Annotated in this window: 40 protein-coding genes; 18 read left to right on the top strand and 22 right to left on the bottom strand. The window is 57.2% G+C overall.

Annotated elements, in window-relative coordinates:
* Positions 1 to 47: 47 nt before the first annotated feature.
* The gene (gene hrpB / locus PFH44_RS07320) at positions 48 to 2,492 is read right to left on the bottom strand and encodes an ATP-dependent helicase HrpB (RefSeq protein ID WP_283824673.1); all 2,445 of its coding nucleotides are present in this window, start codon (positions 2,490 to 2,492) and stop codon (positions 48 to 50) included.
* A gap of 127 nt (positions 2,493 to 2,619) precedes the next feature.
* Here hrpB and thpR point away from each other — a divergent pair, with 127 nt between their 5' ends.
* From thpR to panD, 9 genes are all read left to right on the top strand, one after another.
* Entirely contained in the window at positions 2,620 to 3,156 is a 537-nt protein-coding gene (gene thpR / locus PFH44_RS07315) for an RNA 2',3'-cyclic phosphodiesterase (protein WP_045859802.1), read from the top strand.
* Entirely contained in the window at positions 3,156 to 3,884 is a 729-nt protein-coding gene (sfsA, locus tag PFH44_RS07310; RefSeq protein WP_045859804.1) for a DNA/RNA nuclease SfsA, read from the top strand. The genes thpR and sfsA overlap by 1 nt, the downstream gene beginning before the upstream one ends.
* 152 nt (positions 3,885 to 4,036) lie before the next feature.
* A complete protein-coding gene (gene dksA, locus PFH44_RS07305; RefSeq protein ID WP_007373199.1) occupies positions 4,037 to 4,492 on the top strand; it encodes an RNA polymerase-binding protein DksA in 456 nt (151 codons plus the stop codon).
* A 58-nt stretch (positions 4,493 to 4,550) separates the two neighbouring features.
* Positions 4,551 to 5,432: a tRNA glutamyl-Q(34) synthetase GluQRS gene (gluQRS, locus tag PFH44_RS07300; RefSeq protein ID WP_283824672.1), complete on the top strand. Its 882-nt coding sequence runs from the start codon at positions 4,551 to 4,553 to the stop codon at positions 5,430 to 5,432.
* Positions 5,433 to 5,611: 179 nt separating this feature from the next.
* Positions 5,612 to 7,006, top strand: a complete 1,395-nt coding sequence (pcnB, locus tag PFH44_RS07295; RefSeq protein WP_072051891.1) for a polynucleotide adenylyltransferase PcnB — start codon at positions 5,612 to 5,614, stop codon at positions 7,004 to 7,006.
* Positions 7,003 to 7,482 carry a 2-amino-4-hydroxy-6-hydroxymethyldihydropteridine diphosphokinase gene (folK, locus tag PFH44_RS07290; RefSeq protein WP_132513294.1) on the top strand — a complete coding sequence of 160 codons (480 nt, stop codon included), beginning with the start codon at positions 7,003 to 7,005 and terminating at the stop codon, positions 7,480 to 7,482. Before pcnB ends, folK begins: the two co-directional genes overlap by 4 nt.
* A 117-nt stretch (positions 7,483 to 7,599) precedes the next feature.
* Entirely contained in the window at positions 7,600 to 8,391 is a 792-nt protein-coding gene (panB, locus tag PFH44_RS07285; RefSeq protein ID WP_283824671.1) for a 3-methyl-2-oxobutanoate hydroxymethyltransferase, read from the top strand.
* An 11-nt stretch (positions 8,392 to 8,402) separates the two neighbouring features.
* Positions 8,403 to 9,257 (top strand): pantoate--beta-alanine ligase, encoded by an 855-nt coding sequence (panC, locus tag PFH44_RS07280; protein WP_283824670.1) that lies wholly within the window; start codon positions 8,403 to 8,405, stop codon positions 9,255 to 9,257.
* A 149-nt stretch (positions 9,258 to 9,406) separates the two neighbouring features.
* Positions 9,407 to 9,787, top strand: coding sequence for an aspartate 1-decarboxylase (gene panD / locus PFH44_RS07275; protein ID WP_041144088.1), 381 nt, complete (start codon positions 9,407 to 9,409; stop codon positions 9,785 to 9,787).
* 597 nt (positions 9,788 to 10,384) lie between these two features.
* Here the strand turns inward: panD and PFH44_RS07270 are convergent.
* The 6 genes from PFH44_RS07270 to PFH44_RS07245 all read right to left on the bottom strand — a co-directional run bounded on the left by PFH44_RS07270 (position 10,385) and on the right by PFH44_RS07245 (position 15,192).
* The gene (locus tag PFH44_RS07270; RefSeq protein WP_072051892.1) at positions 10,385 to 10,861 is read right to left on the bottom strand and encodes a DUF2778 domain-containing protein; all 477 of its coding nucleotides are present in this window, start codon (positions 10,859 to 10,861) and stop codon (positions 10,385 to 10,387) included.
* On the bottom strand, positions 10,858 to 11,340 hold the full coding sequence (locus tag PFH44_RS07265) for an Hcp family type VI secretion system effector (protein ID WP_045859820.1): 483 nt from the start codon (positions 11,338 to 11,340) through the stop codon (positions 10,858 to 10,860). Before PFH44_RS07265 ends, PFH44_RS07270 begins: the two co-directional genes overlap by 4 nt.
* 287 nt (positions 11,341 to 11,627) lie before the next feature.
* A complete protein-coding gene (locus PFH44_RS07260; protein ID WP_283824669.1) occupies positions 11,628 to 12,875 on the bottom strand; it encodes a polysaccharide deacetylase family protein in 1,248 nt (415 codons plus the stop codon).
* A gap of 62 nt (positions 12,876 to 12,937) precedes the next feature.
* Complete coding sequence (locus PFH44_RS07255) at positions 12,938 to 13,378, bottom strand: PTS sugar transporter subunit IIA (RefSeq protein ID WP_283824668.1); 441 nt, start codon at positions 13,376 to 13,378, stop codon at positions 12,938 to 12,940.
* Between the two features lie 120 nt (positions 13,379 to 13,498).
* Entirely contained in the window at positions 13,499 to 14,269 is a 771-nt protein-coding gene (locus PFH44_RS07250; protein ID WP_045859825.1) for an ABC transporter permease, read from the bottom strand.
* Positions 14,266 to 15,192, bottom strand: coding sequence for an ABC transporter ATP-binding protein (locus tag PFH44_RS07245; protein WP_041144085.1), 927 nt, complete (start codon positions 15,190 to 15,192; stop codon positions 14,266 to 14,268). The genes PFH44_RS07250 and PFH44_RS07245 overlap by 4 nt, the downstream gene beginning before the upstream one ends.
* Positions 15,193 to 15,298: 106 nt before the next feature.
* Between PFH44_RS07245 and can the strand changes: the two genes are divergently transcribed.
* Positions 15,299 to 15,961 carry a carbonate dehydratase gene (gene can, locus PFH44_RS07240; protein WP_045859826.1) on the top strand — a complete coding sequence of 221 codons (663 nt, stop codon included), beginning with the start codon at positions 15,299 to 15,301 and terminating at the stop codon, positions 15,959 to 15,961.
* Between the two features lie 72 nt (positions 15,962 to 16,033).
* Here the strand turns inward: can and hpt are convergent, their stop codons facing one another.
* Complete coding sequence (gene hpt, locus PFH44_RS07235; protein WP_041147520.1) at positions 16,034 to 16,570, bottom strand: hypoxanthine phosphoribosyltransferase; 537 nt, start codon at positions 16,568 to 16,570, stop codon at positions 16,034 to 16,036.
* Between the two features lie 204 nt (positions 16,571 to 16,774).
* Between hpt and PFH44_RS07225 the strand changes: the two genes are divergently transcribed.
* A complete protein-coding gene (locus tag PFH44_RS07225) occupies positions 16,775 to 19,168 on the top strand; it encodes a glucose/quinate/shikimate family membrane-bound PQQ-dependent dehydrogenase (RefSeq protein ID WP_283824667.1) in 2,394 nt (797 codons plus the stop codon).
* A 74-nt stretch (positions 19,169 to 19,242) separates the two neighbouring features.
* Here the strand turns inward: PFH44_RS07225 and cueO are convergent, their stop codons facing one another.
* Positions 19,243 to 20,835 carry a multicopper oxidase CueO gene (gene cueO / locus PFH44_RS07220; RefSeq protein ID WP_283824666.1) on the bottom strand — a complete coding sequence of 531 codons (1,593 nt, stop codon included), beginning with the start codon at positions 20,833 to 20,835 and terminating at the stop codon, positions 19,243 to 19,245.
* A 144-nt stretch (positions 20,836 to 20,979) separates the two neighbouring features.
* Here cueO and PFH44_RS07215 point away from each other — a divergent pair, with 144 nt between their 5' ends.
* From PFH44_RS07215 to speD, 3 genes are all read left to right on the top strand, one after another.
* A complete protein-coding gene (locus PFH44_RS07215; RefSeq protein WP_072051901.1) occupies positions 20,980 to 21,327 on the top strand; it encodes a YacC family pilotin-like protein in 348 nt (115 codons plus the stop codon).
* 165 nt (positions 21,328 to 21,492) lie between these two features.
* The gene (gene speE / locus PFH44_RS07210) at positions 21,493 to 22,362 is read left to right on the top strand and encodes a polyamine aminopropyltransferase (RefSeq protein WP_133600635.1); all 870 of its coding nucleotides are present in this window, start codon (positions 21,493 to 21,495) and stop codon (positions 22,360 to 22,362) included.
* A 14-nt stretch (positions 22,363 to 22,376) separates the two neighbouring features.
* Entirely contained in the window at positions 22,377 to 23,171 is a 795-nt protein-coding gene (speD, locus tag PFH44_RS07205; RefSeq protein WP_045859836.1) for an adenosylmethionine decarboxylase, read from the top strand.
* 31 nt (positions 23,172 to 23,202) lie between these two features.
* On the opposite strand, the gene PFH44_RS07200 is transcribed toward speD, so the two are convergent.
* The 11 genes from PFH44_RS07200 to pdhR form a co-directional block, all read right to left on the bottom strand.
* Positions 23,203 to 23,961, bottom strand: coding sequence for a DeoR/GlpR family DNA-binding transcription regulator (locus PFH44_RS07200; RefSeq protein WP_283824665.1), 759 nt, complete (start codon positions 23,959 to 23,961; stop codon positions 23,203 to 23,205).
* 127 nt (positions 23,962 to 24,088) lie between these two features.
* A complete protein-coding gene (locus PFH44_RS07195) occupies positions 24,089 to 25,102 on the bottom strand; it encodes a D-threonate 4-phosphate dehydrogenase (protein ID WP_045859840.1) in 1,014 nt (337 codons plus the stop codon).
* The gene (gene dtnK, locus PFH44_RS07190; RefSeq protein WP_283824664.1) at positions 25,062 to 26,336 is read right to left on the bottom strand and encodes a D-threonate kinase; all 1,275 of its coding nucleotides are present in this window, start codon (positions 26,334 to 26,336) and stop codon (positions 25,062 to 25,064) included. The genes PFH44_RS07195 and dtnK overlap by 41 nt, the downstream gene beginning before the upstream one ends.
* Positions 26,336 to 27,295 carry a 2-keto-3-deoxygluconate permease gene (locus PFH44_RS07185; protein WP_045859844.1) on the bottom strand — a complete coding sequence of 320 codons (960 nt, stop codon included), beginning with the start codon at positions 27,293 to 27,295 and terminating at the stop codon, positions 26,336 to 26,338. Before PFH44_RS07185 ends, dtnK begins: the two co-directional genes overlap by 1 nt.
* Positions 27,296 to 27,470: 175 nt before the next feature.
* On the bottom strand, positions 27,471 to 27,833 hold the full coding sequence (gene yacL, locus PFH44_RS07180) for a protein YacL (RefSeq protein WP_095103735.1): 363 nt from the start codon (positions 27,831 to 27,833) through the stop codon (positions 27,471 to 27,473).
* Between the two features lie 184 nt (positions 27,834 to 28,017).
* The gene (acnB, locus tag PFH44_RS07175) at positions 28,018 to 30,615 is read right to left on the bottom strand and encodes a bifunctional aconitate hydratase 2/2-methylisocitrate dehydratase (protein ID WP_152644040.1); all 2,598 of its coding nucleotides are present in this window, start codon (positions 30,613 to 30,615) and stop codon (positions 28,018 to 28,020) included.
* Between the two features lie 364 nt (positions 30,616 to 30,979).
* Positions 30,980 to 31,264 (bottom strand): hypothetical protein, encoded by a 285-nt coding sequence (locus tag PFH44_RS07170; RefSeq protein WP_045859851.1) that lies wholly within the window; start codon positions 31,262 to 31,264, stop codon positions 30,980 to 30,982.
* Positions 31,265 to 31,426: 162 nt separating this feature from the next.
* Complete coding sequence (gene lpdA, locus PFH44_RS07165) at positions 31,427 to 32,851, bottom strand: dihydrolipoyl dehydrogenase (RefSeq protein ID WP_045859854.1); 1,425 nt, start codon at positions 32,849 to 32,851, stop codon at positions 31,427 to 31,429.
* Positions 32,852 to 33,176: 325 nt separating this feature from the next.
* Positions 33,177 to 35,069: a pyruvate dehydrogenase complex dihydrolipoyllysine-residue acetyltransferase gene (aceF, locus tag PFH44_RS07160; protein ID WP_283824663.1), complete on the bottom strand. Its 1,893-nt coding sequence runs from the start codon at positions 35,067 to 35,069 to the stop codon at positions 33,177 to 33,179.
* Between the two features lie 14 nt (positions 35,070 to 35,083).
* On the bottom strand, positions 35,084 to 37,747 hold the full coding sequence (aceE, locus tag PFH44_RS07155; protein ID WP_045859858.1) for a pyruvate dehydrogenase (acetyl-transferring), homodimeric type: 2,664 nt from the start codon (positions 37,745 to 37,747) through the stop codon (positions 35,084 to 35,086).
* Positions 37,748 to 37,988: 241 nt separating this feature from the next.
* Positions 37,989 to 38,768 carry a pyruvate dehydrogenase complex transcriptional repressor PdhR gene (gene pdhR, locus PFH44_RS07150; RefSeq protein ID WP_004857919.1) on the bottom strand — a complete coding sequence of 260 codons (780 nt, stop codon included), beginning with the start codon at positions 38,766 to 38,768 and terminating at the stop codon, positions 37,989 to 37,991.
* A gap of 643 nt (positions 38,769 to 39,411) precedes the next feature.
* On the opposite strand from pdhR, the gene aroP reads away from it, so the two are divergent.
* From aroP to PFH44_RS07135, 3 genes are all read left to right on the top strand, one after another.
* On the top strand, positions 39,412 to 40,785 hold the full coding sequence (aroP, locus tag PFH44_RS07145; RefSeq protein ID WP_161795724.1) for an aromatic amino acid transporter AroP: 1,374 nt from the start codon (positions 39,412 to 39,414) through the stop codon (positions 40,783 to 40,785).
* A gap of 172 nt (positions 40,786 to 40,957) precedes the next feature.
* Complete coding sequence (locus PFH44_RS07140) at positions 40,958 to 42,364, top strand: glycoside-pentoside-hexuronide (GPH):cation symporter (RefSeq protein WP_045859862.1); 1,407 nt, start codon at positions 40,958 to 40,960, stop codon at positions 42,362 to 42,364.
* The gene (locus PFH44_RS07135; protein ID WP_283824662.1) at positions 42,364 to 43,314 is read left to right on the top strand and encodes a glycoside hydrolase family 43 protein; all 951 of its coding nucleotides are present in this window, start codon (positions 42,364 to 42,366) and stop codon (positions 43,312 to 43,314) included. Before PFH44_RS07140 ends, PFH44_RS07135 begins: the two co-directional genes overlap by 1 nt.
* A gap of 27 nt (positions 43,315 to 43,341) precedes the next feature.
* Here the strand turns inward: PFH44_RS07135 and ampE are convergent, their stop codons facing one another.
* Together ampE and ampD are read right to left on the bottom strand one after the other, a co-directional pair.
* A complete protein-coding gene (ampE, locus tag PFH44_RS07130; protein WP_045859866.1) occupies positions 43,342 to 44,196 on the bottom strand; it encodes a beta-lactamase regulator AmpE in 855 nt (284 codons plus the stop codon).
* Complete coding sequence (gene ampD / locus PFH44_RS07125) at positions 44,193 to 44,756, bottom strand: 1,6-anhydro-N-acetylmuramyl-L-alanine amidase AmpD (protein ID WP_045859869.1); 564 nt, start codon at positions 44,754 to 44,756, stop codon at positions 44,193 to 44,195. Before ampD ends, ampE begins: the two co-directional genes overlap by 4 nt.
* Positions 44,757 to 45,050: 294 nt before the next feature.
* Here ampD and PFH44_RS07120 point away from each other — a divergent pair.
* A partial coding sequence (locus PFH44_RS07120; RefSeq protein WP_367575699.1) for a nicotinate-nucleotide diphosphorylase occupies positions 45,051 to 45,487 on the top strand: 437 nt, incomplete at its 3' end.

Genomic DNA, 45,487 nt, shown 5'->3' with positions numbered 1-45,487 from the left:
GGCCGGCGGCGGCCTGTTCCTGTGGGCCCAGGCGGCATAGACCGGGCTCAGTTCGACCCCGGCGGCGCATACTTTTTGGTGCGCCGGGTCGCCGCGGCGTTGGCCGGATCGTCCGGCCAGACGTGTTTGGGGTAGCGTCCCTTCATCTCTTTTTGCACTTCCCGATAGGCCCCCTGCCAGAAGGCGCTGAGATCGCGGGTGATCTGCAGCGGGCGCTGGGCGGGCGACAGCAGCTCCAGCACCAGCGCCATCCGGCCCCGGGCAATGGTCGGGGTCGTCGCTTCGCCAAACATCTCCTGCATACGCACCGCCAGCGCCGGCGGGTTTTCCTCGTGGTAGCGAATGGCGATCCGGCTGCCGGTCGGCACGACGTAGTGGGTTGGCAGCTCGCTATCGAGCTTCTGACGCAGCGGCCACGGCAGCCAGTTCTGCAGCGCCTGGCGAATATCCAGCGCCCGGAGCGCGCGCAGCGAGTGCACCCCGTTCATTTGCGGCAGCAGCCACGCCTCCATCGTTGCCAGCAGCGAGGCCTCATCCACCGCCGGCCACGCCTCCTCCGGCAGCCACTGCGCCGCGCAGTGCAGGCGCAGACGGAGCTGCTCCGCCTCCGCCGTCCAGTTCAGCACGCTTAGGCCCTTATCGCGAATGCCGTTGAGCATCGCCCGGTGCAGCTCCTCTTCCGACGGCTTTGCCAGCGGCTGAGTTTTGATCACCAGCTGGCCGATACAGGTGCGGCGCCAGGCCTTCAGCGTTCCCTGGGCCTCATCCCACTCCACGGTATCGGAGCGCTGGGCCAGATCCGGCAGCTGCTCCAGCAGCGCGGTAACGTCCAGCGGCTGCGCAAGTAAGATGCGCGCATCCGGCGACGAGCTCCCCTGCAGCAGCAGAGGCGCAATCAGCCACTCATGGCGTCCAAGCGCGTCATCGGCGTTAAGCATCGCCCCCATGCCGTTGGCCAGCTGGTAGCGCCCCTCCTGGCCGCGTCGGCGGGCGATGCGGTCGGCAAAGGCCGGTGCCAGCAAAGCCGACACGCGCTGGGCGTCGGGATGACCCGCCCGGCCGCCGAGGCGCTTCAGCAGCTGCTGCGCCCGCTGCTGCCAGCCGGGCTGCTGGCGGGCAAACGCCGAGCCAAGATCGCTATTCGCGCCGCGCGGCGGCTCTTCGAGGATCGCCGCCAGCTTAGCCGCCGTTGCCGCCGCATCGGGAGAGTCCGCCGCAATCAGCATCGCCGCAAGGCGCGGATCGTTACCCAGCGCGGCCATCTTCCGCCCGCGCGCCGACAGCCTGCTGCCCTCCAGCGCGGAGAGCGCCGTCAGCAGACGCCGGGCCGCTGCCAGGTTGATCTCCGGCGGCAGATCCAGCCAGCGGAGTTCGGCGGGATCCTGACATCCCCACTGCAGCAGCTCCAGCAGCAGCGACGACAGATCGCTTTGCAGGATCTCGGGGTCGCTCTGCGCCGCCGCGCGCTCCGCCTGCTCTTTCGCGATCAGGTGCAGGCAAATTCCGGGCTCCAGACGCCCGGCGCGGCCGGCGCGCTGGGTCATGGAGGCCTGGCTGATGCGCTGGGTTATCAGGCGGGTTAAGCCGGTGCGGGCGTCAAAGCGGGCAACCCGCTCCTGGGCGCTATCCACCACCAGCCTAATTCCCTCAATGGTCAGGCTGGTTTCGGCAATATTGGTCGCCAGCACCACCTTACGCGTCCCCTTCGCCGCCGGCAGAATCGCCTTACGCTGCTCGCTCAGCGGCAGCGCCCCGTACAGAGGGCAGATAGCCACATCGTCGGCCACCCGCCCGGCCAGCTGCTCCTGCACCCGCTGAATTTCGCCGACGCCGGGGAGAAACAGCAGCATCGACCCGCTCTCCTGGCGCAGCAGCTCGGCGGCGGCTATCGCCACCGCCTCATCAAAGCGCTGGTGCGCGGCGAGCGCCTGATAGCGCTTCTCCACCGGGAAGGCCCGGCCGGCGGAGGTAATCACCGGCGCCTGTGGCAGCATCCGCTGCAGGCGATCGTTATCCAGCGTCGCCGACATAATCAGCAGCCTGAGATCGTCGCGCAGGCCCTGCTGCACGTCGAGGAGCAGGGCGAGGGCCAGATCCGCCTGCAGGCTGCGCTCGTGGAACTCATCGAGGATCACCAGGCCCACGCCCGTCAGCTCGGGATCGTGCTGGAGCGTGCGCGTCAGGATCCCCTCGGTGACCACTTCGATGCGGGTATTTGGTCCGACGCAGGTGTCCGCGCGCATCCGGTAGCCCACGGTTTCGCCCAGCTTCTCGCCCAGCAGTTCGGCCAGCCGCTGCGCCACGTTGCGCGCCGCCAGCCGGCGAGGTTCCAGCAGAATAATGCGCCCGTCGATCTGGCCCGCCGCGAGGATTTGCAGCGGCAGCCAGGTCGATTTACCGGCACCGGTTGGCGCATTGAGCAGCACCTGCGGCGCCTGCTGCAGAGCGGAGAGAAGTTCGGGGAGGACGGCGGCAACCGGCAATGAGGACACGAAAGGCTCCAGGGCTTAACATTCAGGGGCAGGCATTGTAGCATCACGCCAGACTTGTCGTCTTTCGCGTTGCAGATACGCTGCAGGCTGAAATTCATCGCACTGAAATGATTACCGGGTATTTATCATGTCCGAGCCGAAAAGGCTGTTTTTCGCCCTTGAACTGCCTGAAGAGGTGCAGCAGCGGATCGTCGACTGGCGCGCCCTGAGCTTCCCGGATGACGCCGGCAGGCCGGTAGCAAAAGCCAATCTGCACCTGACGCTGGCGTTTCTTGGCGAGGTCAGCGCGGATAAGCAGCGCGCGCTGGCGGCACAGGCGGGACGCATTCGCCAGCCCGGCTTTACGCTGACCCTCGACGATGCCGGACAGTGGCTGCGTTCGCGGGTGGTGTGGCTCGGTACGCGCCAGCCGCCGCGCGGCGTGCTGCAGCTGGCCGGTATGCTGCGCGCCCAGGCGGCCCGCAGCGGCTGCTATCAAAGCCCGCAGCCGTTCCATCCGCATATCACCCTGCTGCGCGACGCCCGCAGCGCGGTACCCATCCCGCCGCCCGGCTTCAGCTGGACGTTTGCGGTGCGCGAATTTGTACTTTATGAATCCAGCTTTGCCCGCGGACGTACCCGCTATACCGCGCTGGAACGTTACCCCTTCAACGAGGAGAGCTGATGCTGTTCACCCCACCGCTACGGTCCGCCGTTCTGATTAAACGTTACAAACGATTTCTGGCCGACGTGGTGACCCCCGACGGGCGCGAGCTGACCCTGCACTGCCCGAACACCGGAGCGATGACCGGCTGCGCGACGCCCGGCGATACCGTCTGGTATTCCACCTCCGATAACGTGAAGCGCAAGTATGCACATACCTGGGAATTAACCGAAACCCAGCAGGGCGCAACGATTTGCGTGAATACTTTACGCGCCAATACGCTGGCAAAAGAGGCGATACTGGCGGGTAATATTAGCGAGCTTTCTGGCTATAACACGCTGAAAAGTGAAGTGAAATATGGCGGAGAGAACAGCCGCATCGATATTATGTTACAGGCAGAAGAACGACAAAACTGCTATATTGAAGTGAAATCGGTTACGTTAGCGGAGAAAGAGAGCGGTTATTTCCCCGATGCGGTCACCGAGCGCGGCCAGAAGCACCTGCGGGAGCTGATGGGCGTGGCGGCAGCCGGCGATCGGGCCGTGATTTTGTTCGCCGTGCTGCATTCGGCGATCGACCGTTTCTCTCCCGCTCACCACATTGATGCCAGATACGCACGGCTATTGATTGAAGCACAAACCAAGGGGGTTGAAATTCTCGCATATAAAGCGGAACTTTCTACCGAGATGATGACTCTGAATAAGCCGATTACCGTGGTGTTAACTCCCGGTAAACAAACGGCTAAATAGTGTCCGGGTCGCGAGCGCAAATACGCTTTTCTTCACAGGGTTGTCAAGTGTAACGTTTAGATAATTGCTATCCGGAAAAGCATCTGCTATTTATAGCGGCCTGATTTTTCCCCCACCATGGGGATCGATAGTGCGTGTTAAGGAGAAGCAACATGCAAGAAGGGCAAAACCGTAAAACATCGTCCCTGAGTATTCTCGCCATCGCTGGGGTGGAGCCGTACCAAGAGAAGCCGGGCGAAGAGTATATGAACGAAGCCCAGCTAGCGCACTTCAAGCGTATTCTTGAAGCATGGCGTAATCAACTCAGGGATGAAGTGGATCGCACCGTAACACACATGCAGGATGAAGCTGCTAACTTCCCGGACCCGGTAGACCGTGCCGCTCAGGAAGAGGAGTTCAGCCTGGAGCTGCGTAACCGCGATCGCGAACGTAAACTCATCAAAAAGATCGAGAAAACACTGAAGAAAGTCGAAGACGAAGATTTCGGCTTTTGTGAATCCTGTGGCGTTGAGATCGGCATTCGCCGTCTGGAAGCGCGTCCGACCGCAGATCTGTGCATCGATTGCAAAACTCTGGCGGAAATTCGCGAAAAACAGATGGCTGGCTAATCCACTTCGCTATCGTATCTCCGGCGGGAGTTTCTCCCGCCTACATGCTCTATAGACCATGAATGACTCACGCTATACAGGCCGCTTTGCCCCCTCACCCTCCGGCGAACTCCATTTCGGCTCCCTGATTGCCGCACTCGGCAGCCATCTCCAGGCGCGGGCAAAAAACGGCATCTGGCACGTACGCATTGAGGATATCGACCCGCCGCGGGAGGTTCCCGGCGCCGCCGATACCATTCTGCGCCAGCTCGAGCGTTACGGGCTGCACTGGGATGGCGAAGTGCTGTGGCAGTCGCAGCGCCACGAAGCCTACCGGGAGCATCTTGCATGGCTGCATGAGCAGGGGCTGTGCTATTACTGCACCTGCACCCGCGCGCGTATTCACGCCGTCGGCGGCATCTATGATGGCCACTGCCGCGACCTGCGGCTGCCGGCACAGGACGCCGCGCTGCGCATACGCCAGACGCGACCGGTGCTTGAGTTTTATGACCAGCTGCGCGGAACCCTGGTTGCCGACGAGCCTGTGGCGCGCGAAGATTTTATTATCCACCGCCGCGACGGCCTGTTCGCCTATAATCTTGCGGTGGTGGTGGACGATCGTTTCCAGGGCGTGAGTGAGATAGTCCGCGGCGCCGATCTTATTGAGCCCACGGTGCGGCAGATTTCGCTCTATCAGCACTTCGGCTGGCAGGCGCCGGATTACCTGCATCTGCCGCTGGCGCTGAACGCCGAGGGGAATAAACTCTCCAAACAAAATCACGCCCCGGCGCTGCCGGAAGGCGATCCGCGCCCGGAAATTATACGGGCGCTAATGTTTCTTAATCAGGACGTTGAGCAGGAATGGCGAGCCTTGAGTATCGATGATTTACTCAGGCAGGCGGTAGCGAACTGGAAACCCGAAAAAATCCAGCATTCTCAAATGGCTCCCGCTGAGCTATGATTAGCCGCAATTTTTACTCGTCGCCTTACGCATTGCCGCTGCGATAGCCGCATTTGTCCGCCCAGGTTACATAGCTTTCTATGCCACCGGGAGCCCACAAGCCTGTCGCCGTGCTGCAATCTGAAGTCCATAGAGTAGCTTTTTGGTCCTGAAGTCAGTCTGACACTACGAGGTGCAACATTTTTACCCGAGTCGCTAATTTTTGCCGTAAGGTGCTAAGCCGTGAGGAGCGCGAGGCAGAAGCCGCCGTCGAACAAACGCATATGACGGTTATCCCGCGCGAACAGCATGCAATTTCCCGCAAAGATATCAGTGATAATGCCCTCAAGGTGCTCTATCGACTGAACAAGGCGGGCTACGAAGCCTATCTCGTCGGCGGTGGCGTACGCGACCTCCTGCTTGGCAAGAAGCCGAAAGATTTCGACGTCACCACCAGCGCGACCCCGGATCAGGTACGTAAACTGTTCCGCAACTGCCGCCTGGTCGGCCGCCGTTTCCGCCTGGCTCACGTCATGTTCGGGCCGGAGATTATCGAAGTCGCCACCTTCCGTGGTCACCACGAAGGGCATACCACCGATCGCGTCACCTCGCAGCTCGGCCAGAACGGCATGCTGCTGCGCGACAACATCTTCGGCTCCATCGAAGAAGATGCCCAGCGCCGCGACTTCACCATTAACAGCCTTTACTACAGCGTTGCCGACTTTACCGTCCGCGATTACGTTGGCGGCATGAAGGACATGCAGGATGGCGTTATCCGCCTGATTGGCGATCCGGAAACCCGCTACCGCGAAGATCCGGTACGCATGCTGCGCGCGGTGCGCTTTGCCGCCAAGCTCAATATGAGCATCAGCGCGGAAAGCGCCGAGCCGATCCCACGCCTGGCGGCGCTGCTGCACGACGTGCCTCCGGCGCGTCTGTTTGAAGAAGTGCTCAAGCTGCTGCAGGCGGGCTACGGTTTTGATACCTATATGCTGCTGCGCGAATACAATCTGTTCCAGCCGCTGTTCCCGACCATCACCCGCTACTTTACCGAGCGCGGCGATAGCCCGATGGAGCACATCATCACCCAGGTACTGAAGAACACCGATAACCGCATTCATAACGATATGCGCGTTAACCCGGCGTTCCTGTTTGCGGTGATGTTCTGGTATCCGCTGCTGGAAATGGCGCAGAAAATTACCCAGGAGAGCGGTCTGGCGTACAACGACGCCTTCCTGCTGGCGATGAACGACGTGCTGGACGAAGCCTGCCGTACGCTGGCGATTCCAAAGCGCATCACTACGCTGGTTCGCGATATCTGGCAGCTGCAGCTGCGGATGTCCCGCCGCCAGGGCAAACGCGCGTGGAAGCTGATGGAGCATCCGAAATTCCGCGCCGCGTACGATCTGCTTGAGCTGCGCGCCGGTGCTGAAAAAAACGGCGAGCTGCTGCGCCTGACCAAATGGTGGGGTGAGTTCCAGGTTGCGCCGCCGCCGGATCAAAAAGATATGCTTAACGAGCTCGATGAAGAGCCGGCGCCGCGCCGCCGTCATCGTCGTCCGCGTAAACGCGCCCCGCGCCAGGGCGGCGCATGACGCTCGCCTTTATCGCCCTCGGCAGCAATCTGGCCGCTCCTCTGGAGCAGGTTAATGCTGCCGTTGCCGCGCTGGCGGAGATCCCCAACAGCCGGATCGTCGCCGTCTCCTCTTTCTACCGCACGCCGCCGCTGGGACCGCAGGATCAGCCTGACTACCTTAACGCCGCCGTCGCGCTGGAGACCGGGCTTACCGCAGAAGCGCTGCTGGATAATACCCAGCGCATCGAGCTGCAGCAGGGCCGCGAACGCAAGGCCGAACGCTGGGGTCCGCGCACGCTCGATCTCGATATCATGCTGTTTGGCGAGCAGGTTATCGACAGCGAGCGCCTGACGGTGCCGCATTACGATATGAAAAACCGCGGCTTTATGCTGTGGCCGCTGTTTGAGATTGCCCCCGAGCTCCATTTTCCTGACGGCGTCGCGTTACGCAGCGTACTGACCCAGCTCGCTGCCGATAAACCCGTTCTCTGGTAGTCCTCGCTGCCTTTAACAATTACGGCGATCGTGGTTATCGGTTGCCTAAAACCGTTGCCCCCTCCAGTGCTGCTGTTAGAATGCCGGTTAATATGACTTTCATCATCAGGAAACGTTATGAAACCGACCACTATCGCCCTGCTGCAGAAATGCAAACAGGAGAAGAAGCGCTTCGCCACCATCACCGCCTACGACTATAGCTTCGCAAAGCTGTTTGCCGATGAGGGCATCAACGTGATGCTGGTTGGCGATTCGCTGGGCATGACGGTACAGGGCCACGACTCCACGCTGCCGGTGACGGTTGAAGACATTGCCTACCACACCCAGGCGGTACGCCGCGGCGCTCCTGCCTGCCTGCTGCTCGCCGACCTGCCGTTTATGGCCTACGCCACGCCGGAACAGACCTTCGCCAATGCCGCCGTGGTGATGCGCGCGGGCGCGAACATGGTCAAGATTGAAGGCGGCGCGTGGCTGGCCGAGACCGTCAAAATGCTGACGGAACGGGCGGTACCGGTTTGCGGCCATCTTGGCCTGACGCCGCAGTCGGTTAACGTTTTTGGCGGCTATAAGGTCCAGGGACGCGGCGACGCGGCGCAAACGCTGCTTGACGATGCGCTGGCGCTCGAAGCCGCAGGCGCGCAGCTGCTGGTGCTGGAGTGCGTGCCGGTGGCGCTGGCCCAGCGCGTGACCGAGGCGCTGACCATCCCGGTGATCGGCATTGGCGCCGGTAACGTCACCGACGGGCAAATCCTCGTAATGCACGACGCCTTCGGCATCACCGGCGGCCATATTCCTAAATTCGCTAAAAATTTCCTCACCGCAGCAGGCGACATGCGCGCGGCGGTACGGCAGTATATTGCCGAAGTGGAGTCCGGCGTCTATCCGGGCGAAGAACACAGTTTCCATTAAGGAGTCTTGTTGTGCTGATTATTGAATCCCTGCCGCTGCTGCGTCAGCATATCCGCCGTTTACGTCAGGAAGGCAAGCGCATTGCGCTGGTTCCCACCATGGGCAACCTGCATGACGGCCATATGAAGCTGGTTGATGAAGCGAAAGCCAGCGCTGACGTCGTGGTGGTCAGCATTTTCGTTAACCCGATGCAGTTCGACCGCCCTGACGATTTGACGCGCTACCCGCGCACGCTGCAGGACGATTGCGAGAAGCTGAACAAACGCAAAGTGGACTTCGTATTCGCACCGGCTCCGGCGGAGATCTATCCGCACGGCACCGAAGGTCAGACCTACGTCGACGTTCCCGGCCTGTCGACCATGCTTGAAGGGGCCAGCCGTCCGGGCCACTTCCGCGGCGTCTCCACCATCGTCAGCAAGCTGTTCAACCTGGTGCAGCCGGACGTCGCCTGCTTTGGCGAGAAGGACTTCCAGCAGCTGGCGCTGATCCGCAAGATGGTTGCCGACATGGGCTACGATATCGAGATTATCTGCGTACCGATTATCCGCGCCAAAGATGGCCTGGCGCTCAGCTCGCGCAACGGCTACCTGACCGCCGACCAGCGTAAAATCGCCCCAGGCTTATATAAAGTGCTGAATAGCGTGGCGGAAAAGCTGGTGGCCGGCGATCGTAATCTGGATGAAATGATTACCCTTGCCGGGCAGGAGCTGGACGAAAAGGGCTTCCGCTCTGACGATATTCAGATCCGCGATGCCGATACGCTGCAGGAGCTCACCGAGACCAGCCAGCGGGCGGTGATCCTGATGGCAGCATGGCTCGGCCAGGCGCGTCTTATCGATAACAAAATCGTCGAGCTCGGCCAGTAGACAAAGGTTAAAAATCGGGCAATACTGCCCGGCATTTGCTCAAGCGGATGCGACATCCGCTTCGTTTTCGTCAGGTAGATACCCGCAATAGTTCGAGTGCAGCTAGCCTGTATGCCGCTTGAAGTATGACGGGAATAAAGGTAGACACTATGATTCGTAATATGCTGCAGGGCAAACTCCACCGCGTAAAAGTCACCCAGGCCGATCTGCACTATGAAGGCTCCTGCGCCATTGACCAGGATTTCCTTGATGCGTCCGGGATCCTCGAAAATGAGGCGATCCATCTCTGGAACGTGACCAACGGTAACCGCTTCTCCACCTACGCCATTGCCGCCGAGCGCGGTTCCAGAATCATTTCCGTTAACGGCGCGGCGGCGCACTGCGCCAGCGTCGGCGATATTCTGATCATCGCCAGCTTCGTCACCATGAGCGATGAAGAAGCCCGCAGCTGGCGGCCAAAGGTGGCCTACTTTGAAGGCGACAACGAGATGAAGCGTCAGGCCAAAGCCATTCCGGTTCAGGTTGCCTGATAGCCGATCGCTGACGGTGCTCCTCCCTGGCGGGGCACCGTTCAGCAAGCCCCGTAAAAAAACCTATAGCTGATTAGTCTCCGGCGCGTTGAGGATTAACGTTTTTTAATTAAAGCCGTTATATAAACCACTATTGATACAATCAATAGTGAAGCGAGACAAATAGACAGGAAATAATATTTATCCCATACGTCACCGGATATAACGCCCGTAAATTTTCTTATCAGACCATAGAGCTCTACTTCGGGCATAAATGTTAATAGCAGCACTAACGTTACCGCATAGAGAAATGCAGCCCCAATCCATAGTAGTACATATTGTATCGGCCTCATACGTATCCCCGTATAGCCAGCGTTTAAAATTAACGTTTTTTAATTAAGGCCGTTATATAAACCACTCCTGCTACGATGAGCAGTGAAACTACGCAAAGGGCCAAAAAATAATATTTATCCCAGGTAAAATCGGACATAAACCCCGTTAGGTCGGTAATCAGTCTGTACATTTTCACTTCGGGCATCAGCACGTAGAGCAGGACGAATGTCACGGTAAAGAGTAATGCTTCCCCAAACCATAATAGTACGTATTGTATTGGCTTCATTAGTAGACCTGTACGGTACCAAAAGCGGTTAATGACGCTGTTACCTGTATTGTGGGTGTGTTAAGTAACACATCATGTAACAGCATGAAATCAGCTAAGCGGGATAGCGTAATACAACCTTCGCTTACGCCTTTATAACCTGCAGGGTGAAGTCTGAAGTTTCCTCTTCGAACATGACCAATAAATGTATGATCATCGATCTGTGAATCGTGTCGGTACAGGGCAAACCATATCGACCTATCCGAGCCAGAAATAAACGACGCGACAGAATCACTCACCATCGTAACAATCCCCCCGGTACCACGCGTAACGATGTAGTACAGGCCTGGCGGCAACGGTCCGATAGAAGGTATAGCTACATCATCAGGATTGTTACGTGATGCTCCTGTTCCAGAAAAGGCAGGAAAAAATCCTATACCAGGACAACTGAGATTACTTAGCTGATTCCCGTTCAGATAGAAGGTACTTTGAATCATCGTTCATTCCATGAATCGGAGAAGATAATATTACCATCGCAATGTTTCCATGTGATTTTCTCATAGCGTAATGAAACAGCCTCTAAGTGATTATGTTTCTCTGTCGCGGGGTTTTTACAATCGTGCATCATTGGACAAATAGAGATTACCTTTACGTTTTCAAGTAACATATTAAAGTATTCTTCTTCCTGACCTGAGTAGTTAATTTTGTACCATTTAATTTCTACACTTTTCAAAGTTTGCCCTTGCGCCACGGCCTTATAGATATATGGACTTGATGAGTCAAATTCTTTTTGAAAAGTTAACGGGGCATGTAAACGCGTGCCGGTGATCTTTCCCGTACTGTTATCAGTCGGAAGATGTAAGCCATGACTAAAACCGAGGACCTCAATACTTCCCTCGCGTTTTTTAACATCAACCGCCCCTTTGATATCAGCCCCACCATCATCTTTCATCCATAAATAAGCCGGAATTGCCATTTCTGTACATCCTTTTACTGTGATTAAGTTGAATAACCATAAATAAATAATGGGTTTTATGCAAGGACGTAAACTCTGAAAATAAATAGAGTCATTCGTCAACTTTATACAATTAAAATCCGGTCTAGCGGCTAACCAACGGAGTGGGCCGGTACGGCATAACAGGCAATGAGAGTGCCGTTCAGACTGCTATTGTTGAGCGGTGTGAGTACCTTCAGACTGAATCTTGTGTCTGCATTTCCAGTGCCCTTTCTAACTTTTCGATATTAATGATCAGGATGGCCTGTCTATCCCTGCGGCTGGTTGCTGATCAGCCGCGACATCGTCTCCAGCGAATCCGTGCGCAGAATATAGAGGCGCTTCAATAAGAACGGATTATCCCCGGGTTTCACCTTCCCTCTCACCGTGGTCACCGCCATATGAAAACCGGCGTCGTTCGCCGCCTTCACCGACGTGGCGTTATAGCCGCCAAACGGATAGGAGAGATAGAGCACGTGCGGATTAAACTGCGTCAAGGCGCGGCGCGAGTGCTCAAAGTCAAACAGGATGTTATGGTAGCTGCGGCTCAGCAGAATCGGACGATGCCCGCCGTCAACCCGATGCAGAAAGTGGGTATGCGACTGCACGTCAAAGACGTCCTGAATCTGCTTCAGCTCAGAAATACTCATAAACTGCAGTGACTTAGGCGCCCATTTCTGCGGATGGCGCTTAATGCGCGAGGAGATAATAAACGCCGTAGCGTGAAAGCCATACTGCTTGAGGATCGGCCATGCGTAGCGGTTGACCGACTTCAGACCGTCATCAAAGGTGATCGCCACCGAGCGCGCCGGCAGGTTGATCTTATTGCGCACGTAGCCTTCCAGCTGATACATGTTCAGGGTGGTGTAACCCTGGTCGCGCAGCCATGTCATCTGGTTGCTGAAGGCGCGAACGGAGGTGGTGGTCGAGGTATGGCGAAAGCGGGTGTTCTCTTCATCACGCAGGATATGGTGATAGGTGAGGACTGGAATGCCGTTATCCTGCTGGGCGTCGAGACTGCTGACCCACGCCAGGCGATTGCCGATGCGAATTTGAAACCAGGTCTGATTGAGCCGGTCTTTTAGCTTGCTGATTATCGGATAGCGTAAATTATCCGCCAGCGTGCCGAACGGTGCGCTGCCGCTGGAGGGGGCGTCGTAGACCGGGGTATCTTTCCAGGTGAGCAGGTTTTGATTGCTGAGCGGCTTATGCAAATCGCCGAGGCTGTCCTCCACCCGCTGCTTGCCCTGCACCGGCTGCAGGTGGCCTTTATCGATAAAACCGGTACCAAAGCCGAAGCTGAACTCGTAATAGTCGGCGGCGGTCGGTACGACGGCAATAATTTGCCCGGCGCGGATATTGCCGACGCTGACCACCTCATTGCCGATCTGCGCCCAGATAACCGCATCTTCAGCGGTTTGCATATAGCGCGCAGGCACGCCCTGTTGGCTTAACAGGCTGGCAGAGGCGCTGAGCGACGTCAGCAGAAGGAGCAGAGCAAAGATTCGGGCAAACATCGACGTCTAACCGCTAGAAAAAACTGCCGCCATTGTAACAAAAGCGGCATCAATACCAACGCCTAATTCCCGTACGCTTCATGCAGCAGGCGGAAAGGTGGATTTTTTTGCTGCTGGTGCCAGAGGCTGCTGACCGTCGGGCCTCCGGCGCTGACTATCGCCTCGCGAAACGCTTCGCTGCTCAGGCTCTCGCGCAGCAGATACATTTGCTCTAACAATGGATAGTCGATTCCGGAGATCACTTCGCAGTGGGTGTGCTTATGGCTCATGAGCGCCGCGACCCGATACGGTGCCGCGCCGGTTTCATCGGTCAGAAAGATCGCGCCATCGCCGCTGTCGACCGCGTGCAGCGCCTCGCACATCATTCGGCTCAGCATATTGCTGCTGAGATTGCGCCAGTAGTTCACCGCCCGACACTGCGCCAGCGGCCCATATCTTTTTTCCAGACGGCCCAGCAGCTCCTGCGCCTTCTCGTCATGACACGCAATAACCCAACCTAACATCGCCTACCTCCTTAGCAGGAGGCTAATTTAACAAGGGGAATGATTGATGTCGGTGATGTCAGTCAAGATTAACCGATGGCGCTTCGCCTAATCGCTCAGCGAAGCGCCAATAACGGTCCGCTAGCTGCGCAGACCGCGTCCGCGCTGGATCAGAGACCAGCACAGCAGGTAGAACGCGACGATAAAGACCACCAGTACGCCAAAGGTGGTAATCAGCGGAACGTCGTTGATGCCGAGGAAGCCGTAGCGGAAGCCGCTGATCATGTAGACGATCGGGTTCAGATGCGACAGCGCCTGCCAGAACGGCGGCAGCAGGGTCAGTGAGTAGAATACCCCGCCGAGGTAGGTCAGCGGCGTCAGCACGAAGGTCGGGATCAGGCTGATATCGTCAAAGGTTTTGGCAAATACCGCATTCAGCAGGCCCGCCAGCGAGAAGAGGATGGCCGTCAGGATCAGCGTCAGCCCAACGAACAGCCAGGAGTGAACCTGGAACGGGACGAAGAACAGCGAGATCGCGGTGACGAGGATCCCGACAAACAGCCCGCGCGCCACGCCGCCGCCAACGTAGCCGATGATAACCACGTGCGTCGGCACCGGCGCCACCAGCAGCTCCTCAATATTGCGCTGGAATTTCGCGCTGAAGAAAGAGGAGGCCACGTTGGCGTAGGCGTTGGTGATCACCGCCATCATAATCAGGCCCGGCACGATAAACTGCATATAGGTAAAACCGTGCATTTCGCCGATGCGTGAACCGATCAGGTTGCCAAAAATGACGAAATAGAGCGTCATGGTGATCACCGGCGGCACCAGCGTCTGGATCCAGATACGCATAAAACGGTGGATCTCTTTGGCCCAGATGCTTTTCAGCGCGACCCAGTACAGCTGCATCATGCTGATTCTCCTTTCCTGTCATGTACCAGCGTGACAAACAGCTCTTCCAGGCGGTTGGCTTTGTTACGCATGCTTAAAACCTGAACGCCCTGCGCGCTCAGCTGAGAAAATACGCTGTTGATCCCCTGCTCGCGCAGCACCTCAACTTCCAGAGTCGAGGTATCCACCAGCCGATACTGATAGCCTTCGAGCACCGGCAGTGGGCTTTTCGGCGCCAGATCGAGAATAAAGGTTTCCGATTTTAGCTTCGCCAGCAGCGCCTTCATGGAGGTGTTCTCCACCAGCTCGCCGCGCTGAATAATGCCGATATTGCGGCACAGCATCTCCGCCTCTTCCAGGTAGTGGGTGGTGAGGATAATGGTGGTGCCTTTATCGTTCAAATCCTTGAGGAAGCCCCACATCGAGCGGCGGAGTTCGATATCCACGCCCGCGGTAGGTTCATCGAGGATCAGTAATTTTGGCTCGTGCATCAGGGCGCGGGCGATCATCAGACGGCGCTTCATGCCGCCGGATAGCATCCGCGCGCGCTCGCCGCGCTTTTCCCATAGATCGAGCTGTTTCAGGTATTTTTCGCTGCGTATCACCGCTTCTTTACGCTCAACGCCGTAGTAGCCCGCCTGGTTAACGACGATCTGCTGCACGGTTTCGAAGGGGTTAAAGTTAAACTCCTGCGGCACCAGGCCGAGCTGGCGCTTGGCGTTAACCACGTCCTTCTGCAGGTCGTAGCCAAAGACGTTGACCTGGCCTGAGGTTTTATTGACCAGCGAGCTGATAATGCCAATCGTGGTGGATTTGCCCGCGCCGTTCGGGCCCAGCAGCGCATAAAAGTCGCCTGCCTCAACCTGCAGGTCGATCCCCCGCAGCGCCTGAACCCCGCCGGGGTAGGTTTTTGTAAGCTGTTTTAGTTCCAGAGCAATGGTCATTAAATGTCTCTTCTCGTGTCGTGACACGCGATGGGTTGTTTTAAAAAACGTGAGGTTAACCTATATTAGCGCAACGCACTTACCTGGTTATAGGCCGTGAACGTCCATGAACGATATAGATACACTCATCAGCAACAATGCACTATGGTCAAAAATGCTGGTGGAAGAAGACCCCGGTTTTTTTGCAACCTTGTCTCAGGCGCAAAAACCGCGCTTCCTGTGGATTGGATGTTCTGATAGCCGCGTACCCGCTGAACGGTTAACGGGCCTCGAGCCTGGCGAACTGTTTGTGCACCGCAACGTTGCCAACCTGGTGATTCATACCGACCTGAACTGTCTTTCCGTGGTGCAGTACGCCGTTGACGTGCTGGAGGTCGAGCATATTATCATCTGCGGCCACTACGGCTGCGGCGGCGTGCAGGCGGCGATTGAAAACACCGAGCTGGGCCTGATCGACAACTGGCTGCTGCATATTCGCGATATCTGGTTTAAACACAGTTCGCTACTGGGCGAGATGCCCGAAGAGCGCCGTCTTGATACGCTGTGCGAGCTGAACGTGATGGAGCAGGTCTATAACCTGGGTCACTCAACGATTATGCGCTCGGCGTGGAAGCGCGGGCAGAAGGTAACGATCCACGGCTGGGCCTACGGCATTCACGATGGCCTGCTGCGCGATCTCGACGTGACCGCCGTCAGCCGCGAAACCCTCGAACAGCGCTACCGTCACGGCATTTCCAACCTCAAAATTAAGCACGTCAACCACAAGTAGCCGACGCGCTTTACGTATCCGGACGGGCGGCGCGCCGCTTAGCCGGGTGCCGCCATATTGCCTACCTGCGCCCTACTCGTCCAGCAGCACCACTTTGCCCACGTACGGCAGATGGCGATAGCGCTGGGCGTAATCAATACCGTAACCGACAACGAACTCGTCCGGGATAGCAAAGCCGACAAACTCAACCGGTACGCTCACTTCGCGACGGCTCGGCTTATCCAGCAGCGTACAGATGGCCAGCGATTTCGGCTCGCGCAGGCTGAGGATCTCACGCACTTTAGAGAGCGTGTTGCCGGAGTCGATGATGTCTTCCACGATCAGGACATCTTTACCGCGAATGTCTTCATCCAGATCCTTGAGGATTTTAACGTCGCGGGTCGTGGACATGCCGCTGCCGTAGCTGGAAGCGGTCATAAAATCGACTTCATGCGGCACCTGAACTTCACGGCACAGGTCGGCCATAAACATAAATGAGCCGCGCAGCAGCCCCACCAGCACCATTTCGCTGCCGCTGTCTTTGTAGCATTCGTTGATTTGACGACCCAGTTCGGCGATACGCGCTTTGATCTCGGCTTCCGGGATCATCACTTCTACAGTATGTTTCATTAAACTAACCACTTGATTCTTAATGTAAATCATCAAAGCCGCTGCTCTCACATCGACGTTGACCGGCAAGCTGACCAGTATACCAGTAAAAAGAAATCTGCGGTGCAGGGAATAATAAAAGCCATTTTGTGATTCCGATCACACTTGTTAAATCCTATAATTAATTGCATCTAAAATATTAACAAACAAAACGAGTAACCTTCTATGGCAGAAACAAAACCTCAACAATCGCGGCGACTCGTCGTGACGCTGACTGCGCTCTTTGCAGCGTTCTGCGGTCTCTATCTTCTCGTTGGCGGGGTATGGCTGGCCGCTATCGGCGGCTCCTGGTACTACCCGATTGCCGGCCTGGTGATGCTCGCCGTCACCGTAATGCTGCTGCGCGGTAAGCGTTCCGCGCTCTGGCTGTACGCCGCGCTGCTTCTCGCCACCATGATTTGGGGAGTCTGGGAGGTCGGCTTTGACTTCTGGGCGCTCACCCCGCGTAGCGACATCCTGGTGTTCTTCGGCATCTGGCTGATTTTGCCCTTCGTCTGGCGTCGCCTGCCCGTCCCTTCCGCCGGCGCGGTTGCCGGGCTGGTTATCGCCCTGCTGATCAGCGGCGGGATCCTGACCTGGGCCGGATTTAACGATCCGCAGGAAGTGAACGGCACCCTGAGCGCCGACGCCACGCCTGCGGCCCCGATCTCCGCCGTTGCCGACGGCGACTGGCCGGCATACGGCCGTAACCAGGAGGGCCAACGCTATTCACCGCTGAAGCAAATCAACGCCGATAACGTGAAGAACCTCAAGGAAGCCTGGGTGTTCCGCACCGGCGACCTGAAGCTGCCTAACGATCCGGGTGAGATCACTAACGAAGTGACGCCGATTAAGGTCGGCAACATGCTCTACCTGTGTACCGCCCACCAGCGTTTGTTCGCCCTGGACGCGGCAACCGGGAAAGAGAAATGGCACTTCGATCCGCAGCTGAACGCGGACCCGTCCTTCCAGCACGTGACCTGCCGCGGCGTCTCTTACCACGAAGCGAAGGCCGACAGCGCGCCGGCTGACGTGGTCGCCAACTGCCCGCGCCGCATCATCCTGCCGGTCAACGACGGTCGCCTGTTCGCCATTAACGCCGACAACGGCCAGCTGTGTGAATCCTTTGCCAACAAAGGCATTCTCAACCTGCAGACCAACATGCCGGTGACCACCCCGGGGATGTACGAACCGACATCGCCGCCGATCGTTACCGATACCACCATTATCATCGCCGGCGCGGTGACCGATAACTTCTCTACCCGCGAGCCGTCTGGCGTGATTCGCGGTTTCGACGTCAATACCGGCAAGCTGCAGTGGGTGTTCGATCCGGGTGCCAAAGACCCGAACGCAATCCCCGACGACCAGCACCACTTTACGCTTAACTCCCCTAACTCGTGGGCTCCAGCGGCCTATGACGCGAAGCTGGATTTAGTCTATCTGCCGATGGGCGTCACCACGCCGGATATCTGGGGCGGCAACCGTACGCCGGAACAGGAGCGTTACGCCAGCTCTATCGTCGCGCTGAACGCGACCACCGGTAAACTGGTATGGAACTATCAGACCGTTCATCACGATCTGTGGGATATGGATATGCCGTCGCAGCCAACCCTCGCAGATATTGACGTCAACGGTAAAACCGTACCGGTTATCTACGCGCCGGCCAAAACCGGTAACATCTTCGTTCTGGACCGTCGTAACGGCGAGCTGGTGGTCCCGGCACCGGAAAGACCGGTTCCGCAGGGCGCAGCGAAAGGCGATTACGTTGCCAAAACGCAGCCGTTCTCCGACCTGAGCTTCCGTCCGAAGAAAGATTTGACCGGTGCGGATATGTGGGGCGCCACCATGTTCGACCAGCTGGTGTGCCGCGTTATCTTCCACCAGCTGCGCTATGAAGGCATCTTCACCCCGCCGTCTGAGCAAGGCACGCTGGTATTCCCGGGTAACCTCGGCATGTTCGAATGGGGCGGTATCTCCGTCGATCCGAACCGTCAGGTGGCGATTGCCAACCCGATGGCGCTGCCGTTCGTCTCTAAGCTGATCCCACGCGGTCCGGGCAACCCGATGGAGCCGCCAAAAGATGCGAAAGGCTCCGGCACCGAATCCGGCGTGCAGCCGCAGTACGGCGTGCCGTATGGCGTAACCCTCAACGCCTTCCTGTCGCCGTTTGGCCTGCCGTGCAAACAGCCGGCCTGGGGCTACATCTCCGCGCTGGATCTGAAGACCAACGAAGTGGTGTGGAAAAAACGTATCGGGACGCCGCAGGACAGCCTGCCGTTCCCGATGCCGGTCCAGGTGCCGTTTACGCTCGGCATGCCGATGCTGGGCGGCCCGATCTCCACGGCGGGTAACGTACTGTTTATTGGCGCTACCGCGGATAACTACCTGCGCGCGTACAATATGAGCAACGGTGAGAAACTGTGGCAGGCCCGCCTGCCGGCGGGTGGCCAGGCCACGCCGATGACCTACGAGGTCGATGGCAAGCAGTATGTTGTCATCTCCGCCGGCGGCCACGGTTCGTTCGGGACGAAGATGGGCGACTACATCGTCGCTTACGCCCTGCCGGACGAAGCGAAATAACCGCTGCAGTCGAAGAGCAAAAGGCCCGGTGAGAACCGGGCCTTTTCTTTTGCATAACAGGCCGCGCGGCCGGGCTAGACCGTAAAGCCGAGCATCATGCCGGTATCCTCATGCTCCAGCAGATGGCAGTGCGCCATATAGGCAAACTCCTTCGGCGCCTCGTGGTCAAACTTGACCAGCACTTCGCTGACGCCGCCATCGACCCGGACGGTATCTTTCCACCCCGTCCGATGCGCGGCGGGCGGCCGGCCGTTTTCCGACAGAATGCGGAACTGGGTACCGTGAATATGGAACGGGTGCAGCATCATGTCGCCTTTGCCGGAGATGACCCAGCGCTCATACTCTCCCTTCGCCGCGGCGAACATCGGCACGCCCATATCGAAAGCTTTGCCGTTGATACGGTTGGCATTGTGGAAATCGAACGCGCCGCCGCCGTGGTGCATCTGCCCCATATCCGCGTGGTTCATCTTGCCCATCTCGCCGTGGCTCATATTTCCCATGCTGCCGCTATCCATCATGCTGCCGTGGTCCATGCCAGACACCGCCCCGTCGCCGTATTTTTGCCTTAGCGCCTGCATGCCCATCATATCCAGCATCGGATCCATCGACAGCTGCAGCGTGCGCTGGGTCAGGCCAGCCAGCGGCGGCAGCCCGGGCATCGCCGCTAGGGTATCCGGCAGCTGGCCGGATGCCTGAATCGTCAGCGGCTGGACGCGCAGCACCGGCTGCGGCTTGTCGAACGGGGCAATCGCCATGCCCATCTGGCTGACAGGCAGCGTGATCAGATCGAAGGCTTTACCGTCGCGGGTATCCACCAGCACTTCAAAGCGTTCCCCCATCAACGCCGGCAGCTCGCTCACCTTGACCGGCTCGGCAAGCAGCCCGCCGTCGCTGGCTACCACGTACATCGGTCGGCCGTCGCTGGTTGAGAAATTGAGCGAGCGGGCGTTGCAGCCGTTAAGCAGGCGCAGGCGCAGCCAGCCGCGCGGGGCGGCGTGCTCGGGATAGAGCGCCCCGTTGGTCAGCAGCGTATCGCCAAACCAGCCGACGGCCGCGCTCATAATATCGAGCTGATAGTCAATTTCGCCGGCGGCGGTGAAGCGCTTATCCTGCACGATCACCGGCACGTCATCGATCCCCCACTGCTTGGGCAGCAGCAGGCGCTCGCTCTCCTCATCGGAAATCAGCACCAGCCCCGCCAGCCCCATCGCCACCTGGCGCCCGGTTTTACCGTGCTGATGCGGGTGGAACCAGCAGGTGGCGGCCCTCTGCGCCGGCGTGAAGCTCACGCTGCGGGAAGCCCCTGGCGCAATGACCCCCTGCGGCCCGCCGTCAACTTCCCCTGGGACCTCCAGGCCGTGCCAGTGCACGGTGGTCTCTTCGACCAGGCGGTTATGAATATCCACGGTGACCGCCTCCCCTTTTTTGAGGCGCAGCGCAGGGCCCAGCAGATTACCGTTATAGCCCCAGGTGGTGGCGCTATGGGGACCAAACTGGGTTTTCCCTGCCTGGATGGTTAACGTGATGCGATTTCGCGCGTCGGCGGCAAGCAGTTCAGGTATCGGCAATGCCGGGCGAGCGGCGGCAAACGCCGAGCGGCTCCAGAGCGGAAGCGCGCTGAACGCGCTAAGCGCGGCGGTTAATTTGATAAATTCACGACGTTGCATTTCACATCCTTTTATTCTGCTGGTGAACTTTTGAGCTTAAACCCTCCAGCAACGGGAAGGTCAAGCAGAAGAGTAAGAATAAAGCTCGGCGTCATGTAAAGAAGTATGCTAACTTTGTTCGTCCGTGATTCAATGGTAAACAAAATGAAGACGCTTTGCAGAACACTAGTGCTCGGCAGCCTGCTTGCACTATCCGCCAATAGCTACGCGTTAAGCGAGTCGGAAGCGGAAGATATGGCTGATTTAACAGCGGTATTTGTTTTTCTGAAAAACGACTGCGGTTACCAGAACCTGCCTAATACCCAGATCCGTCGCGCGCTGGTCTTTTTTGCTCAACAGAATCAATGGGATCTGAGCAACTACGACAGCTTCAATATGAAAGCGCTCGGCGAAGACAGCTACCGCGATCTCAGCGGCATCCAGATTTCGACCCCCAAAAAATGTAAAGCGCTGGCGCGCGATTCGCTCAGCCTGCTGGCTTACGTTAAATAGCGCCGCACCGCAGAATTTCCGCCCGCTATCGCCCCTATTTTCAGGCTTATTCGCCCGCGCGCGCATTGCTGAAATATCCGCCGTGCATCCTCATCTATAGTTGGCTATGATGTTGCGCTCGTTTTTTACGGGTGTAACAGATGTTAACAAAGGAGGAATCAATCCGTGGCCGATAGCAAACTGTGGCATGAAACGCTGCACGACCATTTTGGTCAGTATTTTACCGTTGATAACGTGCTGTATCACGAGAAGACCGATCATCAGGATTTGATCATTTTTGACAACGCCGCTTTTGGCCGCGTGATGGCGCTGGACGGCGTGGTGCAAACTACCGAGCGCGATGAGTTTATCTATCATGAAATGATGACCCACGTTCCGCTGCTGGCCCACGGCCAGGCGAAGCACGTGCTGATCATCGGCGGCGGCGACGGCGCCATGCTGCGCGAAGTCTCCCGTCATCCGCATATCGAAACGATCACTATGGTTGAGATTGACGCGGGCGTGGTTTCTTTCTGCCGTCAGTACCTGCCAAACCACAACGCCGGCGCCTACGACGATCCGCGCTTTACGCTGGTTATCGACGACGGCGTCAATTTTGTTAACCAGACGACGCAAACGTTTGACGTCATTATCTCCGACTGCACCGACCCCATCGGTCCCGGCGAGAGTCTGTTCACTTCAGCCTTTTATGCGGGCTGCAAGCGCTGCCTGAACCCCGGCGGGATCTTTGTCGCCCAGAACGGCGTGAGCTTTCTGCAGCAGGATGAAGCCGTCGACAGCCACCGCAAGCTGGGCCACTACTTCAGCGACGTCAGCTTCTATCAGGCGGCGGTGCCCACCTATTACGGCGGCATCATGACCTTCGCCTGGGCGACGGACAATGACGCGCTGCGCCATCTTTCCAGCGAAATCATCCAGGCCCGCTTCCACAAAGCAAACCTCAAGTGCCGCTATTACAACCCGGCAATTCATACGGCGGCATTCGCCCTACCGCAATATCTGCTGGATGCGCTGTCCGTCAGCGATCTTAAATAAGGGGGTGAACTAAATTGAAAAAATTGAAGCTGCACGGCTTTAACAACCTGACCAAGAGCCTGAGTTTTTGTATTTACGATATCTGCTACGCCAAAACGGCGGCCGAGCGCGACGGCTATATCGCCTATATCGATGAACTCTATAACGCCAACCGTCTGACCGAGATTTTGTCCGAGACGTGCTCGATAATCGGCGCCAATATCCTGAATATCGCGCGCCAGGATTATGAGCCGCAGGGCGCCAGCGTCACCATTCTGGTCAGTGAAGAACCGATTGACCCGCAGCTTATCGATCAAAGCGAGCATCCTGGCCCGCTGCCGGAAACCGTGGTCGCCCATCTCGATAAAAGCCATATCTGCGTCCATACCTACCCGGAAAGCCATCCCGAGGGCGGACTCTGTACCTTCCGCGCTGATATTGAAGTATCAACCTGCGGCGTCATTTCGCCGCTGAAGGCGCTGAACTACCTTATCCACCAGCTGGAATCCGATATCGTCACCATTGACTACCGCGTTCGCGGCTTTACGCGTGATATCAACGGGATGAAGCACTTTATCGATCATGAAATTAACTCGATACAGAACTTTATGTCCGACGACATCAAGTCGCTGTATGACATGGTGGACGTCAACGTGTACCAGGAAAATATCTTCCACAGCAAGATGCTGCTGAAAGAGTTCGACCTGAAACACTACATGTTCCATACCAGGCCAGAAGATTTAAGCGAAGAGGAGCGCAGGGTCATTACCGACCTGCTGTGGAAGGAGATGCGCGAGATTTACTACGCGCGCAATATTCCTCATATCTAGGAAACGCAGGCAGGGCTGCGGCCCTGCCTGGTTATGCCAGGTGAAGCTGGCACGGAAGTTTGGCGAGCGCCTCCTGCGCCTGGGTCTCGAGGCCGCGATCGGTGACGATATCCGTCAGGCTGGCAAGCGGGGTGACGCAAAACAGCGACCAGGAGCCATACTTGCTGCTGTCCGCTAACAGCACCCGGCGGCTCGCATTCAGCGCCAGGTCCTGCTTGAGCCCCGCCTTCTCTTCCGTGGGAGTGGTAATTCCCTTCTCCAGGCTCCACGAATTACAGCTAATAAATGCGATGTCCGGATAAATACCGCGCAGCAGTTTACGACCGTGATCGCCAATGCACGACTGGCTGCTGTCATCGATGCGTCCGCCGATGATGGTCACCTCGATCTGCTTAAACTCCGAGAGAAACAGAGCGATGCGCAAATCGGATGTAATCACGCGCAGCGGCAGCGAAGTCAGGTTACGCGCCAGCTCCAGCATCGTCGTCCCCGCATCCAGCACGACCGAATCACCGGCTTTAATCATCGACAGGGCGAGCTGGGCAATCGCGCCCTTTTCCTGGGGATGCAGCAGCTGCTTTTCATTCGTCGTCGGCTGAGCCGGGATAAAGCGGTTTAGCGCCACGCCGCCGTGGCTGCGATTAATCACGCCCTGCTCATCCAGCTTAATCAGATCGCGTCGTATGGTCGCGGGGGAAGCGTCAATAGCGGTAACCAGTTGTTCAACGGTGACCAGATTATGGCCTTTCAGATAGTCCAGAATCTGGTCTAATCGATTTTGTGACTTCATATACCTTTCATCTTTCACGTTGCGAGCCGATAGCCGCGCCAGCGCTTAACCGGCGCGGGTAACCGCCTCAGGCACCGCGGACTGCCGCCTTGTGCAACCTGAATGAATCCGGATAACGATCTATAAATTAAGCAAGCTGACTGGCTAGCTGGATAGAGATCGCCATGCTCTCAGACTTAGCTTTACCTGTCCAGGCAATATCAAACGCGGTGCCGTGATCCGCTGAGGTGCGGATAAACGGCAGCCCGGCCGTGATATTGACGCCATCATAGAAGCCAAGCAGCTTCAACGGAATATGCCCCTGATCGTGGTACATCGCCACCACCATATCGTACTGCCCTTCCCAGGCCTGCAGAAAGACGGTATCCGGCGGGCAGGGGCCATAAACGGCTACTCCCCGCTGCCGCATCTGCGCAATCGCCGGGCCGACAATATTGATCTCCTCATCGCCAAAAAGACCGTTTTCACCGGCATGAGGATTAACGCCGGCTACCGCGATACGCGGGGAGCTGAATCCCACGCGCCGTAGGAAAGTGTCAGCGAGCGAGATCACCGTTTTGATACGCTCGCCGTTCAGGGTATCGAGGAATTTACGCAGCGCAATATGCGTCGAAACGTGTATGACCTTCAGCTTGTCGGTATACAGCACCATCGCATAATCGCGGCTGTCCGTCAGCCGGGCCAGCAGCTCCGTATGGCCCGGATACATGTGCCCCGCCAGATGAAGCGCCTCTTTATTCAGCGGCGCGGTCGCGATGGCGGAGACCTCTCCCGCCAGCGCCATTTCGGTGGCCCGCTTAACGCAGCGGTAAGCCAGATCGCCGGCCTGCGCCTGCACTTTTCCCGGTATGAGCATGGCAGGCTCTTTCAGGGGCTCGTCAATGACGTTAACGATCCCCGGCGCAAAGCGCGCCTGGGAAACCTGCTTTATCGGGCGTAATTCTACGAGCGGGGTGACGCCGGCCGCCTGCAGACGCTGTAGCGTCTGTAGACATCCCACCACGACTGCCGGCGTGCCGGAAAGCTCGCCTTCGGCCAGAGATTTGATAATGATTTCAGGCCCGATGCCTGCCGGGTCGCCCATCGTGACGGCAATTACGTTATTTGTCACTGTACATATCCTCAATAAAATAAAGTGCATCCCGAAGCGTGGCTTCGCCGCCAAATCCGCCGGCTTTGGTGATCACCGGCAGATCGTCAATTTCGCTGTTAACCAGCGTTCCGCAGGGCACGCAGGGCGCAACCTCGCTGTCGATGCGATAACCCTCAGCGCCGAGCGCCCTCGCCACGGCGATAGCAATATCTCCGCCCGTGAGGAACAGCCCCCCGATTTGCGCTCGATTGATGATGGCAAGCGTGATATCGCCTAGCGCTGAGCTAATGCTATCTCCTAGCTGCTGGCGTGAAAGCTGGTAGCGTTCGCACAGCGTCTCAATCATCCCGCGCGCATCGGCGTCGCGGCTGGTTCTCAACACACAATGCTGGCGATCGCGCAAAACGGCAGTGGACTGGTGGACGATCTTTTCCTTCACGCTATCGCTGTCCGTTTGCAGCAGCGCCTCAACGTCAATATCCACAATCCCCAGCGCTCTCTCTTTCGCCGCAAACACAATTTGCTGCCGGGTCGCTTCACTCAGCGAACCGGCGACCACCAGCACCGGCAGCTGCTGTCGTGGGCTGAGGTAGCAGCCTGTCGGCAGCGCGTTAGCAAAACCCGCCGCGCCGACGAGCAGGTAACGGTCGTTAAGCCCAACCACCGCCTGCGCCAGCAGGGCTAAATCACCGTCATTTTCGGCATCAACGACCACAATCCCGCCATCACGCTCGCCTAAGCGCTGGAGTTCGGCGCCTGAGCCACCGCCACGTACCGTCGCCAGATCCAGCTCATAAACCGGACAGGCGGTCTGCAATTCAAGCAATGTCTTGATATGAGACGAAATAATCGGTGTTTTTGGATCGCTGGCAAATTCTGTTTCGACGAGCGGTACGCCGTGTACCAGACACTGTCCCTTCATCGTCACCCTGCCCGCCGCAGGGATTGCTGCCGCCACGATGGCCAGCCTGGCCCCGCAGGCCTGCATTGCCGCTTCGACCTCCGCGCCGACGTTACCGCGGAACGTCGAATCTATCTTTTTGTATACCAATGGCGGGTTATCCCCCCCGCAAAACCAGGGCGCAACGGCCGCCCTCACCCTCTCTGCCGCCTCAGCCGGCGCCAACGCCCTGCTTTCGGTATTGATCACCAGGACATCAGCCTTACGTGACGCCTGCTGTCGTTCATCGAGCATGACCTCAGTGCGCGCTCCCTTTTTGGCCAGCTGGACCCCTGTATCATTTGCTCCGGTAAAATCATCTGCGATAACAATCATCTTCATTACGGTTTCTCCCCGAGGGCGATCTTCGCCTGCTGCTGGTTACGCTTCGCCACCCACGACGTCAGCGCTGGCGTTAAGAGGGCGGTGACAATCACCGACGTGGCCACCAGCGGCGTCGCCACCGCCACGATCGCGCCCAGCGCAGGATCCGCCTGCGCAATCGCCATCGGCGTGGCGACCGCGTTACCGGCGGTGCTGGAGGCCGCTGCGCCGGCAATACCGGTCCCGCCCAGCAGGCGATCGACTTTAATGTTGAAGAAACCGCCCACCAGGGTGGTCAGCGCGCCCAGCAGGATCCCGGCAAGCCCGCCCTTCAACAGCATGGACAGGTCGATTCCGGCGCCTAGTGCAAAAGCAAAGAATGGGATCAGCAGCGGGCCGCCTTTAGTGAGGAATTCGCGCATCTGCGCATCCAGATTGCCGAGCAGCATGCCGATAAGCATGGGGATCAGCACCACCACGATCGACATCAGCGGAATATTAGCCATACCCGCCGCGCCCAGAGCGATCATCGTCAGTATCGGGCCGTCGCTCAGCGACATCAGCGGCGTTGCCCCCACCTCATTCTCGCTGCCAAACTCGCCGGCCAGAGCGGCGTACAGGCCGCCGTTAGTGTTGCTCATCGCGGCAATAATGGCGACGGAAGAGAGCCCCCACAGGCCGTCGACGCCAAAAAACGTCTCGACGGTAAATCCAAGCGCTACCGCCACAACGAACTTAGTGAAGGTAATACCGCCGCCAATCAACAGAGATTTAGGGGCGGCTTTTATATGGATACCCGCCCCCATGCAGAGTAAAAACGCCCCGATAAGCGGCGCGGCGCCGTTCTTAAATAATGCCGTGGTAAAGCCCCCCACCTGCAGCGCCTCGGGGGCGAAGGTGTTGAGCATAGCCCCCAGCACAAGCGGGACGACCATCATCCCTCCCGGGATTTTTTCTATTGTCGCTTTAATTTTCATATCGCCCTCCTGAGTGATTTAATTAAATCAACAATGATTATATTAAATCAATAAAAGGAAAAATAAGGGTTAGATCGCAGTTCCGGGTCAACGTTAAGCCATTTATTGATTATTTGATTAAATGTAATCAAGAAGGAGGGTGCGGGCAGCGCTAAAAAGAGCGCTGCCGGGGGGGTTAGCGGTCCTGTAAGAAGCGACGGTAGGCGGCAACGACCTGTAGAAAATCTTCGACGCCGCAGAGGGAGAAGCTCTCTTCGTCGTAGTAGCTCATCCCTTCTTCAATTTCATCGCCGGAAATCTCCAGCTGGTTAGCGCGAATCATGACCTCCTCGCCGTCTAACCATAACGTGTACTCATGCCCGGCACGCTGCCAGGAGCGCTCGCTGCCTTTTACGGTACGCGCGGCCTGTTCCACTTCATCCAGCAGGGCGAGATTATCCTTCACCTCTTCATTAAACCAGTGCCCCACCACCTCGTGGCCCATCGCCATCCGCACCTTTACCACTCCGGTAATATCGCGCAGAAATTCGTAATCCATAGTCTCTTCCTCTGCAAGGGCAATGCGTCACGCTGCACTGTACCCATAGCGTAATTATCGCAGCACCGGGAAAGAAAAAAAGCGGGGAGGATGAAGGATTGGAAATAAAAATGCCCGGTGACGCAATGTTTACCGGGCACTGGAGACTTTACGGCCAGTTCGTCAGGCGAGCTGACGCGTGACCTTATACCGCAGTCTGGAAAATCACCCCATCCGCTTTCTCAGTGTACTGATCCAGCTGATTGAAGTTCAGGTAGCGGTAGGTATCCGCTGCCGTCTGATCGACCTGAGCGACGAAGGTCTGGTACTCCTCCGGCGTCGGCAGCTTGCCGAGCAGTGAAGCCACGGCCGCCAGCTCAGCGGAAGCCAGGTAGACGTTCGCGCCGGTCCCCAGACGGTTCGGGAAGTTACGGGTTGAGGTGGAAACCACCGTCGCACCGTCGGCTACGCGCGCCTGGTTGCCCATGCACAGGGAGCAGCCCGGGATTTCGATACGCGCGCCGCTCTTACCAAAGACGCTGTAGTAGCCTTCTTCGGTCAGCTGAGCCGCATCCATACGGGTTGGCGGAGCCACCCACAGACGAGTCGGCAGCTGGCCTTTGTGGCTATCCAGCAGCTTACCTGCGGCGCGGAAGTGGCCGATGTTGGTCATGCAGGAGCCGATAAAGACTTCGTCGATCTTCTCACCCTGAACGTCGGACAGCAGACGAGCGTCGTCCGGGTCGTTCGGTGCGCAGAGGATCGGCTCTTTGATATCCGCCAGATCGATGTCGATAACCGCGGCATATTCCGCATCCGCATCGGCTTCGAGCAGCTGCGGATCCGCCAGCCATTTTTCCATCCCCTGAACGCGACGCTCCAGGGTGCGGCGATCGCCGTAACCTTCGGCAATCATCCACTTCAGCAGAACGATGTTGGAGTTCAGATACTCAACGATCGGCTCCTGGTTCAGCTTGATGGTACAGCCAGCAGCAGAACGCTCGGCGGAGGCATCGGTGAGCTCAAACGCCTGCTCAACTTTCAGATCCGGCAGGCCTTCGATTTCCAGAATGCGTCCGGAGAAGATGTTTTTCTTCCCTTTCTTCTCAACGGTCAGCAGGCCCTGCTTGATGGCGTACAGCGGGATGGCGTGAACCAGATCGCGCAGGGTGATCCCCGGCTGCATCTTCCCTTTAAAGCGCACCAGCACGGATTCCGGCATATCCAGCGGCATGACGCCGGTGGCGGCGGCAAACGCCACCAGACCAGAGCCCGCCGGGAAGGAGATACCGATCGGGAAACGGGTATGGGAGTCGCCGCCGGTGCCGACGGTGTCCGGCAGCAGCATACGGTTCAGCCACGAGTGGATAACGCCATCGCCCGGACGCAGAGAGACGCCGCCGCGGTTCATAATGAAGTCAGGCAGAGTATGGTGCGTGGTCACGTCGACCGGCTTCGGATAGGCCGCGGTATGGCAGAAGGACTGCATCACCAGGTCCGCAGAGAAGCCCAGGCACGCCAGGTCTTTCAGCTCATCGCGGGTCATCGGACCGGTGGTATCCTGGGAACCAACGGAGGTCATTTTCGGCTCGCAGTAGGCGCCAGGACGAATGCCGGCAACGCCGCAGGCGCGGCCAACCATTTTCTGCGCCAGCGAGAAGCCGCTGGTGCTTTCGGCAACGTCTTTCGCATGACGGAAAACGTCGCTGTGCGGCAGGCCCAGAGCGTCGCGCGCGCGGGTCGTCAGGCCACGACCGATAATCAGCGGAATACGGCCACCGGCGCGGACTTCGTCGATCAGCACGTCGGTTTTCAGCTCGAAGGTCGCCAGCAGCGCATCGGTTTCGTGGTTACGCACTTCGCCTTTGAACGGGTAAACGTCAATGACGTCGCCCATATTCAGGTCGTTGACGTCCACTTCAATCGGCAGCGCGCCCGCATCTTCCATAGTGTTAAAGAAGATTGGTGCAATTTTTCCGCCAAGGCACAGGCCGCCGCCGCGCTTGTTCGGCACGTTCGGGATATCGTCGCCCATAAACCACAGCACCGAGTTGGTGGCAGATTTACGCGAAGAGCCGGTACCGACAACGTCGCCAACGTAGGCCAGCGGGAAGCCTTTTTTCTGCAGCGCTTCAATTTGCTTGATCGGGCCAACCGCTCCCGGCTGATCCGGTTCGATGCCTTCACGGGCGTTTTTCAGCATCGCCAGCGCGTGCAGGGGGATATCCGGGCGGGACCAGGCGTCCGGCGCCGGGGAAAGGTCATCGGTGTTCGTTTCACCGGTAACTTTGAAAACGGTGACGGTGATTTTTTCCGCCAGCTGCGGGCGGCTCAGGAACCACTCGCCGTCGGCCCAGGATTGCATCACCTGCTTAGCGTGTTCGTTACCCGCTTTCGCTTTCTCTTCTACATCATAGAAGTTATCGAACATCAGCAGCGTATGGGACAGCGCTTTCGCGGCAATCGGAGCCAGTTTGGCATCGTCCAGCGCGTCAATCAGCGGGTGAATGTTGTAACCGCCCTGCATGGTGCCCAGCAGTTCAACGGCTTTTTCAGGGGTAACCAGTGGGGAGGTCGCTTCACCTTTGGTGATGGCGGCAAGGAATCCGGCTTTAACGTAGGCGGCTTCGTCGACGCCCGGCGGTACGCGGTTAATTAACAGGTCTAACAGGAATTCTTCTTCACCCGCTGGCGGGTTTTTCAGCAGTTCTACCAGCGCGGCCATTTGGGTTGCATCTAAGGGTTTGGCAACAATCCCAACGGCTGCACGCTCAGCTACGTGCTTACGGTATTCTTCTAGCACGACGGTTCTCCTCGCTCTCATTGTAAAATGCGGTAGGCGATTCTCTTCACGCTCCTGTGAGACAGCAGTTTGTAGGGTAAATGCCCGATACCGCGTCGGCAGCATAGCAGGATTTTGGGGAGGTGTTAATCTGTTTACAAAAAAGCAACATTAAAAATTAGCTGAATCGTTAAGGGCAGGATTTTGCAGCCTTTACACCGGTTTCCCGGTATATAAATTTCATGTTGCTACCGGCGGCTGACCCCTCTTCCGGCAAAATCAGCGGCTTCATCCCGCCGTGCGGCTGGCGCGCCCTTTCAGGAAAAAAGCATAAAATATGCCCGGCGCCTCATCCCGCGCCGGGCGCTGCGAAGCTGAAACGATTTTAGCCCTGATGGGGCATCAGCTGCGGGTAGCCGCTAAATGCCGGCTTCGTGCTGCTCAGTGCGGCTTCATCACCCCTGATGCTGCCCGAGTTCGCCGCCCAGACGCCTTCACTCGTTTTGCTGATCGCCTGGTGCTGCGTATTCAGGTTCTGCCCCATCGTGGCAATATGCGTATTTTCCGTGCCGCCGCTGTTGTCAGCCCACGGAATGGAAGGATCGGCGGCACAGGCCATAGCGGATGCCAGCGTTGCCGCTAACAACGTCGTTGTTAAAAAGCGTTTCATAACCCACCCCACTAATAATTAACCAGCTATAAGTTTACTTAGTAATTATTGTCAAAGTATCTATAACCTGTAGCAGGTTATTAACGCAGACACAGATCTAAACATCAGGCATAAAAAAAGCGGCTCACAGAGCCGCTTATGCTTTTTGCCGGAAAGAAAAAGTTACTTTTTCTTCGCTTTCGCGTTCGGCAGGTCGGTGATGCTACCTTCGAAGACTTCTGCCGCCAGGCCAACGGACTCGTGCAGAGTCGGGTGCGCGTGGATGGTCAGAGCGATATCTTCTGCGTCACAGCCCATTTCGATAGCCAGACCGATCTCACCCAGCAGCTCGCCGCCGTTGGTGCCGACAATCGCGCCGCCGATAACACGGTGGGTCTCTTTGTCGAAGATCAGTTTGGTCATACCGTCTGCACAATCGGAAGCGATCGCACGGCCGGATGCTGCCCACGGGAAGGTGGCAGTTTCGTAGCTGATGCCTTTCTCTTTCGCTTCTTTCTCGGTCAGACCAACCCAGGCAACTTCCGGTTCGGTATAGGCGATTGACGGGATCACTTTCGGGTCGAAGTAGTGCTTCAGGCCAGAAATAACTTCTGCGGCAACGTGGCCTTCGTGAACGCCTTTGTGCGCCAGCATCGGCTGACCGACGATATCGCCGATAGCGAAGATGTGCGGTACGTTGGTACGCAGCTGCTTATCAACGCGGATGAAGCCGCGTTCGTCAACTTCAACGCCGGCTTTGCCCGCATCGAGGTTTTTACCGTTCGGTACGCGGCCGATAGCTACCAGCACGGCGTCGTAACGCTGCGCTTCAGCCGGGGCCTTTTTGCCTTCCATGGAAACGTAGATACCGTCTTCTTTTGCTTCAACGGCGGTCACTTTGGTTTCCAGCATCAGGTTGAACTTCTTGCTGATGCGTTTAGTGAAGACTTTCACCACGTCTTTATCGGCGGCCGGGATAACCTGGTCGAACATTTCAACCACGTCAATCTCTGAACCCAGCGCATGGTAAACGGTACCCATTTCCAGACCGATGATACCGCCCCCCATAACCAGCAGGCGCTTAGGTACGGATTTCAGTTCGAGGGCGTCGGTGGAGTCCCACACGCGCGGATCTTCATGCGGAATGAACGGCAGTTCGATCGGACGGGAACCCGCCGCGATGATGGCGTTGTCGAAGTTGATCACGGTTTTGCCGTTTTCGCCTTCAACTTCCAGGGTGTTAGCCCCGGTAAATTTACCCAGACCGTTTACCACTTTCACTTTACGGCCTTTGGCCATACCGGCCAGACCACCGGTCAGCTGAGTGATAACTTTCTCTTTCCAGGTACGAATTTTGTCGATATCGGTTTTCGGCTCACCGAAAACAATACCGTGTTCGGCCAGCGCTTTCGCTTCTTCGATAACTTTAGCCACGTGCAGCAGCGCTTTAGAAGGGATACAGCCGACGTTCAGACAAACACCGCCCAGGGTGCTGTAACGTTCGACGATGACGGTTTCCAGACCTAAGTCAGCGCAACGGAAGGCAGCAGAATAACCTGCGGGACCAGCCCCAAGTACCACGACCTGAGTTTTGATTTCAGTACTCATCATGACCTCTGTAGTTAGTATCCGGCGGTCATACCCGTCGTCTTTCAGGCCGCAACTGCGTTAGCTTCACGCCTTCCCCCCAGCCACTTACTTGAGTAAGCTCCTGGGGATTCTGGCGCTTGCTGCCTTGCTGCATCCAGAAATCCATAGGGTATGTATATTAATACCCTTATATCCACCGGGACGTTCTATCCGCGTGCATTTTACAAAATTGTTAACAATTTTGAAACAACAAACGGCAAACGATTTTGTCCTTTATTGCCGATAACCCCAAAACGCGCGCGAGGTTACCAGAAAAAAGCCGGCCGTCAGGCCGGCTTTTCGCTTACATCACCAGGCGGCGAATATCGCTCAGGGTGTTGTTGATGATGGTAATAAAGCGAGCACCATCAGCACCGTCGATCACGCGGTGGTCGAAGGAGAGAGAGATCGGCATCATCAGACGCGGAACGAACTCTTTACCATTCCATACCGGTTCCATCGCGGATTTGGACACACCGAGGATAGCCACTTCCGGCGCGTTAACAATCGGCGCGAAGTGGGTGGTACCCAGGCCGCCGATGCTGGAGATGGTGAAGCAACCGCCCTGCATTTCGCCAGCGGTCAGCTTACCGTCACGCGCTTTCTTAGAGATCACCGTCAGTTCACGGGACAGCTCGGTAATGCTCTTCTTGTTCACGTCCTTGAAGACCGGAACAACCAGACCATTAGGCGTATCAACCGCCACACCGATGTTGATGTACTTTTTCAGCGTCAGACGCTGCGCATCTTCGGACAGGGAGCTGTTGAAGCGAGGCATCTGCTCAAGCGCAGCGGCAACCGCTTTCATGATGAAGACCACCGGGGTGAATTTCACGTCCAGCTTACGCTTCTCAGCTTCCGCGTTCTGCTGCTTACGGAACGCTTCGAGGTCAGTGATGTCGGTTTTGTCGAAGTGCGTAACGTGCGGGATCATCACCCAGTTACGGCTCAGGTTAGCACCAGAGATTTTCTGGATACGGCCCAGCTCAACTTCTTCAACTTCACCAAACTTGCTGAAGTCCACTTTCGGCCACGGCAGCATGCCCGGGATACCGCCGCCGGTAGCGGCAGCAGGCGCAGACTCAGCGCGCTTAACGGCATCTTTCACGTAGGCCTGAACGTCTTCGCGCAGGATGCGGCCTTTACGACCGGAGCCTTTCACTTTCGCCAGGTTCACGCCAAATTCGCGCGCCAGGCGGCGGATCAGCGGAGTCGCATGGACGTAGGCATCGTTCTCAGCGAACTCGGATTTGCCTTCAGCTTTCGCAGCAGGGGCCGCCGCTTTCGCAGTCGGAGCCGGTGCAGCCGCTGCAGGTGCCGGAGCAGCTGCCGCCGGAGCCGCAGCAGGCGCCGCGCCTTCAACTTCGAAGACCATAATCAGCGAGCCGGTAGAGACTTTGTCGCCGGTGCTGATTTTGATCTCTTTCACGGTACCCGCGAACGGAGCCGGAACTTCCATAGAGGCTTTGTCACCCTCTACGGTGATCAGTGACTGTTCAGCGGCAACTTTGTCGCCCACTTTCACCATCACTTCAGTCACTTCAACTTCGTCACCGCCGATATCCGGTACGTTAACGTCTTTCGCGCCAGCCGGAGCCGCTGCCGCCGGAGCGGCCGCCTGTGCCGGTGCTGCTGCGGCAGCAGCAGGTGCCGCACCCGCCACTTCGAAGACCATGATCAGCGAGCCGGTGGAGACTTTGTCGCCAGCGCTGATTTTGATCTCTTTCACGGTACCCGCGAACGGAGCCGGGACTTCCATTGACGCTTTGTCGCCTTCAACGGTAATCAGAGACTGTTCAGCCGTAACGGTGTCGCCCACTTTAACCATGATCTCGGTGACTTCTACTTCGTCGCCGCCGATGTCAGGCACGTGTACGTCTTTCGCCGCGGCCGCAGCCGGTGCAGCGGCCGGAGCTGGCGCTGCTGCTTTCTCTTCCTGCGCAGGTGCAGCGGCTGCTGCACCATCGGCGGAATCGAAAATCATGATAAGTTTACCGGTCTCGGTTTTGTCGCCAACGGAGACTTTAATCTCTTTGACGACGCCAGCCTGCGGAGACGGGACTTCCATAGAGGCTTTGTCACCCTCTACGGTGATCAGCGACTGTTCAGCTTCAACTTTGTCGCCAACTTTGACCAGGATTTCGGTGATTTCAACTTCATCTGCCCCGATATCCGGTACGTTGATTTCGATAGCCATTATTCTCTTACCTCTTACGCCAGACGCGGGTTAACTTTATCTGCATCGATGTTAAATTTGGCGATTGCTTCTGCCACAACTTTCTTATCGATTTCACCACGTTTAGCCAGTTCGCCCAGCGCCGCAACAACCACGTAGGAAGCATCTACTTCGAAGTGGTGACGCAGGTTTTCACGGCTGTCAGAGCGACCAAAGCCGTCGGTACCCAGTACGCGGTAATCATCAGCCGGTACATAGGTACGAACCTGCTCGGCGAACAGTTTCATATAGTCAGTAGACGCTACGGCCGGTGCGTCGTTCATCACCTGAGCGATGTACGGTACACGCGGGGTTTCCAGCGGGTGCAGCATGTTCCAACGCTCACAGTCCTGGCCATCGCGCGCCAGCTCGGTGAAGGAGGTTACGCTGTAGACGTCAGAACCTACGCCGTAGTCTTTCGCCAGAATCTCTGCTGCTTCACGCACGTGACGCAGGATAGAACCGGAGCCCAGCAGCTGAACTTTACCTTTGCTACCTTCGAGGGTGTCGAGTTTGTAGATACCTTTACGGATACCTTCCTCAGCGCCTTCCGGCATGGCCGGCATGTGGTAGTTTTCGTTCAGCGTGGTGATGTAGTAGTAAACGTTCTCTTGTTTCTCACCATACATACGCTCCAGGCCATCGTGCATGATGACGGCAACTTCGTACGCGTAAGACGGATCGTAAGAGATACAGTTCGGGATAGTCAGAGACTGAATATGGCTGTGACCATCTTCGTGCTGCAGACCTTCGCCGTTCAGCGTCGTACGACCGGAAGTACCGCCGACCAGGAAGCCGCGAGCCTGCTGATCGCCTGCCTGCCAGCACAGGTCACCGATACGCTGGAACCCGAACATGGAGTAGTAGATGTAGAACGGGATCATCGGCAGGTTGTTGGTGCTGTAAGAGGTCGCAGCGGCCAGCCAGGATGCGCCGGCACCCAGTTCGTTGATACCTTCCTGCAGGATCTGACCTTTCTCGTCTTCTTTATAGTAAGCAACCTGCTCACGGTCCTGCGGGGTGTACTGCTGACCGTTCGGGCTGTAGATACCGATCTGACGGAACAGGCCTTCCATACCAAAGGTACGCGCTTCATCGGCGATGATCGGCACCAGGCGGTCTTTAATGGACTTGTTCTTCAGCATCACGTTCAGGGCACGAACGAAGGCGATGGTGGTAGAAATCTCTTTGTTCTGCTCTTCCAGCAGCGGGCCGAAATCTTCCAGGGTCGGCAGCTCCAGCTTCTCATCGAAGTTAGGCTGACGGGTCGGCAGGTAGCCGTGGAGTTTCTCACGCTGGGCGTGCAGATAGGTGTGCTCTTCGGAACCTTCCGGGAAGGTCACGTACGGCAGTTTTTCGATATCAGCATCGGCAACCGGCACGTTGAAACGATCGCGGACGTAGCGTACGCCGTCCATGTTCATTTTCTTCACCTGGTGAGCGATGTTTTTACCTTCAGCGGTATCACCCATGCCGTAACCTTTGATGGTATGGGCCAGGATGACGGTAGCTTTGCCGGTGGTTTCCTGCGCTTTTTTCAGTGCAGCGAAGACTTTCTTCGGATCGTGACCGCCGCGGTTCAGGGCCCAGATCTGCTCGTCAGTCCAGTCAGCAACCAGCGCTGCGGTTTCCGGATATTTACCGAAGAAGTGCTCGCGTACGTAGGCACCGTCTTTGGATTTGAAGGTCTGGTAGTCGCCATCAACGGTTTCGTTCATCAGCTGAATCAGCTTACCGCTGGTGTCTTTACGCAGCAGCTCATCCCAGCGGCCGCCCCAGATAACCTTGATAACGTTCCAGCCAGCACCGGCAAAGATGCCTTCCAGTTCGTTAATGATTTTGCCGTTACCGGTGACCGGGCCGTCCAGACGCTGCAGGTTGCAGTTGATGACGAAGACCAGGTTATCCAGTTTTTCACGGGTCGCGATGGTGATAGCGCCTTTAGATTCCGGCTCATCCATCTCGCCGTCGCCCAGGAAGGCGTAAACGGTCTGTTTAGAAGTATCTTTCAGGCCACGGTGTTCCAGATATTTCAGGAATTTAGCCTGGTAGATTGCACCGATTGGGCCCAGACCCATGGATACGGTCGGGAACTGCCAGAAGGTCGGCATCAGTTTCGGGTGCGGGTAGGAAGAGAGGCCTTTGCCATGCACTTCCTGACGGAAGTTGTTCATCTGCTCTTCGGTCAGACGACCTTCGAGGAACGCACGTGCGTAGACGCCCGGAGAGATGTGGCCCTGGAAGTAAACCAGGTCGCCGCCATCCTGCTCATTGCGCGCACGGAAGAAGTGGTTGAAGCACACTTCATAGAAGGTTGCGGAGGACTGGAAGGAAGCCATGTGGCCGCCCAGCTCAAGATCCTTTTTCGATGCGCGCAGAACGGTCATGATGGCGTTCCAGCGAATCGCAGAACGAATGCGACGTTCCAGATCGAGATTCCCCGGGTATTCCGGTTCATCTTCAACGGCAATAGTGTTGACGTAACTGCCAGTAGATGTGCCAGCAGCAACCTTCACCCCGCCTTTGCGGGCTTCAGAAAGGAGTTGGTCAATCAGATACTGAGCGCGCTCAACACCTTCTTCACGGATGACCGATTCGATCGCCTGTAGCCAGTCGCGAGTTTCGATCGGATCCACGTCATTTGGTAAACGTTCTGACATGGGGGGTATTCCTTATCTATCTAATCGTTGATTAATCTGGAACCTGTCCCATTGCACTCTTTGTTCTTCATATTTCAGGTTATCTCTTTGTTGGCTGCGCTTCCTCACCCCGGTCACATAGTTAGCTATGCTCCCGGGGATTCGCGCGCTTGCCGCCGCGATATAACCCGAACTATTTGAACAACCAAAAGCACAATAAGACAGGTTCTGCGTTTAGTTGCCGCGCTCTAAAAAATGGCGCTTAAGAACCGGAGTTCTCATCTTTCCGTTGCTGTAAACGACGCAGTGAGCGTTCTCGACGACTCTCCTCACGGCTACGATCCAGCAAAATTTCTTCAATGAATGCCAGGTGTCGGTGCGACGCTTCACGCGCCTGCTCCGGCTCCCCGGCGATTATCGCCTCGAAAATACGCGTGCGATGATTGCTGACCTGCGGGAGCATTTCCCGACGGGCGTACAACAATTCAAAGTTCTGACGAACGTTTTGCGCCAGCATCGGCTCCATGCAGCGTAGCAGATGCAGCAGCACAACATTATGCGCTGCTTCGGTGACGGCAATTTGATACTGGACGACGGCATCGGATTCGGCATCCAGATCGCCGGACTGCTGAGCCCGTTCAATAGCCTGATGCAGCTCGCGAATACGCTCGCGGTCAGCATCATTGCTGCGCAGCGCCGCGTAATAAGCCGCGATGCCTTCAAGCGCGTGACGGGTTTCCAGCAGATCGAATTGGGATTCAGGGTGATCGGACAGGAGCTCTACCAGCGGGTCGCTGAAGCTCTGCCACAGGCTGCTCTGTACAAAAGTTCCACCGCCCTGGCGACGAAGCAACAGGCCCTTGGCTTCGAGGCGTTGAATCGCCTCACGCAGCGAGGGACGGGAAACGTCGAACTGTTTAGCCAGTTCGCGTTCAGGCGGGAGTTTTTCACCGGGGCGCAACGTCCCCTCAAGGATTAAAAACTCTAGCTGCTGCTCAATCACATCAGATAGTTTTGGTTGGCGGATTTTGCTGTAGGCCATATTCCCTGTCTCTGCCATTAGCCCGTAGTCAATTGGTCTTACCAATTCGCAGTTCGTAGCGGTAAAGTAACAAAGTATTCACCTTCTGTCCATACAGGTTTTGATTGAAATCAGTAAAGCAGGCACATTTTAACAACCTTACAGAAATAACATTTCAGAATTGTAACTTCTCACAAATGATGTCTTTACCCCGTTGGAGGTAGCATTAACTTTTATGAAACGTAAAACAGGCTATCTGAACCGATTCAACAGGCTAAAAATCGCCTTTATATTCACTTTTATTGCGTGGTTAGTCATTAAGGGTTAAAAGCGCCCATCGCCGCCCTATTTACAAATGGTTTCTTTTTGTTCGCTTCGTCATCACCCCTTCATAAAGCAGGTGCATTCGCCCGCACTTATCACTATTCTCCATGATACAAAAGGCCTTTTAGTGATTTTATATTCCGCCTTGCGTAAAGAAATTAATACAGAAACGGAATTTCATAATTACACAACACAATAATGTCGACGCAGAATCATGCATAACAGGGCTGGTCATCAACTCCCGGCAATAGGGATAGCTATGCTATCTGGCAGGGACCGACAATAAAGCAACAGCCTGAAGGATGAAGCGTAAACGCAAAATAACCACACACGAGGTTTCATGATGGAAGGTCAACAGCAAGGCGATCGGCTAAAGCGCGGCCTGAAAAACCGCCATATACAGCTTATTGCTCTGGGCGGCGCTATCGGTACCGGCCTGTTTCTCGGCAGCGCGTCCGTTATCCAGTCAGCAGGTCCCGGTATTATCCTTGGCTATGCCATCGCCGGTTTTATTGCTTTTCTGATTATGCGCCAGCTCGGCGAGATGGTTGTGGAAGAGCCGGTGGCAGGGTCATTCAGTCATTTCGCCTATAAGTACTGGGGCGGTTTTGCCGGCTTTGCCTCAGGCTGGAACTACTGGGTGCTGTACGTTCTGGTCGCCATGGCGGAACTGACCGCGGTCGGAAAATACGTTCAGTTCTGGTGGCCCGAGATCCCAACCTGGGTTTCTGCGGCGATCTTCTTCGTTGCCATTAACGCCATCAACCTCACCAACGTGAAGGTCTTCGGCGAGATGGAGTTCTGGTTCGCCATTATTAAAGTCGTTGCCGTTGTGGCGATGATTCTGTTCGGCGGCTGGCTGCTATTCAGCGGCAACGGCGGCCCGCAGGCAACCGTTCGTAACCTGTGGGATCAGGGCGGCTTCCTGCCGCACGGCTTCACCGGGCTGGTGATGATGATGGCCATCATCATGTTCTCATTTGGCGGCCTGGAGCTGGTAGGGATCACCGCCGCGGAAGCGGATAACCCGGAGCAGAGCATTCCCAAAGCCACCAATCAGGTTATCTACCGTATTCTGATCTTCTACGTGGGCTCGCTGGCGGTACTGCTCTCTCTGCTGCCGTGGACCCGCGTGACCGCAGACACCAGTCCGTTTGTGCTGATCTTCCACGAGCTGGGGGATACCTTCGTCGCCAACGCGCTGAACGTGGTGGTACTGACCGCCGCGCTGTCGGTCTATAACAGCTGCGTCTACTGCAACAGCCGGATGCTGTTTGGCCTTGCCCAGCAGGGCAACGCGCCGAAGGCGCTGATGAACGTCGACAAGCGCGGCGTACCGGTGAATACCATCCTGGTTTCCGCCGTGGTGACAGCGCTGTGCGTGCTGATTAACTACCTCGCCCCTGAATCAGCGTTTGGTCTGCTGATGGCGCTGGTTGTCTCTGCCCTGGTGATTAACTGGGCGATGATCAGCCTGGCGCACATCAAGTTCCGTCGCGCAAAACAGCAGCAGGGCGTGGTTACCCGCTTCCCGGCCCTGTTCTACCCGGTCGGTAACTGGATCTGCCTGCTGTTCATGGTCGCGGTACTGGTCATCATGCTGATCACCCCGGGCATGGCCATTTCCGTCTACCTGATCCCGGTGTGGATTGTCGTTCTCGGCGTCGGCTACCTGCTCAAACAAAGAACCGCCAGCGCCGTAAAAGCACATTAATACATCTCCAGACTCTGTGCCCGCCGCATCGTTGCGGGCGCAGAGCACTGTTACCCACCTCACACTTCCCCTGTATCAGTCGTTTTGTCCATATCGTTAACCTGATACTGCAACGCATTAAACAACACATCGGCAAATAATCCTTCCATACCGCAACGGGGAGGATCTCCAGATGGCAGACAATAAGCTTTCAGTGAAAGAAAAGATTGGCTACGGGATGGGCGATGCCGGATGTAACATCATTTTTGGCGCCATCATGCTGTTTGTTAACTATTTTTATACCGATATATTTGGCCTCGCTCCGGCGCTGGTCGGCGTATTGCTGCTCTCGGTGCGCGTTATTGACGCCGTAACCGACCCCATCATGGGGGCAATGGCCGACCGCACCCGCAGCAAATATGGCCGCTTTCGCCCGTGGCTGCTGTGGATAGCCTTCCCCTACGCTCTGTTTAGCGTCCTGATGTTCACCACCCCCGAGTGGACGTATAACAGCAAGGTTATCTATGCCTTCGTCACCTACTTCCTGCTCTCGCTGACCTATACCGCCATCAATATTCCCTACTGCTCGCTGGGCAGCGTCATTACTAATGACCCCAGGGAGCGCGTTGCCTGCCAGTCCTACCGCTTTGTAATGGTCGGGATTGCCACGCTGCTGCTGTCGTTAACGCTTCTGCCGATGGCGGACTGGTTCGGCGGCGCCGATAAAGCCAAAGGCTACCAGATGGCGATGACCGTGCTGGCGCTTATCGGCATGTGCATGTTTTTATTCTGCTTCGCCACGGTACGTGAGCGCGTGCGTCCGGCGGTGCAAACCAATGATGAACTGAAGAAGGATTTCAAAGACGTCTGGAAAAATGACCAGTGGGTGCGCATTCTGCTGCTGACGCTGTGCAACGTCTGTCCGGGCTTTATCCGTATGGCCGCCACCATGTATTACGTAACCTGGGTGATGGAGCAAAGCACCCACTTCGCGACCCTGTTTATCAGCCTCGGCGTCGTCGGGATGATGATCGGCAGTATGCTGGCCAAGGTGCTGACCGACCGCTGGTGCAAGCTGCAGGTGTTTTTCTGGACCAACATCGTGCTGGCTATCTTCTCCTGCGCCTTCTACTTCTTCGACCCGCACGCCACCACGATGATTATGGTGCTCTACTTCCTGCTTAACATCCTCCATCAGATCCCATCGCCGCTGCACTGGTCGCTGATGGCCGATGTTGATGACTACGGCGAGTGGAAAACCGGCAAACGCATCACCGGCATTAGCTTCTCCGGCAACCTCTTCTTCCTGAAGGTTGGGCTGGCGGTAGCCGGGGCGATGGTCGGCTTCCTGCTCTCCTGGTACGGCTATGATTCCGGGGCCAAAGAGCAAAGCGCCTCCGCCGTAAACGGCATTGTCCTGCTGTTCAGCATTATTCCGGGCATCGGCTATCTGCTGACCGCAGGAGTGGTGAAGATGCTAAAAGTGAATCGCGAGTTTATGAGCCAAATCCAGGCCGACCTCGAGAAGCGCCGCGTCAACTACGGCGAGCTGAACGAACTTCAGGACCTCAAAACCAGCGAACAGATAAGGAAAGCCTGATGAACAACTGGCCGAATCCGTTTATTGAACAGCGCGCGGACCCGTTTATTCTGCGCCATCGGCAGCACTACTATTTTATTGCTTCGGTCCCGGAGTATGACCGGCTGGAGATCCGCCGCGCCGCAACGCTGGAGGGCCTGCGCGAGGCGCCGCCGGCGGTCGTCTGGCGCAAGCCGGAAAGCGGCCCGATGAGCCAGCTGATTTGGGCTCCGGAACTGCATGAAATTGACGGGAAATGGTACATCTACTTCGCGGCAACCCATACCCACGATCTCGACGCGCTGGGCATGTTCCAGCACCGCATGTTCGTGCTTGAATGCGATGACGCCGATCCGCTGACCGGCAGATGGAGAGAAAAAGGCCGGGTGAAAACGCCCTTTGACACCTTTGCGCTGGATGCCACCACCTTCCGTCATCAGGGAAAGCAGTGGTATCTCTGGGCGCAAAAGGCCCCCGATATCGACGGCAACTCGAATCTGTATCTGGCAGAGCTGGAAAACCCATGGACGCTGAAAGGCGATCCCGTGATGCTGAGTAAGCCGGAGTTTGACTGGGAGTGCCGCGGTTTTCTGGTGAACGAGGGCCCGGCAGCGCTGTTTCATGAGGACAAACTGTTCGTGAGCTACTCCGCCAGCGCCACGGATGAGAACTACTGCATGGGGCTGCTGTGGATCGACCGTCAGGCCGACCCGCTGCGGCCGGAGAACTGGCATAAATCGCCACAGCCGGTGTTTTGCACCAGCGATGCGAACCGCCAGTATGGTCCCGGGCACAACGCCTTTACGCAAACGGAGGAAGGAGAAGACGTGCTGGTGTATCACGCGCGAAACTACACCGAAATTGAAGGCGACCCGCTGTACGACCCTAATCGCCATACGCGGCTGAAGCGGATCGTCTGGCAAGAAAACGGGATGCCTGATTTTGGCATCCCGCCTGCGGATACAGACTAAGCGTCGCGCCCGCCGCCGGGCGGGCGCTTAAATCAGCGTGCCGTAAATCGTCAGCAGGGCCATAATCACCACCACCACCAGCGACGTTTTCTTGGCCATTGAGACGGCGGCCTTTGGCGTCTCGACCTTGTCGACATGCGGCTCGCGGGCGAGCGAGAACTGCGCCAGGCGCGTTAGCACCTGATACTGCGACGAATGGCGATCGCCCAGCGAGGCGAACCAGGCGGGTAGCGCCCTCTCGCCGTGCCCCACCAGCGCGTAAACCACGCCAACCAGCCGCACCGGCACCCAGTCCACGACGTGCAAAATGCCGTCTATTCCTGACTGTAAACGGTGGTGTGGCGTTTGATAGCGGGCCAGCCACGACTGCCATGCGCGCAGAACGCTGTAGCCAATCAGCGTGATCGGGCCCCACGGCCCGCCGACCACAAACCAGAACAGCGGCGCAAGGTAGTAGCGGTAGTTGATCCACAGCAGCGCATTCTGCAGCTCGCTGAGGTATTCACGATTGTCGCAGCCCGGCGGAACGCCGTGGATAAGCGTTAGCTCGCTGGCCATCGCGTCGCTGGCATGCTTATCATTGCGGGAAGCGGCCTTCAGGTAGGCGTGATAGTGCAGGCGAACTTTGCCGGCGCCAATGCACAGCAGGCCGAGCAGGATCCAGAACACCAGCAGCGGAACGTTAAACAGCACGCCGTGCAGCAGGCGCTGAATAATGTACACTGCGACCATCGCCACCGCCGCCATCAGCAGCGTGCCGAAAAGCGAAAAGTGCTTCACGCGACGGAACAGGACTTCGAGTCGATGATCGAGCTGCCAGTGCTCGCCCAGCTTAAACAGGCGTTCGGCGATGAGAACCAGCAGCGTAGAAAACAACGTCATGGCATCTCCTTATCTGACGAAGCGGTCAACAGACCGCGAAATTTTGCCCAGTCAAACGCCGGGCCGGGATCCGTTTTACGCACCGGCGCGATATCGCTATGGCCGGTCATGTTTTCAGCGATGGCCGGATACAGCGCGGTCAGCAGCCGCGTAACCGCGGCCAGCTGCTGATACTGCGCGTCGGTATAGGCCAGTGTGTCCGTACCTTCCAGCTCAATACCAATAGAGAAGTCGTTGCAGCGCTCGCGCCCCTGATAGCAGGAGACGCCGGCATGCCACGCGCGCTTATCGAAAGGCACATACTGCACGATTTCACCATCGCGGCGAATCAGACAATGCGCCGAAACCCGCAGCTGAGCGATCCCGGCAAAATAGGGATGCGCGGTGGGATCGAGCGTGCCGCTGAACAGAGCATCAATCCACGGACCGCCAAATTCACCCGGCGGCAGGCTAATATTATGCACCACCAGCAGAGAGGGGGTTTCATCATCCGGGCGGCAATCATGGTGCGGCGAAGGTACCCGACGCGCGCCCACCAGCCATCCTCCGTTCAACTGCATTGCGGAGTCTCCTTTCACTAACGCATGCTCCCGGGCCGCCCATGGCCCGGGGATGCCGATTATCATACCCAAATTCGTTCGGAACCGATCGCCGCAGCCGGCAGCGGAAAATGCGCCATCCGCCAGTTCGACCTGCCCGCCCTTTAGCAAAGGAGCGGGTGCCGCGCCTCAACCTCTACAGCGCAGCCACGCCAACGCTGCAATAGCCTGAAGGATGAAGAGTATATGGTGTAGAAACGCCGTTCAGGTTAGCATGTTTCCCACTTCTGAATCTTATCTATCTGGAGCTTTATCATGTCGCCTCGTCGCTACAACCCCGACCGCCGCCGTGACGCGCTGCTGGAACGTATTAACCTCGATATTACCGATGCCGTAGCCCAGTCCCTGCGCGAAGATTTAGGCGGCGAAGTTGATGCTAACAACGATATTAGCGCGCAATTATTGCCGGAAAGCGCACGCTCGCACGCGGTGGTCATTACGCGCGAAGACGGCGTGTTTTGCGGCAAGCGCTGGGTGGAAGAGGTCTTTATTCAGCTGGCCGGCGATGACGTCAGCGTCACCTGGCTGGTTGACGATGGCGACGCGGTCAAGGCGGATCAGCCGCTGTTTGAGCTGCAGGGCCCTTCCCGCCTGCTGCTGACCGGCGAGCGCACCGCGCTGAACTTCGTGCAGACCCTATCCGGGGTCGCCAGCGAGGTGCGCCGCTACGTGGATCTGCTGGCGGGACCCCA

It is taken from the genome of Klebsiella sp. Ech2A (genome assembly GCF_030078455.1).
Classification (GTDB): Bacteria; Pseudomonadota; Gammaproteobacteria; order Enterobacterales; family Enterobacteriaceae; genus Klebsiella; species Klebsiella terrigena.
Note: the sequence above shows the minus strand (reverse complement) of the source record. Positions and strands in the feature narration are given on the sequence as shown.

Excerpts from the sequence above, each read along its gene's own strand:
- thpR (WP_045859802.1), top strand. The coding sequence starts at position 2,620 with ATGTCCGAGCCGAAAAGGCTGTTTTTCGCCCTTGAACTGCCTGAAGAG.
- sfsA (WP_045859804.1), top strand. The coding sequence starts at position 3,156 with ATGCTGTTCACCCCACCGCTACGGTCCGCCGTTCTGATTAAACGTTAC.
- dksA (WP_007373199.1), top strand. The coding sequence starts at position 4,037 with ATGCAAGAAGGGCAAAACCGTAAAACATCGTCCCTGAGTATTCTCGCC.
- gluQRS (WP_283824672.1), top strand. The coding sequence starts at position 4,551 with ATGAATGACTCACGCTATACAGGCCGCTTTGCCCCCTCACCCTCCGGC.
- folK (WP_132513294.1), top strand. The coding sequence starts at position 7,003 with ATGACGCTCGCCTTTATCGCCCTCGGCAGCAATCTGGCCGCTCCTCTG.
- panB (WP_283824671.1), top strand. The coding sequence starts at position 7,600 with ATGAAACCGACCACTATCGCCCTGCTGCAGAAATGCAAACAGGAGAAG.
- panD (WP_041144088.1), top strand. The coding sequence starts at position 9,407 with ATGATTCGTAATATGCTGCAGGGCAAACTCCACCGCGTAAAAGTCACC.
- PFH44_RS07270 (WP_072051892.1), bottom strand. The coding sequence starts at position 10,861 with ATGATTCAAAGTACCTTCTATCTGAACGGGAATCAGCTAAGTAATCTC.
- PFH44_RS07265 (WP_045859820.1), bottom strand. The coding sequence starts at position 11,340 with ATGGCAATTCCGGCTTATTTATGGATGAAAGATGATGGTGGGGCTGAT.
- PFH44_RS07260 (WP_283824669.1), bottom strand. The coding sequence starts at position 12,875 with ATGTTTGCCCGAATCTTTGCTCTGCTCCTTCTGCTGACGTCGCTCAGC.
- PFH44_RS07255 (WP_283824668.1), bottom strand. The coding sequence starts at position 13,378 with ATGTTAGGTTGGGTTATTGCGTGTCATGACGAGAAGGCGCAGGAGCTG.
- PFH44_RS07250 (WP_045859825.1), bottom strand. The coding sequence starts at position 14,269 with ATGATGCAGCTGTACTGGGTCGCGCTGAAAAGCATCTGGGCCAAAGAG.
- PFH44_RS07245 (WP_041144085.1), bottom strand. The coding sequence starts at position 15,192 with ATGACCATTGCTCTGGAACTAAAACAGCTTACAAAAACCTACCCCGGC.
- can (WP_045859826.1), top strand. The coding sequence starts at position 15,299 with ATGAACGATATAGATACACTCATCAGCAACAATGCACTATGGTCAAAA.
- hpt (WP_041147520.1), bottom strand. The coding sequence starts at position 16,570 with ATGAAACATACTGTAGAAGTGATGATCCCGGAAGCCGAGATCAAAGCG.
- PFH44_RS07225 (WP_283824667.1), top strand. The coding sequence starts at position 16,775 with ATGGCAGAAACAAAACCTCAACAATCGCGGCGACTCGTCGTGACGCTG.
- cueO (WP_283824666.1), bottom strand. The coding sequence starts at position 20,835 with ATGCAACGTCGTGAATTTATCAAATTAACCGCCGCGCTTAGCGCGTTC.
- PFH44_RS07215 (WP_072051901.1), top strand. The coding sequence starts at position 20,980 with ATGAAGACGCTTTGCAGAACACTAGTGCTCGGCAGCCTGCTTGCACTA.
- PFH44_RS07200 (WP_283824665.1), bottom strand. The coding sequence starts at position 23,961 with ATGAAGTCACAAAATCGATTAGACCAGATTCTGGACTATCTGAAAGGC.
- PFH44_RS07195 (WP_045859840.1), bottom strand. The coding sequence starts at position 25,102 with ATGCACTTTATTTTATTGAGGATATGTACAGTGACAAATAACGTAATT.
- dtnK (WP_283824664.1), bottom strand. The coding sequence starts at position 26,336 with ATGAAGATGATTGTTATCGCAGATGATTTTACCGGAGCAAATGATACA.
- PFH44_RS07185 (WP_045859844.1), bottom strand. The coding sequence starts at position 27,295 with ATGAAAATTAAAGCGACAATAGAAAAAATCCCGGGAGGGATGATGGTC.
- yacL (WP_095103735.1), bottom strand. The coding sequence starts at position 27,833 with ATGGATTACGAATTTCTGCGCGATATTACCGGAGTGGTAAAGGTGCGG.
- PFH44_RS07170 (WP_045859851.1), bottom strand. The coding sequence starts at position 31,264 with ATGAAACGCTTTTTAACAACGACGTTGTTAGCGGCAACGCTGGCATCC.
- lpdA (WP_045859854.1), bottom strand. The coding sequence starts at position 32,851 with ATGAGTACTGAAATCAAAACTCAGGTCGTGGTACTTGGGGCTGGTCCC.
- aceF (WP_283824663.1), bottom strand. The coding sequence starts at position 35,069 with ATGGCTATCGAAATCAACGTACCGGATATCGGGGCAGATGAAGTTGAA.
- aceE (WP_045859858.1), bottom strand. The coding sequence starts at position 37,747 with ATGTCAGAACGTTTACCAAATGACGTGGATCCGATCGAAACTCGCGAC.
- pdhR (WP_004857919.1), bottom strand. The coding sequence starts at position 38,768 with ATGGCCTACAGCAAAATCCGCCAACCAAAACTATCTGATGTGATTGAG.
- aroP (WP_161795724.1), top strand. The coding sequence starts at position 39,412 with ATGATGGAAGGTCAACAGCAAGGCGATCGGCTAAAGCGCGGCCTGAAA.
- PFH44_RS07140 (WP_045859862.1), top strand. The coding sequence starts at position 40,958 with ATGGCAGACAATAAGCTTTCAGTGAAAGAAAAGATTGGCTACGGGATG.
- PFH44_RS07135 (WP_283824662.1), top strand. The coding sequence starts at position 42,364 with ATGAACAACTGGCCGAATCCGTTTATTGAACAGCGCGCGGACCCGTTT.
- ampE (WP_045859866.1), bottom strand. The coding sequence starts at position 44,196 with ATGACGTTGTTTTCTACGCTGCTGGTTCTCATCGCCGAACGCCTGTTT.
- ampD (WP_045859869.1), bottom strand. The coding sequence starts at position 44,756 with ATGCAGTTGAACGGAGGATGGCTGGTGGGCGCGCGTCGGGTACCTTCG.